The sequence below is a fragment of the Paenibacillus sp. FSL R7-0179 genome (genome assembly GCF_038002265.1).
GTDB lineage: Bacteria > Bacillota > Bacilli > Paenibacillales > Paenibacillaceae > Paenibacillus_AQ.
In genome coordinates, this window is the sequence record NZ_JBBOCC010000002.1 from 2,036,002 (window position 1) to 2,093,672 (window position 57,671).

The 57,671-nt window shown below is 52.3% G+C and carries 57 protein-coding genes (2 of these 57 only partly in view); 42 read left to right on the plus strand and 15 right to left on the minus strand.

What is annotated here, in order from left to right; all coding sequences use genetic code 11:
• The 3 genes from MKX63_RS25130 to MKX63_RS25140 form a co-directional block, all read left to right on the plus strand.
• Positions 1-624 carry the 3' portion of an HAD family hydrolase gene (locus MKX63_RS25130; RefSeq protein ID WP_341020981.1) on the plus strand. 63 nt of this gene lie to the left of the window's left edge, so the window shows 624 of its 687 coding nt (coding positions 64-687); its start codon lies off the left edge, out of view; its stop codon occupies positions 622-624.
• Positions 614-1,195, plus strand: coding sequence for a YfiT family bacillithiol transferase (locus MKX63_RS25135; protein ID WP_341020983.1), 582 nt, complete (start codon positions 614-616; stop codon positions 1,193-1,195). The genes MKX63_RS25130 and MKX63_RS25135 overlap by 11 nt, the downstream gene beginning before the upstream one ends.
• A gap of 600 nt (positions 1,196-1,795) precedes the next feature.
• Entirely contained in the window at positions 1,796-2,557 is a 762-nt protein-coding gene (locus MKX63_RS25140) for a cupin domain-containing protein (protein WP_341023266.1), read from the plus strand.
• Between the two features lie 90 nt (positions 2,558-2,647).
• Here the strand turns inward: MKX63_RS25140 and MKX63_RS25145 are convergent, their stop codons facing one another.
• From MKX63_RS25145 to MKX63_RS25155, 3 genes are all read right to left on the minus strand, one after another.
• Entirely contained in the window at positions 2,648-3,037 is a 390-nt protein-coding gene (locus MKX63_RS25145; protein WP_341023268.1) for a MerR family transcriptional regulator, read from the minus strand.
• A 44-nt stretch (positions 3,038-3,081) separates the two neighbouring features.
• Positions 3,082-4,536 carry an alpha/beta hydrolase family protein gene (locus MKX63_RS25150; protein WP_341020985.1) on the minus strand — a complete coding sequence of 485 codons (1,455 nt, stop codon included), beginning with the start codon at positions 4,534-4,536 and terminating at the stop codon, positions 3,082-3,084.
• Between the two features lie 80 nt (positions 4,537-4,616).
• Positions 4,617-5,609, minus strand: coding sequence for an acrylyl-CoA reductase family protein (locus MKX63_RS25155; protein WP_341020987.1), 993 nt, complete (start codon positions 5,607-5,609; stop codon positions 4,617-4,619).
• 136 nt (positions 5,610-5,745) lie between these two features.
• On the opposite strand from MKX63_RS25155, the gene MKX63_RS25160 reads away from it, so the two are divergent.
• The 14 genes from MKX63_RS25160 to MKX63_RS25225 all read left to right on the plus strand — a co-directional run bounded on the left by MKX63_RS25160 (position 5,746) and on the right by MKX63_RS25225 (position 19,323).
• Entirely contained in the window at positions 5,746-6,240 is a 495-nt protein-coding gene (locus MKX63_RS25160) for a hypothetical protein (RefSeq protein ID WP_341020989.1), read from the plus strand.
• Between the two features lie 81 nt (positions 6,241-6,321).
• On the plus strand, positions 6,322-7,728 hold the full coding sequence (locus tag MKX63_RS25165) for an NAD-dependent malic enzyme (protein ID WP_341020991.1): 1,407 nt from the start codon (positions 6,322-6,324) through the stop codon (positions 7,726-7,728).
• Between the two features lie 83 nt (positions 7,729-7,811).
• On the plus strand, positions 7,812-8,087 hold the full coding sequence (locus MKX63_RS25170) for a hypothetical protein (protein WP_341020992.1): 276 nt from the start codon (positions 7,812-7,814) through the stop codon (positions 8,085-8,087).
• Positions 8,088-8,107: 20 nt separating this feature from the next.
• Positions 8,108-8,647 (plus strand): AAA family ATPase, encoded by a 540-nt coding sequence (locus MKX63_RS25175; protein ID WP_341020993.1) that lies wholly within the window; start codon positions 8,108-8,110, stop codon positions 8,645-8,647.
• 28 nt (positions 8,648-8,675) lie between these two features.
• Positions 8,676-9,113 carry a hypothetical protein gene (locus MKX63_RS25180; RefSeq protein WP_341020994.1) on the plus strand — a complete coding sequence of 146 codons (438 nt, stop codon included), beginning with the start codon at positions 8,676-8,678 and terminating at the stop codon, positions 9,111-9,113.
• A gap of 12 nt (positions 9,114-9,125) precedes the next feature.
• Entirely contained in the window at positions 9,126-9,695 is a 570-nt protein-coding gene (locus MKX63_RS25185) for a histidine phosphatase family protein (RefSeq protein ID WP_341020995.1), read from the plus strand.
• 37 nt (positions 9,696-9,732) lie between these two features.
• Positions 9,733-10,176, plus strand: a complete 444-nt coding sequence (locus MKX63_RS25190; RefSeq protein ID WP_341020996.1) for a GNAT family N-acetyltransferase — start codon at positions 9,733-9,735, stop codon at positions 10,174-10,176.
• 393 nt (positions 10,177-10,569) lie between these two features.
• Positions 10,570-12,237, plus strand: coding sequence for a response regulator transcription factor (locus tag MKX63_RS25195; RefSeq protein ID WP_341020997.1), 1,668 nt, complete (start codon positions 10,570-10,572; stop codon positions 12,235-12,237).
• A 5-nt stretch (positions 12,238-12,242) separates the two neighbouring features.
• Positions 12,243-14,018, plus strand: a complete 1,776-nt coding sequence (locus MKX63_RS25200; protein ID WP_341020999.1) for a cache domain-containing sensor histidine kinase — start codon at positions 12,243-12,245, stop codon at positions 14,016-14,018.
• A 194-nt stretch (positions 14,019-14,212) separates the two neighbouring features.
• The gene (locus tag MKX63_RS25205; RefSeq protein WP_341021000.1) at positions 14,213-15,541 is read left to right on the plus strand and encodes an ABC transporter substrate-binding protein; all 1,329 of its coding nucleotides are present in this window, start codon (positions 14,213-14,215) and stop codon (positions 15,539-15,541) included.
• Between the two features lie 118 nt (positions 15,542-15,659).
• Entirely contained in the window at positions 15,660-16,556 is an 897-nt protein-coding gene (locus tag MKX63_RS25210; RefSeq protein ID WP_340754232.1) for a carbohydrate ABC transporter permease, read from the plus strand.
• Positions 16,549-17,373, plus strand: coding sequence for a carbohydrate ABC transporter permease (locus MKX63_RS25215; protein ID WP_341021002.1), 825 nt, complete (start codon positions 16,549-16,551; stop codon positions 17,371-17,373). The genes MKX63_RS25210 and MKX63_RS25215 overlap by 8 nt, the downstream gene beginning before the upstream one ends.
• Positions 17,374-17,692: 319 nt before the next feature.
• Positions 17,693-17,995, plus strand: coding sequence for an ArsR/SmtB family transcription factor (locus MKX63_RS25220; protein ID WP_341023270.1), 303 nt, complete (start codon positions 17,693-17,695; stop codon positions 17,993-17,995).
• Positions 17,996-18,138: 143 nt separating this feature from the next.
• Positions 18,139-19,323 (plus strand): MFS transporter, encoded by a 1,185-nt coding sequence (locus MKX63_RS25225; RefSeq protein WP_341021003.1) that lies wholly within the window; start codon positions 18,139-18,141, stop codon positions 19,321-19,323.
• Between the two features lie 429 nt (positions 19,324-19,752).
• Here the strand turns inward: MKX63_RS25225 and MKX63_RS25235 are convergent, their stop codons facing one another.
• A complete protein-coding gene (locus MKX63_RS25235; protein WP_341021005.1) occupies positions 19,753-20,157 on the minus strand; it encodes a hypothetical protein in 405 nt (134 codons plus the stop codon).
• A gap of 266 nt (positions 20,158-20,423) precedes the next feature.
• Between MKX63_RS25235 and MKX63_RS25240 the strand changes: the two genes are divergently transcribed.
• The 3 genes from MKX63_RS25240 (at position 20,424) to MKX63_RS25250 (ending at position 22,925) form a co-directional block, all read left to right on the plus strand.
• Entirely contained in the window at positions 20,424-21,254 is an 831-nt protein-coding gene (locus tag MKX63_RS25240; RefSeq protein WP_341021006.1) for a copper amine oxidase N-terminal domain-containing protein, read from the plus strand.
• A 25-nt stretch (positions 21,255-21,279) separates the two neighbouring features.
• Entirely contained in the window at positions 21,280-22,362 is a 1,083-nt protein-coding gene (locus tag MKX63_RS25245; RefSeq protein ID WP_341021007.1) for a DUF1835 domain-containing protein, read from the plus strand.
• Between the two features lie 71 nt (positions 22,363-22,433).
• Positions 22,434-22,925 carry a DinB family protein gene (locus MKX63_RS25250; protein WP_341021008.1) on the plus strand — a complete coding sequence of 164 codons (492 nt, stop codon included), beginning with the start codon at positions 22,434-22,436 and terminating at the stop codon, positions 22,923-22,925.
• A gap of 78 nt (positions 22,926-23,003) precedes the next feature.
• Here the strand turns inward: MKX63_RS25250 and MKX63_RS25255 are convergent, their stop codons facing one another.
• Positions 23,004-24,680 (minus strand): ABC transporter substrate-binding protein, encoded by a 1,677-nt coding sequence (locus MKX63_RS25255; protein ID WP_341021009.1) that lies wholly within the window; start codon positions 24,678-24,680, stop codon positions 23,004-23,006.
• A 123-nt stretch (positions 24,681-24,803) separates the two neighbouring features.
• Between MKX63_RS25255 and MKX63_RS25260 the strand changes: the two genes are divergently transcribed.
• The 3 genes from MKX63_RS25260 (at position 24,804) to MKX63_RS25270 (ending at position 28,970) form a co-directional block, all read left to right on the plus strand.
• Positions 24,804-26,342 (plus strand): DUF4153 domain-containing protein, encoded by a 1,539-nt coding sequence (locus MKX63_RS25260; RefSeq protein ID WP_341021010.1) that lies wholly within the window; start codon positions 24,804-24,806, stop codon positions 26,340-26,342.
• Positions 26,343-26,406: 64 nt separating this feature from the next.
• Positions 26,407-27,105: a Crp/Fnr family transcriptional regulator gene (locus tag MKX63_RS25265; RefSeq protein WP_341021011.1), complete on the plus strand. Its 699-nt coding sequence runs from the start codon at positions 26,407-26,409 to the stop codon at positions 27,103-27,105.
• A 161-nt stretch (positions 27,106-27,266) separates the two neighbouring features.
• The gene (locus MKX63_RS25270; protein WP_341021016.1) at positions 27,267-28,970 is read left to right on the plus strand and encodes a methyl-accepting chemotaxis protein; all 1,704 of its coding nucleotides are present in this window, start codon (positions 27,267-27,269) and stop codon (positions 28,968-28,970) included.
• A 54-nt stretch (positions 28,971-29,024) separates the two neighbouring features.
• Here MKX63_RS25270 and MKX63_RS25275 read toward each other — a convergent pair whose 3' ends face one another.
• Complete coding sequence (locus tag MKX63_RS25275; protein WP_341021020.1) at positions 29,025-30,107, minus strand: nucleotidyltransferase domain-containing protein; 1,083 nt, start codon at positions 30,105-30,107, stop codon at positions 29,025-29,027.
• A 184-nt stretch (positions 30,108-30,291) separates the two neighbouring features.
• Between MKX63_RS25275 and cysK the strand changes: the two genes are divergently transcribed.
• Positions 30,292-31,215, plus strand: coding sequence for a cysteine synthase A (gene cysK / locus MKX63_RS25280; RefSeq protein ID WP_341021022.1), 924 nt, complete (start codon positions 30,292-30,294; stop codon positions 31,213-31,215).
• A gap of 19 nt (positions 31,216-31,234) precedes the next feature.
• Entirely contained in the window at positions 31,235-32,251 is a 1,017-nt protein-coding gene (locus MKX63_RS25285) for a hypothetical protein (protein ID WP_341021023.1), read from the plus strand.
• A 29-nt stretch (positions 32,252-32,280) separates the two neighbouring features.
• Here the strand turns inward: MKX63_RS25285 and MKX63_RS25290 are convergent, their stop codons facing one another.
• The 4 genes from MKX63_RS25290 to MKX63_RS25305 form a co-directional block, all read right to left on the minus strand.
• Positions 32,281-32,796: a VanZ family protein gene (locus MKX63_RS25290; RefSeq protein WP_341021024.1), complete on the minus strand. Its 516-nt coding sequence runs from the start codon at positions 32,794-32,796 to the stop codon at positions 32,281-32,283.
• Positions 32,797-32,844: 48 nt separating this feature from the next.
• The gene (locus MKX63_RS25295; RefSeq protein WP_341021026.1) at positions 32,845-33,708 is read right to left on the minus strand and encodes a M15 family metallopeptidase; all 864 of its coding nucleotides are present in this window, start codon (positions 33,706-33,708) and stop codon (positions 32,845-32,847) included.
• A gap of 147 nt (positions 33,709-33,855) precedes the next feature.
• On the minus strand, positions 33,856-34,953 hold the full coding sequence (locus tag MKX63_RS25300; protein ID WP_341021027.1) for a sensor histidine kinase: 1,098 nt from the start codon (positions 34,951-34,953) through the stop codon (positions 33,856-33,858).
• Positions 34,946-35,641: a response regulator transcription factor gene (locus tag MKX63_RS25305; RefSeq protein WP_341021029.1), complete on the minus strand. Its 696-nt coding sequence runs from the start codon at positions 35,639-35,641 to the stop codon at positions 34,946-34,948. Before MKX63_RS25305 ends, MKX63_RS25300 begins: the two co-directional genes overlap by 8 nt.
• 240 nt (positions 35,642-35,881) lie before the next feature.
• Here MKX63_RS25305 and MKX63_RS25310 point away from each other — a divergent pair, with 240 nt between their 5' ends.
• From MKX63_RS25310 to MKX63_RS25335, 6 genes are all read left to right on the plus strand, one after another.
• A complete protein-coding gene (locus tag MKX63_RS25310; RefSeq protein ID WP_341021030.1) occupies positions 35,882-36,754 on the plus strand; it encodes a sensor histidine kinase in 873 nt (290 codons plus the stop codon).
• Positions 36,723-37,388 (plus strand): response regulator transcription factor, encoded by a 666-nt coding sequence (locus tag MKX63_RS25315; protein WP_340941487.1) that lies wholly within the window; start codon positions 36,723-36,725, stop codon positions 37,386-37,388. The genes MKX63_RS25310 and MKX63_RS25315 overlap by 32 nt, the downstream gene beginning before the upstream one ends.
• A gap of 38 nt (positions 37,389-37,426) precedes the next feature.
• The gene (locus tag MKX63_RS25320) at positions 37,427-38,077 is read left to right on the plus strand and encodes a DUF1775 domain-containing protein (protein ID WP_341023272.1); all 651 of its coding nucleotides are present in this window, start codon (positions 37,427-37,429) and stop codon (positions 38,075-38,077) included.
• 433 nt (positions 38,078-38,510) lie between these two features.
• Positions 38,511-38,738 (plus strand): hypothetical protein, encoded by a 228-nt coding sequence (locus MKX63_RS25325; protein WP_341021032.1) that lies wholly within the window; start codon positions 38,511-38,513, stop codon positions 38,736-38,738.
• A 572-nt stretch (positions 38,739-39,310) separates the two neighbouring features.
• Positions 39,311-42,688 carry a X2-like carbohydrate binding domain-containing protein gene (locus MKX63_RS25330; protein WP_341021034.1) on the plus strand — a complete coding sequence of 1,126 codons (3,378 nt, stop codon included), beginning with the start codon at positions 39,311-39,313 and terminating at the stop codon, positions 42,686-42,688.
• Between the two features lie 589 nt (positions 42,689-43,277).
• A complete protein-coding gene (locus MKX63_RS25335) occupies positions 43,278-43,967 on the plus strand; it encodes a hypothetical protein (RefSeq protein ID WP_341021035.1) in 690 nt (229 codons plus the stop codon).
• 73 nt (positions 43,968-44,040) lie between these two features.
• On the opposite strand, the gene MKX63_RS25340 is transcribed toward MKX63_RS25335, so the two are convergent.
• Positions 44,041-44,658, minus strand: a complete 618-nt coding sequence (locus MKX63_RS25340; RefSeq protein ID WP_341021036.1) for a nitroreductase family protein — start codon at positions 44,656-44,658, stop codon at positions 44,041-44,043.
• A gap of 323 nt (positions 44,659-44,981) precedes the next feature.
• On the opposite strand from MKX63_RS25340, the gene MKX63_RS25345 reads away from it, so the two are divergent.
• The 10 genes from MKX63_RS25345 to MKX63_RS25390 all read left to right on the plus strand — a co-directional run bounded on the left by MKX63_RS25345 (position 44,982) and on the right by MKX63_RS25390 (position 54,610).
• Complete coding sequence (locus MKX63_RS25345; protein WP_341021038.1) at positions 44,982-45,419, plus strand: DUF1641 domain-containing protein; 438 nt, start codon at positions 44,982-44,984, stop codon at positions 45,417-45,419.
• 31 nt (positions 45,420-45,450) lie between these two features.
• On the plus strand, positions 45,451-46,629 hold the full coding sequence (locus MKX63_RS25350) for an NAD(P)/FAD-dependent oxidoreductase (RefSeq protein ID WP_341021041.1): 1,179 nt from the start codon (positions 45,451-45,453) through the stop codon (positions 46,627-46,629).
• Positions 46,630-46,793: 164 nt separating this feature from the next.
• Positions 46,794-47,423, plus strand: coding sequence for an SGNH/GDSL hydrolase family protein (locus MKX63_RS25355; protein WP_341021042.1), 630 nt, complete (start codon positions 46,794-46,796; stop codon positions 47,421-47,423).
• 96 nt (positions 47,424-47,519) lie between these two features.
• Positions 47,520-48,266, plus strand: coding sequence for a type I methionyl aminopeptidase (gene map, locus MKX63_RS25360; protein WP_341021043.1), 747 nt, complete (start codon positions 47,520-47,522; stop codon positions 48,264-48,266).
• 293 nt (positions 48,267-48,559) lie between these two features.
• Positions 48,560-48,919 carry a carboxymuconolactone decarboxylase family protein gene (locus tag MKX63_RS25365; protein WP_341021045.1) on the plus strand — a complete coding sequence of 120 codons (360 nt, stop codon included), beginning with the start codon at positions 48,560-48,562 and terminating at the stop codon, positions 48,917-48,919.
• 107 nt (positions 48,920-49,026) lie between these two features.
• On the plus strand, positions 49,027-49,449 hold the full coding sequence (locus MKX63_RS25370; RefSeq protein WP_341021047.1) for an Rrf2 family transcriptional regulator: 423 nt from the start codon (positions 49,027-49,029) through the stop codon (positions 49,447-49,449).
• A gap of 202 nt (positions 49,450-49,651) precedes the next feature.
• The gene (locus tag MKX63_RS25375) at positions 49,652-50,080 is read left to right on the plus strand and encodes a hypothetical protein (RefSeq protein ID WP_341021048.1); all 429 of its coding nucleotides are present in this window, start codon (positions 49,652-49,654) and stop codon (positions 50,078-50,080) included.
• Positions 50,081-50,110: 30 nt separating this feature from the next.
• Positions 50,111-50,785: a DUF4085 family protein gene (locus MKX63_RS25380; protein ID WP_341021050.1), complete on the plus strand. Its 675-nt coding sequence runs from the start codon at positions 50,111-50,113 to the stop codon at positions 50,783-50,785.
• Positions 50,786-51,531: 746 nt separating this feature from the next.
• Positions 51,532-52,398, plus strand: coding sequence for a VOC family protein (locus MKX63_RS25385; protein WP_341021052.1), 867 nt, complete (start codon positions 51,532-51,534; stop codon positions 52,396-52,398).
• A 181-nt stretch (positions 52,399-52,579) separates the two neighbouring features.
• Positions 52,580-54,610, plus strand: a complete 2,031-nt coding sequence (locus MKX63_RS25390; protein ID WP_341021053.1) for a Na+/H+ antiporter — start codon at positions 52,580-52,582, stop codon at positions 54,608-54,610.
• A gap of 115 nt (positions 54,611-54,725) precedes the next feature.
• Here the strand turns inward: MKX63_RS25390 and MKX63_RS25395 are convergent, their stop codons facing one another.
• The 3 genes from MKX63_RS25395 to MKX63_RS25405 form a co-directional block, all read right to left on the minus strand.
• Positions 54,726-55,163 carry a threonine/serine exporter family protein gene (locus MKX63_RS25395; protein WP_341021054.1) on the minus strand — a complete coding sequence of 146 codons (438 nt, stop codon included), beginning with the start codon at positions 55,161-55,163 and terminating at the stop codon, positions 54,726-54,728.
• A gap of 27 nt (positions 55,164-55,190) precedes the next feature.
• Positions 55,191-55,958 carry a threonine/serine exporter family protein gene (locus MKX63_RS25400; protein WP_340754133.1) on the minus strand — a complete coding sequence of 256 codons (768 nt, stop codon included), beginning with the start codon at positions 55,956-55,958 and terminating at the stop codon, positions 55,191-55,193.
• Between the two features lie 150 nt (positions 55,959-56,108).
• Positions 56,109-56,690: a YitT family protein gene (locus MKX63_RS25405; RefSeq protein WP_341021055.1), complete on the minus strand. Its 582-nt coding sequence runs from the start codon at positions 56,688-56,690 to the stop codon at positions 56,109-56,111.
• 89 nt (positions 56,691-56,779) lie between these two features.
• Here MKX63_RS25405 and MKX63_RS25410 point away from each other — a divergent pair, with 89 nt between their 5' ends.
• A complete protein-coding gene (locus MKX63_RS25410; protein WP_341021057.1) occupies positions 56,780-57,028 on the plus strand; it encodes a hypothetical protein in 249 nt (82 codons plus the stop codon).
• 168 nt (positions 57,029-57,196) lie between these two features.
• On the opposite strand, the gene MKX63_RS25415 is transcribed toward MKX63_RS25410, so the two are convergent.
• A protein-coding gene (locus tag MKX63_RS25415) for a GH36-type glycosyl hydrolase domain-containing protein (protein WP_341021058.1) crosses the window boundary here: on the minus strand, positions 57,197-57,671 show its final stretch. The gene runs 1,961 nt beyond the window's last position; only the last 475 of its 2,436 coding nucleotides appear in the window; its start codon lies beyond the right edge, outside the window; it ends in the stop codon at positions 57,197-57,199.

Here is a 57,671-nt window from a genome sequence, read left to right on the forward strand (position 1 = left end):
CGGGCAGAAGTCTGGAGGCCGATTCTCCAGCAGAAGTTCAGTGAAGAAAAGGCACTGCAGCTCGGTAAGCAATTGCTGAGCCGTTATTATGCCGCAGCCTGCGAAGCCCGGGAGGCGGGTACTTTTATCAGCAGCAGGGAGATCTATTACAGAGGATTTCAGGACGTATTCCAGGAGTCCGGCTTGGATTACGATTGCGAGCGGGCAGTGGATAACCTCTTTACCCAGCACAGGCTGTCGGAAATGTATGATGACACTGAGGCCTTCTTACACCGCATATGCCGGGATTATCAGGTATGTATTGTAAGTGATACAGATGATCTTATGCTCCCTGAGTTCTACCGGAATTATCCTATATCGCTGTTCACCTCGGAGACTTATCAGTCGTATAAGAATGACACGCATAACCGTATGTTCACTGAGGTGATAGCTCATTATGGGGTGGAGCCGGAGCAAATTATCCATATTGGAGACTCGGCGTCAGATATCCTCGGAGCAGCCAGAGCCGGAATCAAGTCCTGTTGGCTCAACCGGAACGGTCAGTCCTGGGAGCTTGAAGTCAAGCCTGATGTTACAGCGGGAACACTGGAAGAGGCCCATGGGCTGATATCCAATGAACAATAACAAAGGAGCTGTGAGCGAAATGAACGACAATGTGGAAGAGCAGGAACTGGAGTTGTTAAAATACCCGATTGGAAGATTCGCCGCTAAGGGGAACCGGACAGCAGAAGTGCGGGAAGCATCCGTTGCCGTCTTTAGGCAGTTGGCAGAGGAGCTGCGGGCAGCAGTAGAGCCGTTAACGGTTGAACAGCAGCAGACCCCTTACCGGCCGGGCGGCTGGACTGTGATTCAGGTCGTGCACCATCTCGCCGATACGGGGATGTATGCATACCTCCGCTTCAAGCGGGGGCTGACGGAGGAAGCGCCGCTCGTTCCAAGCTACAGACAGGATCTGTGGGCAGAACTGAGCGATTCTTCCAACGAGCCGGTGGAATCCTCACTCCAGCTCATCGGACTGCTTAACCGCAGATTCGCAGCCTTACTGGAATCCTTGCAGCCTGAGGATTATGACCGGACCTTCATAAGCGGTGGTCTTGGTGAGATGACACTGGATACTGCAGTGGAGAGGTACATCTGGCACAGCCGCCATCATATCGCGCAGATTACAGCATTGATCCGGCGAAGCGGCTGGTAAGTGATAACTTTGTTTTACCATGAACAGACGGAGAGGGTGTTTACCCGCCGTCTTTTTATTTTGTGCGGGAATGAAAAAGGGTGCGGAGGCGCGAAGAGTAAACGAGGAGTCTGGAATGTATGTGGAAAACAGCATACATTCGGGCGGAAGGGGGACTCCGGGCAGAATGTATGCGGAAAACAGCATACATTCGGGTGGATACGGGGCCTCTGGGCAGAATGTATGCGGAAAACAGCATACATTCGGGTGGATACGGGGCCTCTGGTTAAAATGTATGTGGAAAACAGTATACATTCAGGAGGAAGGGGGACTCCGGGCAAAATGTATGCTGAAAACCGCATACAATAGCATAGGGCGGCTGCGGGGGATGTGAGACGTTGCTCCTTTTACGTTTGCAGCCCCATCCAGCCCAGCTCGTCCGCCCGTCCGCCCGCCAATCCATTGTCTAATCGCCCATCCAGCTATTCATTTCCGCTTAAGCTGCAATTTTAGTGTGCGGCGGAGCTATTCATCGTCACCTGGGCATGGGCGGATACATATCCTGTAACCAGAACGATAAAAACGGCCCCGAGGAAAGGACGGATATGTGTGACCTCTTATATGGATTATACGTCGCCCAATACACAGTTTACGTTTGATATGAACGGCAACACCTTATTCAAGAAGGATGACTGCAATTATATCAACGTGCTGGGCATCAAAAATCTGAACACCCTGGAGAATACCTCGCTGCTCGATATCTATCTCAGCAGATCCAATGTGGTCGAGCCGCATTATCATCAAAATGCCGCTGAGCTGGTGTATTGTATCTCGGGCGCGGCTGTCGTGTCGCTGATTAACCCGTTTACCAATGAACTGCTGCATTTTCCGATTACTCCGGGCCAGGTTGCCAATGTGCCGCAGGGCTGGTGGCATTATGAAGTGGCCACGATGGACTGCACCCATCTGCTGGCGGTCTTCAATGCCCCTACACCGGAGGTTATCCTCTTCTCGGATCTTCTGAGCCTAACTCCGGCCAATGTGCTGGCACATACCTACTGCCTCAATGAAGCGTTGGTTAAAGAAGCACTCGCTCCGGTGAAGCCTCAGACCTTCATTGGTCCGCCTGCGGATTGCTGTCCTCCTGGGAAGGCGGCAGCCGAGAATATGAAGGGAACCCACATCGCTCCTGCCAATATGGCGCCGATGATGGCTAATGCGAACATGCCGCCTTACATGCACCAGCAGCAGGCTCCGCAATCCTTCGGCTACCAGCCGATGGCGGTGCACGGTTATTATGCTCAACCGTATGCCCAGTCCTACCGCCAGCAGCAATACGTCCAGGCTCCTCCGCAAGCTGTTCATGAGGCTGGAACCGAATAACAGAAATCCAAACAACACAAACGGCAGCGTATTCTGTGTATGCAGAATGACGCTGCCGTTTTTTGTAATCTAAGAAGGGATTGCTTGCCTTCAATGTTTCTGATCTGGAACCTTGAAGGAACGCAGATAATTCTGAATATCCTCCTGCGGGGTCTCGAGCAGACCGGCCAGCATGCTTTGAATAGCATACAGGGCGGCCACCTTTTCGTCGATTTCGGTGATTTTGTCGCGGACGAGTTCCTTCAGGGTGTCTTCATCCATCTTCGAGCCGAGGAGGGCAAGCGCCGCCTGGATTTCTTTCAGTGAATAGCCGAGGGATTGGGCATCCTTGATGAATTTCAGCTTCACCAGAACATCTGCAGAGTAGATCCGGTATCCCTTCGCGGTCCGCTCCGGGGCTGGCAGGATGCCGCTGTCCTCATAGTAACGGATGGTTGCTGCACTCAGCCCCGACTGCCGCGCCAGCTCGCCACGGGTCATTCTCTTCACCTGGTAATCCCTCCTGTATTCAATATCTATCTCTGCTATGGTCTCTTGTGCGTGTATGCCGGGTCAAAGATTACTTCCGGGTATTCGGCCGACGGACCGTTCAGCACTGTCTGCGGCTCATCTAGCAGATACTGATCGAAGAATGACCGGACATAGGTTCTGTTTATATCTATAATATGCACGGGATCGAGACCGTTGGCGAATAAGGAAGGCGACAGCAAGGCTATATCTGCAAAACTCTGGTGAATGAAACGATCCACCGTCAGATAATAGGTATCCCTGGTGCTGTAGCTCATGACTGACTTTAGATCCGGTATAAATTCTTCATAGATCAAGGGATCTGTGTTCGCATCGGGATGTGCAAGATGCTGCGCAGACGTTCCGGTCATCATGTACATAAAAGGCTGCGTCAGCCCTTCATGGGCAACTTGTCCCCAGAATCCGCCCTCCAGACTGACACCGGCCTTGAACCGCTTGTCCTGGGCCAAAGCTTCGGCGGTTGTCGCCCCGCCATAGGAATGGCCGAAGATCCCGGCACGGCTGAGATCAAGCCTGCCCTGGAACAATCCATTCGGGTCTTGGGTATTCCAAGCCGTCAGGGTGTCCAGCACAAAGCTGGCGTCCCCTGCACGGATGGCAATTCCGTTCACATTGTAGTTGTAGAGCTCTGCGGAAGTATCAAACTTCGGATCAGGCATGTAGTAGACCGAATTGCCGTCCGGGTAAGTAACCTTGGCTGAGGTATAAGGATGATCCAGCCCTACGACAATATAGCCGTGGCTGACCAATTCTTCGATAATCGTCATACTCTGAAATCTGGTGGAGCGAATACCCGGCGAGAACAGCAGGACCGGATAGCTGGCTTCTTGTGCTGAGAGCTGCACATCATCTGTAACATGTGTAGGAATATGGGTGACATGGCTGAATAGCTGCTTCGGCAATCCGAATACAAGACTAATGGCTTCGCCCAGTGCGGAGGGATAATGCTCCTTAGGCTTACCCTCAGTCTGGTCAGGATCGGCTGGATACCATACGTTAATCATCAGCTTCCGTTTGCCGTCTTCCTCTGCGTTCAGCGTCTCGTTACGCTGCTCATCGGTAAGCTCGCGTACGATCGTCCCGATAGCATATTGCCCAGTAGGCTCGGGTTGGGTGAACATCGGCAGCAGTCTGGATGCATAGACGGATACTCCTGAAAGAAGGAGGACAAGTATAAGCAACAGACTCTTCCATAGCTTCGCATACCGTTCAGGCTGACCCGTCCGGGCACGCTTAATAAGTCTGAATCCCAGTATGGTTAACAACCCGAGCGCTACGGCGTAGGCCGGAGCCATCTGGATACGGTAATTCTCCAGTACCCCATGCAGCAACACAGCCATAACGACAGCCAGCAGCATAAGGGTATCCAGCCTCCGGTTTTTCTTTGGGCCAATTACTCCTGCTGTAACAGCCAGGATCACCACAATGACTGCAATCTCAAATAATCTCATTTGACCTACCTCCAACTCTATTCATCTGGAACAATTAGAGTATAAAGGTTGAAGCACACTTCAAGGTCAAGGCTCAATTTCTAGGATAAGCGGACAAGTATGCGGCCCCGGGTGCCCGACTTGAGAATATCCTGAAGCGCCGCAGGCAGCTCAGTCAGAGAAATCTCCCGGTCCACCAGCGTATCCAGCACCTCCGGTTTCATGTCACTTGCCATGCGCTGCCAGAGCTTGTCCCGTTTCTCCATGGGGCAAGCAACGGAATCGATGCCGAGCAGACTGACTCCGCGCAGGATAAACGGCAGGACGGTGGTCGGGACGGCTGTGCCTGCGGTTAAGCCGCTTGCGGCCACTGCGCCGCCGTAAGCGATTTTGCTCAGGACAGCAGCCAGCGGAGCGCCCCCGACTGAATCTACGGCGGCCTGCCATAGCTGCTTGTCCAGCGGCTTCACCACAGTGCCCGCGACCTCTTCGCGGGAGATCACCTCAGCAGCACCCAGCGCCTGCAGATACCCGGCTTCATCCGTTCTGCCGGTACTGGCTGTGACCTGATAGCCCAGCTTCGCCAGGATGGCGGTTGCCGCACCTCCGACACCGCCGGTGGCACCGGTGACGAGTACTTTTCCCTGATCAGGGGCCATGCCTTGGGCTTCCAACGCCTGAACAGACAGCGCCGCCGTGAATCCGGCTGTGCCGTAGATCATCGCTTCCCGCAGTGTCAAGCCTTCCGGCAGTTCAATCACCCAATCCGCAGGGATGCGGGCGTATTCACTGAACCCGCCGAAATGGGATACGCCGATCCCATAGCTGGTCGCAATGACAGACTGGCCTTCGCGGAACCGGCTGTCCTTCGATGAGACTACCGTCCCTGACAGGTCAATTCCCGGAATGAACGGATAATTTCGCACAATATTCCCATTCGGGATGCTTGCCAGCCCGTCTTTATAGTTTACACTGGAATAAGCTACCTTAATTAACACTTCACCGGCGGGCAGTTCCTCCAGGGATACCGGTCTGATCTCAACCGAGAATGGTTCTGTCTTGTCCACTACCAATGCTTGAAAAGGGTTCGTCATATCTTTTCTCTCCTAATCCGTGCTGTATTTGTTCTTAAATAAGAATTTGATAGGCTTCACACCAATACTATTGTGCCCTGTTAATCTAGGAAACACAATGATATCCTACACTAAATGGTTTCAAAGGAGCGTTCATATGAGAGTCAAAATGCGCAAAACCTTGCTTACCGCAGCAATCTGTCTCGTTCTGGGCGGGGGAGCGCTATACGGATTCGCAGCATCCTATTCCGCCCCGGCGGCACACCACCGGCTGCGGCTAAGTGAGGACGAGCCTGCACGGTATCTGCAAGGGTTAGAGTCTGTAACTCTGGAGCAGCTGGAGCTGACGCTTGGCGATCAGAGCCGTCCGGGTAATTATATCAGCATTCCTAATCATACAGAATTGCTATGGAAGAAACCGGTGCCTACTCCGGCAGGTGAAGGGGAGCTGATCAAGTTCATACAGGAGGGGAGTGCGGTCTATCCAGCTCCTGAAGTTACTTATTATTGGCTGTGTTATCAGCGTCCCGGCAAGAGTGACAGCGATGATACCGTCACCTACTATATAGAAGCGAAAGTATTGGGGCAAGATGAAGAGGCTGCGGAAGCAGAACTGCTAAAGCTGGCTGAGAACTGGGAAATTCCCGGCTAACCCGGATTTAATTGTGAACAACAAGTGAACTGTAGTATATTGAGGATAGAATTCATCCGTCTGATGAGGGAGGCATACTCTATGTCCATTGCAACAACGATGATTATCCGGCTTGAAATCCGCAAGGCCGAAGCTTCTTTTGGCGATGTGGCGTCCAGGCTGGCAGCAGCCGGCGGCGATATCGTAGCGATTGACGTGATCCGTGGCGGCAAGGATGTGACGACCCGTGACCTGACCGTGAATGTGCAGGATGCGGCGAATGAAGAGATTATCAGCGTCCTGAAGAATATGCCTGGAATCAAAGTTATCAATGTCTCCGACCGCACCTTCCTGGCCCATCTCGGCGGCAAAATAGAGGTCATCCCGAAGATGCCGATCAAGAACCGGGAGGATCTGTCACTGGTGTATACCCCAGGCGTGGCCCGTGTCTGTACAGCTATTGCCGAAGATCCGTCCAAGGCGTATTCCCTGACGATGAAAAGAAATACGGTAGCAGTCGTCACCGACGGCACCGCTGTGCTGGGGCTTGGCGATATCGGACCGGAGGCGGCGATGCCGGTGATGGAGGGGAAGGCCATGCTGTTCAAGCAGCTGGCGGATATTGACGGGTTCCCGCTGTGTCTGGACACTAAGGACCCGGAAGAAATCATTCAGATCGTGAAAGCGGTTGCTCCCGGCTTCGGGGGGATTAATCTGGAGGACATCAGCTCTCCACGCTGCTTCGAGATTGAACGGCGGCTGTCGGCGGAGCTGGATATTCCAGTCTTCCATGATGACCAGCATGGAACGGCAGTAGTTGCGCTGGCCGGTCTGCTAAATGCGCTTCAGGTCGTGGAGAAGAAGATTGCAGACTCCAGGATTGTGGTTGTCGGCATCGGTGCCGCTGGCGTATCGATCTGCCGTCTGCTGCTGGCGGCGGGTGCGAAGCACCTCTATGCGGTAGATAAGGAAGGGATACTGAACCGGAACGAAGCCTATACCAATGCTGAATGGAGCTGGCTGGCCGAAGCCACGAATCCTGAGAATCTGAGCGGAGGACTGGACGAGGCGGTACGCGGGGCAGATGTCTTCATCGGCGTATCCAGAGGAGGAATTCTGCAGGTTAGCCATTTGCAGAGTATGGCCCGGGACAGCATCGTGTTCGCTATGGCCAATCCGTCCCCGGAGATTGAGCCGGATCTGGCCGAGCCTTACGTCCGGGTGCTGGCAACCGGCAGAAGCGATTACCCTAACCAGATTAATAACGTGCTGTGTTTTCCGGGGATTTTCCGCGGGGCGCTGGACTGCCGGGCCAAGACGGTGAATCTGGAGATGAAGCTGGCAGCGGCGCAGGCGATTGCAGCAGTGGTCCACCCGGATGAGCGGAATGAGCAATATATTATTCCGAGCATTTTTAACGAGAAGGTTGTGGAGCAGGTACGTCTGGCTGTAATTAAGGCCGCCATCGCGACCGGCATCGCCCGGCGCATCCCGCCGGATGTGAGCTGAGGAGCGGGCTGGGCATCTGGAGGGTGAAAGGCAAACAAGCTGTGGCCTGGGGCTGCGGCTTTGTTTGCGTCTGCGGGAATTAGATGGATTTTGTACACTTGCTGCTGGCCATTGGGGGCATGGCAGGGCATCAATTGGATAAACAACACTTAATTATCGTGATTCAAGGAAAGTCTTCAAAAGTAGAGTTAACAGTTGTACTTTTTCCACTTGTCTCCTGGGAATCCCCGAAATTCGAGAAATTAAAATACGCTTATCCACTTACTTCCTGCTGGGGTGGGCAGCGCGTCCTTCAGAGACAGGCTACGCTGTTTAAATATAAGGAGCAGCATGGTAATATATACAATTGGATACAATAATTCATCATTCAGGAGGGCTTATGTACCGCAGAATTCATATTATGGGAGCTTCCGGGGCCGGGACGAGTACCCTGGGGAAAGCTCTGGCAGCGAGGCTTCCGTATGTTCAATTGGACAGTGACGATTATTTCTGGGAGCAGAAGTACAGCAGGCCAAGTGATGTAACAGAGCGTCTAAGTAGATTGCGGGCTGACATGGCGCAGCATGAACCGTGGATTCTGTCCGGTGCGGTTTGCGGCTGGGGGGATTCGCTGCGGGACACCTTCGATCTGGTGATTTTCCTGTGGATTCCTGAGCAGGTCCGTCTGGATCGGCTGCGGGCGCGGGAGTATGAACGATACGGTGATGAGGGTCTGCCGGGCGGAGATAAATATGAGGATGTACAGGAGTTCATGGCTTGGGCGGCGCAGTACGATACGGCAGGACCTGAGGTCCGCAGCCGCACGCTGCATGAGGATTGGATGGCTGGGATAAACGGCGATCTGTTGCGGCTGGAAGGGGATTTTACAGTGGAGGAGCGGGTGGAGGCAGTACTGCAATACATATCCCGTTCACGCTAATTCAATCAATGGGAAAAGGGGGCTGACCATGAGGAAGATACTGCGTGTGCTGTTGCTTCCTGTAATTCTGCTACTGCTGCTGACGTCCTGCAATACAGAAACGACCTATTTCAACTATACGTTCAAGGGCGAGGGGGACATCTGGTCAGGTGTCTATAAGCAGGAGGCAAATGAGAAGCTGATTACCACAAAGAATAAAGTAACCAGTGAAAGCTCTAAGCGGTATAACTTAGTGCTGCGTTACAAAGGCGACCAGTCTGATCTCGAAACGATTAAACAGATGAAATATACATTTAAAGCTAAACATAGCAGCGGCAGCCAGACTATCGAGGGGCCTGTTGAAGTAGCAATGCTGAAAATGGGTGCATCTGGAAATGGATCTGCTGAGAAAGAGGACTCCGTCATTAAAGTCACTGTCGAGTGGGACGGGAAGAGTGAGGAGTTTGGGCTGAAGAATGAGAAGTAGGGGATTAGGAGATTGAAGCTGGGACTGATTAGGCATTTCAAAGTAGATCTTAAACCGCAGCGGACTTGGCTGACAGGGGAACAATTCAACCAGTGGGTCCAAGAGTATGAATTAGCACCTATTCAGGCTCCTGAACATGAGATAGGCGGGCAGCGCTGGACACTTTGTCTGTGTAGTGATCAGGAGAGGGCGGTACATACGGCAAGTTATTTTGAGGCTCGAAAATTTGTGTATACAGAGCTATTGAGGGAGATTAGTGTAACTGCACCGCGGCTCAAGACAATTAGACTTAGCGGACTGCGACTGCCGGTTAACCTATGGCTTGTGCTTGGACGTTTGTTCTGGTCGGTGGGTCATTCTTCTCAAGCGGAGAGCAAAGCAGCTGTTCTGCGGCGAGCGGATAAAGTAATTGACTCCCTGCTTATTGATGATGAGGCGTCTGCGCAAGAAGGCTGTGTACTAATTGTCAGTCATGGTGCGTTCATGAAAGTTCTAGACCGCAGGCTCCGGCGCAGGGGCTACGAGGCAGAACGGATGCGTTACCCACGTAATGGTCAAATATTTATGTATGAAATGAAGTAATTGCACCACAACAATATGAACGCGGAGGCGACCTGCCATGGTAACCATCGAACAAATCGAAATCGCATCGCTGGAAGCATTAAACACACTCTACGATGAATTAATGGGCGGACGGGCGGACCCGGTGAAGCTGGAAACTGCTTTTCGGAAGATCCGGGAGGATGAGCGGTATGTGCTGCTGGGTGCTTCTGTAGGCGGGGAATTGCTGGGCTCATTGATGGGGATCGTCTGCCAGGACTTAGTGGGGGATTGCCGTCCGTTCATGGTGATTGAGAATGTGGTCGTATCTTCGCGTGCACGGCGGCAGGGGCTTGGCAAGAAGCTGATGACTGCGATCGAAGCGGTTGCGCATGAACGGGACTGTTACTATATCATTTTCGTGTCCGGGGAGAAGCGGAAGGAAGCGCATATTTTCTATGAGGCGATGGGGTATAGGGAGGAGAAGGTTGAGGGGTACCGCAAGCATCTCAGCTCGCATTAGGGTCTACTACTTTTCCAATTCAGCCTTTGATTGTACTTTGTACAATCAAAAGCCAAGAAACCATCGTATTTTCACGTTCTGTTGTAGTTCATGCATTAGAATATTGGAATTTGGTCTGTTATGAGCACTTTTGAGGAAATCTGTTGCACCAAATACAGCAGAATGCATTCTGGAGGACATTTCGACCTTATCTGCTGTACAAAATGCAATCAGCCAAGTGTACCTTGATTCCTGCTAAAATCAGGTTAGTATGAGCCACGCTTATACGCTACAAGAGCCGGGAAAGCTTCCCTGCTCTTATTTTTAGTTTGACCATCTCGATGATAGCGCTTTATAATCCGTTCATAGCGGCTAGGGCCAGAGGTTAAGAATAGAGAAGGTAGGGGGAGAATCATGAATCCAATATGCAAGGTGTTGATTGTGGACGATGAAATCCTGGTCCGGCAAGGGATTAAATATGTGCTGGACTGGGAACAGGAAGGATTTCAGATTGTGGGTGAAGCGGCCAACGGGCGGGAAGCGCTGAATTCGCTGCAGACCCTGCAGCCGCATATCATCATTACGGATATTGTCATGCCGGTGATGGATGGCGAGGAGTTAACCCGGCTGGTGAAGCGCGATTATCCGGCTACCGAGGTGATTGTGCTAAGCAGCTTCAGCGAGTTCCATTATGTGCGTTCGACGTTCCAGCATGGGGTGGCGGATTATATTCTAAAGCCGAAGCTGGAGGCCGGGGCCTTATTGCAGGTGTTACAAAAAACCCGGGACCGCATTCCGGGACTGAGTACCGCCGGAGGACAAACGGAGGCAGAAGCGCAGCCGCTGGATACCCTGCTCAGCCGGATGCTGTCCGGTTACCGGCTGCCGCCGGAGAGCGAAGCGTATGTGAAGCAGCAGCTTCCGCATAACAGCTACACGCTGCTGGGCTGGGAGCCGGCCCAAACAGCACAGCCAGCAGCGGGCGGCAACGCTAGCGGCCATAGTGCTATACACTCTGCCAGCAGCAACAACGCCATTAACCGTAGCGGCGATTACGCTGCCGCAAGCAGCATCGCTCTTAGCGCCCATGACACCACCATCTTCAGCTCTATCACCGGTGAACTCAACCAGCATGTTCCGGGACTGAAGCAGTGCGTCATTCCAGGCAGAGAGCCTTCGGGCTCTACATTCATGATAATTAATCTGGAGGAAGCCCATTGGCCGCAGCTGCTGGAGGCTGTACACCAGTTAGCCGATACGCTGGCCGGGCAAGAAACGGAAATTCGGCTGACGCTCAGCCGGAGCTTCAGCTCGCTCAGCGAGCTGGCGGCCGTCCAGCAGGAGAGCGTTGCGAGACTACAGCAGTGCCGGTTTTTCCGGCCGGAGCAGACCCTGCTCATCCAGCCGGTACGTCCATATCAGGAGACGTCGCTGCCCAAGTTCAATCTGACGTCCTTCACAGCACAGCTGAAGCGGCAGCAGCTGGCGGAAGCGTTCGGTGACCTGCATCAGCATGTTGATGCGCTCAGCCGCCAGAATGACGGGGATGTGTATCAGTTCAAGTCCTTCCTGGGCAATATCATCTTCAATATTACGAATCAGTTCAGCCATCTGCAGGAGCTGGAGGAGGGGAAATACGGCCTGTTCCGGGCCATCGATGAAGCGGGCACAGCGGAGCAGGCCATGCAGATCCTGGATGATTACCTGAGCCGGATCATGGAGCTGACTACATCGGCAGTGCCTGCACCGGGCAGCAATGCCAATATGACGAAGCTGCTGCAGTACATTGAGGAGCATTATGCCGAGCCGCTGACCCTTACGGAGCTGGCCCGTCATTTTCATTTCAACCCCTCGTATCTGTCGAGCCTGTTCACGACCTACAATCACGAGGGCTTCAAGGAGCATCTCAACACGGTACGCACGGGCAAGGCGGCAGAGCTGCTGCGGGCCGGAGAGGCACCGATAGCGGAGATTAGCAGCATGGTCGGATATGGAGACCACAGCTATTTTTGCAAAGTGTTCAAGAAATATAGTGGGCTGTCCCCGAGCAGCTACCGGCGTCAGTATTACGGGCAGGAGTAGAGCGTATGCGCAGATACTGGGAACGGTTCAAATTCCACAGCCTGTTCATCAAAATCTTCATCGTCATGCTGATCAGCATCATCGCTGTAGCCATCGCTTCCTCCTGGACGACCGTCCGCATGTCGGAGAAGCTGTTCATGAATACGTTCAGCATTACGAATTCCAAGGTGATCAGCCAGATCAAGTCGAGCTTTGAAGCGTTTCATTATTCGGTTGTAACGGCTACCAATAATGCTCAGCTAAGCGGTACGATCCGCTCCTTCCTGTCTGAGGAGGACTCGGACTCCCTGCGGATGCTGCGGACCTATTACAATATGACCACGCAGATGAAGAAGATTCAGTCCACGCTTGATGCCTACCAGGTCGGGATCAAAATCATGGGCAAAAACGGCCGCAGCTACTCCACCAATACGAACAATCTGCTAATGAGTGACCGGGAGCTTCGGGAGCATGAACTGACACGGAATACGCTGGCAGAACCGAAACGGCTGATGTACCAGTTCTATGAGGAGACGGTACAGGATTCGCCGAAGAAGGAAGCAGTGATCGTGGGCAGCAAAGCGCTGATGGACCGGACGAGCGGCGATATTTACGGGACGCTGTATTTTACCATTCATGAAAAGGATTTCCGCTCCTTCTACGGGAGCTTTGTCAGTACCGGGAATGATGTGGTGATCCTGAATAAGCAGGGGATGATTGTGTCCAGCAACCGCAGTGATCTGATGGGCCAGCAGGCAGGGGATCTCTTGCAGGTGGCCAGCGAGATTGAGGAGCAGCAGCTTGCGTACCAGAACATTGATTTCCAGGGCACGGATTCGATTCTGATTGCGGATTACCTGCCGTCTTATGATTTCTATATTGTGAACCTGATCGATAAGCAGACGGCCCTCGGCCAGATGGTCAACGGTAAAATGGTCGTGCTGTTCTGCTCAGCCATCGTGGCCGTGGCCCTGATCGTGGTGTTTCTGATCTTCAGAAGGCTGACCCGGTCGCTTACGCTGCTTACCCGGCAGATGTCCAAGATTACCGAGCGTAACTTCCACAATTACATTACGGTTACGGGGAGCTTTGAATTTCAGGAGCTGGGCCATGCCTATAACTATATGCTTGACGAGCTGAATGAATATGTCGAGAAGCTGGTGGAGACGCAGAAGGAGCAGCGGAATGCCGAGCTTGCGGCCTTGCAGCATCAGATTAACCCGCATTTTCTGTACAATACGCTGGCTTCGGTCAATTTCCTGGTGCAGCAGGGCAGCCAAGAGAAGGCGGTGCATACGATTCATGCCCTGATCTCAATGCTGCAGAATGCGCTAAGCAATGTCAGTGAGAGCATTACGGTGACGCAGGAGCTGGAGAATCTGAAATCCTATGTGTTCATCAACCAGGTGCGGTACGGCGAACGGATCAGGGTGAATTTCTTCGTCTCCCCGGATTGTATGGACTGTCATCTGCCGAAGCTGATTATTCAGCCGTTTATTGAGAATGCCTTCTTCCATGCGTTTACGCGCAAAAGCGGCGGATTTATCCATATCCTCATCTCCCAGGATGCCGGATCTCTGCTCTGTGAGGTGGTGGATAACGGGGACGGAATGGATATGGGAGCGGCTGATCTGCCTATGTCCGGCCTTAAGGGGAAGCGCCAGCTGTTCACCGGAATCGGTATTAGGAATGTGCATGACCGGCTGGTGCTGATGTACGGCGAAGAGTATGGAGTCACGATTAAGAGTGCGCCGGGGGAGGGAACTGCCATCCGAATCCGCCTGCCGCTGATGAAGAAGTGAGATTATTACCATTTTCCAAAAAAAGAACAAACGTCAGTCAAGGTAACGCTTACAATCAGGCGATAAAATGACCAATCCCCATAAAGTAAGTTCTAACGGGTCCCCCGGAGCGGGTGATAAGATTACTTATGTAATAAATAAGCGCTTACATTCAAGCGGGATACAGTAAAGCGCATCAAAGGGGAGGCTTACCAATGAAAAAAGGCTTTGCGTTAGTCCTGATTTGCCTGCTGCTGCTTACGGCCTGCAGCTCGAACTCCGGTTCCAAGAATTCCGGCAATACGGCCGCGGACACGGGAAAGACAGAGAATACAACAGCTACAGAGCCTGCACAGGCAAAGGAAATTACGATTTGGGCTTGGGACCCTGCCTTCAACATCGCCGCACTGGAAGTGGCCAAAGCAGAATATGCCAAGACGAACCCTGACGTGAAAATTAACATTGTGGAATATGCGCAGGCGGATATCATCCAGAAGCTGAACACGGGGCTGAATTCCGGAACCACCAAGGGTCTGCCGAACATCGTGCTGATTGAGGATTACCGTTCCCAGAGCTTCCTGCAATCGTACAAGGATTCCTTCTACGATCTGAGCAGCTCGATCAAGGGCACCGACTTCGCGGATTACAAAAGCGGACCGACCAGCCTGGACGGCAAGCAGTACGGGATTCCTTTTGATTCCGGCGTTACCGGCCTCTATCTCAGAACCGACTATCTGGAGCAGGCAGGCTACAAGCTGGCCGATCTGCAGGATATCGATTGGAAGCAATATATTGAAATCGGCAAAGCGGTGAAAGAGAAAACCGGCAAAGCGCTGATTACACTCGATCCGAACGACCTCGGACTGATCCGGGTGATGATTCAATCCGCAGGCGAGTGGTACCTGAAGGAAGACGGCAAGACGCCGAATATCGCGGGAAATGCACCGCTTAAGGAAGCTTTTGAGATCTATAAGGAGCTGACTGAATCGAACGTGGCCAAGGTGCATGCAGACTGGAGCCAGTTCGTTGCCGCCCTGAACAGCGGCGATGTTGCCTCCGTGCCGACAGGCAACTGGATCACACCTTCGATTACGGCTGAAGCGTCACAATCTGGAAAGTGGGGCATTGCACCGCTTCCGAAGCTGACTGTGAACAAATCCGTTCATGCCTCGAACCTGGGCGGAAGCTCCTGGTATGTCATGAATGTGGACGGTAAGGAGACGGCCGCTGACTTCATGGCGAAGACCTTCGGCTCGAATGTGGAAATGTACCAGAAGCTGCTCACCGACATCGGTGTCATTGGAACCTTCAAAGCGGCTGCGGGCGGAGAGGCATACAGCCAGGCCAATGAATTCTTCAGCGGCCAGAAGATTGTCTCGGATTTCGCCGCCTGGACGGAGCAGATTCCAAGCGTCAATTACGGAATTAACACGTATGCGATTGAAGACATTCTGATTGTAGAGATGCAGAATTATCTGAACGGCAAGGATATTGACAGCGTGCTGAGCGATGCCCAGGCCCAGGCCGAGTCACAGATCAAATAATTAGGTTGTGCACACCGTGAACCTTGGGCGTGGCCTGCAGCTTCCGGGAGTTCAGGAGGCGGGCTGTGCCCGGGGTTTATTTTATAATATTTAATAATCAGGAAGGGACTGGGCAGCTGTGCATCAAACCAATTCCAAACTAAGATTCCGCACCAAAAGCGTGTTGACCGGATGGTCCTTCGTCCTGCTTGCGGTCATTCTGATTTTCGTCTTCTATTTCTACCCGATGCTTCAGGCACTTATTCTGTCGTTCCAGACGGGAACGGGCAGCAATCTTACCTTCACCGGCTTCGATAACTATTCACGGCTTCTGTCTGACAAGACATTTATTGTATCGGTTAAGAACACCTTCATCTATCTGCTGGTTCAAGTGCCGCTGATGATCATCCTCGCGTTGTTTATCTCGGTGCTGCTGAATGACAGCAAGCTGAGATTTAAGGGGTTTTTCCGGACGGCGATCTTCCTGCCCTGTGTCACTTCACTGGTTGCGTATTCTGTAGTATTCAAGTATTTGTTCTCCGGCAATGGCCTGGTGAATACGATGCTGCTGAAGCTCCACCTGGTCAGTGCCCCGATAGAATGGATCACAGATCCGTTCTGGGCCAAAATCACCATTATCATAGCGATCACCTGGCGCTGGACGGGGTACAATATGATTTTTTACCTGTCGGCCCTGCAAAATATTGATCACTCCATCTACGAGGCCGCCAAAATTGACGGAGCATCCTCTACCCGCCAGTTCTTCGGAATTACGGTCCCGCTGCTGAAGCCGATCATCCTGTTCACCTCGATTACCTCAACCATCGGAACGCTGCAATTGTTCGACGAGGTTATGAATATTACAAAGGGCGGCCCGGGCAATGCGACCCAGACGATCTCCCAGTACATCTACAATTTATCGTTCAAATATGCAGCAGACTTCGGCTATGCAGCCACCGTATCGTATTCGATTGTGATTATGATTGCGCTGCTGTCGGTCATCCAGTTCAAAGTGGCAGGTGATAAGAATGGCTAAAAGTAAACGCTTCTTCATGTATCTGTTCCTGAGCATCGCGGCCATTGTCTCCATCTTCCCATTCCTGTGGATGGTCGTCAGCTCGACGAACCAGTCGGTGGATGTCACCCGCGGGCGGCTGCTGCCGGGTACCCATCTGCTGGAGAATCTGCGCAAGCTGCTGGATACCACCGACCTGCAGGTATCTCTGATGAATTCAGCGAAAATCTCTATAACCACTACGCTGCTGGCGCTGCTGATTGCCTCGCTGGCCGGCTACGGCTTCGAGGTGTTCCGCAGCCGCTCGAAGGATATCGTCTTCAACATTCTGCTGCTGTCGATGATGATTCCGTTCGCCGCGCTGATGATCCCGCTGTACCGGATGTTCGGCCAGATCTCGAACGTATTTCCGTGGATGGGTATCGATACGATGACCTCGGTCATTCTGCCTACCGTGACTACTGCGTTCCTGATTTTCTTTTTCCGGCAGAGCACCAAAATGTTCCCGAAGGAGCTACTGGAGGCCGGCCGGATGGATGGGCTTAGCGAGCTGGGCATCTTCCTGCGCATCTACCTGCCGACCATGAAGACGACTTACGCCGCCGGAGCGATCATTACGTTCATGTCGAGCTGGAACAACTATCTCTGGCCGCTGATCGTATTGCAGACCCCGCAGACCAAGACCATGCCGCTGCTCATCTCCACTCTCGGCTCTGGATATGCCCCGGACTACGGGATGATTATGATCGCGATTGTAATCGGCACGATTCCTACTGCGCTGGTGTTCTTCGTGATGCAGAAGCAGTTTGTGGCTGGGATGATCGGGTCGGTGAAGTGAACTTAGACACTCTGAGAGTTTGGGAATAGTCGCGGCTCCGGGGATTGTTTGGACTTTCGGCCGCTGTTAGATTTGGATTTCCTGATCTAAGCCGCATAGTCTGCGGTAGAAATCCAAATCTAAAGGCGGACGCTAACGCTCCTACAGTTCCAAACATCCCCTGCGCCACTCCTCCCAAATAGGGGGAAGCTCAAGTTCACTAGCTGTGGGGGTAGGCAGGTGGGAAAGCCCTCTAATTTTATCGATGCGAGATAAATATAAGGAAAACCAATATGTCTTACGTATTGACATATCGAAAATCATCGATATAATAATGATTATGAATCCAATAAATGTATTTAAGGCTTTATCGAATGAATCCAGGTTACAGATCTTACAATGGCTCAAAGAGCCATACGTCCATTTTAAACCCCACGAAGGAGTGGATATGGAGGAGATTGGGGTTTGTGTAAGTCAAATAACCGACAAGCTGAACATGACTCAGTCAACGGCCTCTCAATATCTTACGATGTTGCAGCGGGCAGGGCTAATTACCACAAAACGTATAGGCAAATTTACGTATTACCAGAGAGACGAGGAAGCCATACGTCAGTTAGCGCAATACACAATGAGTGAGATGTAAGAGAGATGAAACTGAGTTCTTAACACAGAATTCAGCTTTATCTTGGCACTATGATTCGACAATTCGCGATATGTCTTTTTATATATCATATCGACAATTCACGAATTGTATATTCAAAATATTAAAAGGAGTTGTATTATTCAATGTCTGTAAGCTGGAAAGTGTATATTTTAGCTATTGTTAGTTTTTTGGTCGGGACGTCCGAGTATATTCTGTCAGGCATTCTAGATAAGGTATCCGTTTCGCTTGGTGTGTCAGTTGCTGCCGCCGGGCAATTAATTACGATTTTTTCGCTAGTCTACGCTATATTCACTCCAATTCTTATGGCTGTAACCGCAGGGATAGACAGACGGAAATTAATCATGATGGGTCTAGGTTTGTTTGTGATATCTAATGTTCTCGCTGTTCTTTTGCCCGGGTACGGATTGTTTGTCATTGCCCGCATCATTATGGCCATCGGCGCAGGGTTAGTGGTGGTTACCGCCTTAAACATTGCCGCGAAAATTGCCCCTGAGGGTAAACAAGCAAGCGCTATTGCAACGGTCGTAATGGGCTTTACAGCATCATTAATCATTGGCGTTCCTCTTGGGCGCATTGCAGCGGATACGCTTGGCTGGAAATCTGTGTTCGGGGGAATTGCCCTTCTGGGGATTATCGCAATGATTATACTTTCTTTCGCCATCCCGCGAGTTAAGGGAGATGAACCTATTCCATTACGGCAGCAATTACGTTTGCTGCAAAAGCCTAAGGTCGCATTGGGACTCGCGGTTACCTTCTTTTGGCTTGGCGGATATTCGGTAGCATATACGTATCTTTCACCGTATCTGCTTGAAGTATCAGGCATAAGTGATAAATATCTCAGCGGTGCTTTGCTTATATTTGGAATAGCGAGTATGATAGGCTCCAAAATCGGTGGCTTCAGCACGGACCGGTGGGGGGTTAACCGAACCTTATTCAGCGGATTGATACTCCATATTGTAATGATGATCCTATTGTCTTTAGTAACGAATACACTCATTGGTGTAATGGCCGTGTTATTATTGTGGTCGTTCTCCGCATGGTCCTCTGGTCCGACGCAGCAATATCATTTAACGACAATTGAACCCGAAGCCTCAGGTGTGATGCTTGGCCTTAATCAGTCTATGATGCAGCTGGCTATGGCAGCAGGTGCTGGTATTGGCGGGGTAGCTATAGAAGCAGTCTCGCTTGCATCTATTACATGGATTGGTGCTGCCGGGGTTGCGGTTGCTATGATCGCTATGCTCGTTTTATATAGAATGAATTCTAAATCAGAGATGAATGTTCAACATCTAGTTCAAAACCAGTGAATGTTGCTGCGTGAAGTATGTTAAAGTCACTCAAGGACGAATTAAATTCTTTAGGGTTACTTTGGGAGTAATCGTGGCTCCAGGGATCGTTTGGACTTTCGGCCGCTGTTGTCTCCAGATTTCTTGATTTAAGCCGCTTCTAGCGGGTGAAATCGGGAGACAAAGGCGGACGCTATCGCTCCTGAGTTCCAAACATCCCTTACGCCACTCCTCCCAAAAAGGGAGACTAAGTTCACTTGTGGAGAGGGCAGCAGAGATGTCTATCAACTAATGTTTTCCAATATTCTAAGCTTCTGGTGTTCCTTGATGGAACACCATTTGCCATTTCGAATGCTCATATTTCCATAGGGAACTACGCAGAGAATGCTGCTGTTTTTCTTCATTAAATAACTCTTTTCGCCATGAACGAACTTTCTTCTTCCCTTTGTATTAACACCCAATATGTACGTCCCCGCATTCGTAATTAATTCTATTTCCTATGTTCCACTTCATGAATAAATTAATATCCTCGATAGAATCTAGAATTCTCCATTCATATTCTTTATTCTCACGAAGCTCTCTCAGGACGAGGGGTTTAACGATGTGTTTCTCTAACTGTCCTTTCGTCCGGGCGATGTATGCAAATCCCAAAACGGCATTAGCACGAATAGCAGCAGACTCATGATCCGCAAGCTGGGCACAAGTATCTTGGGCGAACTTCCAGTTCGAATGGTATTCACCGACAGAAAGAGGGAGCGTCAGAAGATCAGCGGCGTCATTTCTTTTTAGACGGTCCTTTATCTCCTCGCTGGAGGGATCATTGAGCGGTGTGTAAATTCTGGACGACTTTAGCATAATTCTCCTTCATCCCCTTGCACTTTGGCATAGCTCATAATAATAATCTCCTTTGCATTAACTTCACTCTAATTATAAATAGATCAATTAAGTATTCAAATGGCTTCTACGTATTCAATCAGAGCAAGGGGAGGTCACGAAAATGACACTGTATCCCTGTGACAGTTGCTACATTTTAGTAGAGAGGCGCAACTGATGCGGGGATTTGGAGTAATAAGAAAGATGATAAAAATATATGAAATAGAGGAAAAGAGAGGATGTTTGGGATGAAGACAGGTAAAAAATTGCTGACAGCCTTATTTGCTGCGGGATTGAGCTTCGCTATGTTCACGGGGGGGAATCCGGGGAAAGTCGAGGCGGCGGCTAAGAAATATCCTGCGCTGCTGAAAATCAACGATTATTATGTGCTCTATACGGCACCGAAGGCGCCATATGTGGATGCCAACTACCGGACGATGATTCCGCTTCGCTCCATTAGCGAGCTGATGGGGGCGAAGGTCAGCTATGATGCCAAGGCTAGAACGGCTGCCATCGAAAAGGATAGTGTAACGGTTAAGTTCACTATTGGTTCCAAAGCTGTTTCGGTTAACGGGGTTGCCGGGTCGATGGATACGGTTCCGGTAATGGAACAAAATTCGATGTTCATTCCGGTCAGTGTGCTTGCCGGACGTCTGGGTATTGTGAACAAATGGGATCAGGCAAATCAGCTCTACACGCTGACTGGTGAAACCCTGATGCAGACGGATATGATCAAGCTATCTTTGGAGGACACTGAGAAGGGCCCCTTCACTTCCCCACCGGGGACGATCATTAGCGACGATGCGTTCCGGCCAGTGTCTTACACCTTTGACCCTGCAAAAGGCAGCTTCACGGTGAAGGCGAAGAATATTACAGGTAAGGATGTTCCTGAAGGGGCGGCGGATGTGGCGGCGTATATACTTTATGATGATCAATTGATTCAGTTGCCGGCGCAGAAGCGGGAAAGACCGGCTGTCCGTAAGGATGGAACGATTGAGGTTACCGTTAAAACCGAAACACCGAGTACGCCTGCTTATTTGCTTGTAAAAGGGCGCCTGCTCGATCCCTCCGGGAATTAGTTTGAATTTCGATTTTGAATCAGAGGTGAATCCGTTGAAGGACATGCTGGCGATCAAAAAGGCAGTAAGTACGCTCAGGGATGAGGAAGTAAAGCAGTACTTGACGCGGATTTTGGCGGGAATAAGCGAGTTGAAGGAGCAGTCTGGGCAACTGGAGAGACCTCTGGAGGAGCATATGGCGGATCCGGTTGCCGCATTGATTGAACAGTACTCATCATTGATGAGTCTTCCGGCACAGCGTGCCTTCTGGGACCCTGCTCCTGACAGTACCCATGTCCACATCCTCTGCGGTGACTCTTTCGGGGGTAGTGTGAAGCAGGTGCTTAAAGAATTTGGTTGGACGGATACCCATAAGCTAATTATTCTGCGGGAGAATTATGCTATAGGTCCGCTGGATCAGTTGGATACGCCAGCGGGAAGGAAATTGCGTGGCGACTGGTTCCGCCAGCATATCCAAGAATACTTTACGGTCTCTGATGAATGTGAAAGAGAGTATACGGAGCTGCTCGACAACCTGGAGCAGATTCCTGGGCAGGCCAAGATTATAATCTGGACCGGGAGTAATGCCTCCGAGCAGGCGGGGCTGCGTCTTGCGGTTCATCTGCTGGGGAACAGACAGAATGAGATCATCGTGCTTGACGCCGGAGCTATCTGTGAGCAGTTGTTCAACCGGCCGCATGCTTTTATAAACTATTGTCATTCCGGTGAGATTCCGTCAGACAAGCTTAGGGAAGCGCTTCTACGGATCGATGAGGGCAGCAGGCTGACTGCTGCGGATAATGCACGGTTGTCTCAGGATTGGCTGACGATTTCAGGGCAGTCCGGCGTACTGCGAATCTGGCAGGAGGATGCCCTGCTGGAAGTGCCCGCTGATTACTACGACAGCTATCTGCTGGAGAAGCTGGACTCGCTTCAGCCACCGACAGGGGATGAAGGATTCCTGAAATCAGCCCGGCTGGTCGGAGAAGCGATCGGATACTGTGACCAGTATGTCGGTGAGGCTTATTTCGAGCATAGGGTGAGAGAACTGATCTACAGCGGGGTGCTGGAAATCAAGGGCGTTCCCACAGCGATGAGATTTTATAGCATCCGGCGCAGAAAAGGGTAAGGTATAAAGGTATATAAGAGGCACTAGAGAATTTAACAAAAAGCAAAAAGAAGCGGAGGTGAAGGCCAACCATGCAAACCTTGTTTCGCTATAGCTGGCTGGTCCGCGAGGAATGGTATCAATGGTGCGGGCAGCTGCCGGAGGAAGAACTGGTGAAGACACGCATTGGCGGGGTGGGTGGAATCCTGCAGACACTGGTGCATATAGTGGATGTGGAATTAAGCTGGGTCCGGGAGATGGAAGGTAAGCCGGATATCCGTTTAGACTTCATGGAGTACAATACTTTGCAGAAAATCAGAGAGGTCGACGCGCGCTTCCGGCCGGAGGTAGAGTCCTTCGTAGTGGCCTGGAATGAGGGACTGGAGCAGAGGAAGCTAAGGGATGAGCGGCCGGATGGACAGGTTGCCCAGCATACCTGGGGCGAAGTAATACGCCATATTATCGCCCATGAGATCCATCATATCGGCCAGCTCTCCATCTGGTCAAGGGAGCTTGGCCGGAAGCCGGTCTCGCCTAATCTGATCGGCCGGGGGCTGGCGGAGTATCTGCCCGGCAGAGCGTAGGGTCTGTCCATCCGTATGTGCTGCCGGAAGTCTCCGCTTCCATGCAACGTATCTGATCCGCTCCCGTCCAGACCACGCTTACAGCTCCGGCGGAAACCACAGATGGCGCAGATCGACCCAGCCCTGGCTGTTGAAGGTCACTCCGCGCACGGAGGGCAGATAGGCGGTCTCGGCAGGCCGTTCGTATAGAATATGCAGCTGGTGGTCACGGGTTAGAGTCTCCTCAATCACCCGGAAGCCTTCCGCCCGGACGGCGGCGTCAGGCTCCAGCGAGATCTGGCGCAGCCTGCCCTCGATGCCCGCACGGGTGCGTGGTTCGATATGCTGCGAGAGGGTCAGGTACAGATCGTAGAGCCGGAGCTGTTCGTCCTGGTCGCGGAGAAGCGAGAAGACGATCAGGTCGGACTTCAGGCGTATCGGGCCTTTGAATTCCTCCGGCGACACGGATAACACCTTGCAGGAATATCCGTGCTGCCTTAGTCTTGCGGCGATGTATTCGGCATCCCCGGCATATTGCGGAATCGTGGCAATCTGCAAGGCTTCAGCCGGAGGCGCTGCGAAATGCCGGAAGGGCACTCTCGGAGCTTCATGCAGACAGGACAGCAGCTCGGCACGGAGAAGGGGATCGCTTAGCGGTCCCTTTTTCTTCGTGTTGCAGGTTACGAATTTACGGACATAGGACTCAGAGTGGATTCTGCTTAGAGAGTCTGCGCCCGCTGTGGACGGATTCGGAATGATATGGAAGGCAGAGCCGGTCTCTGAGGACTCCCGGTCCAGGCTCCACGGGACATAGATAATCTCCACACGGTCCAGATGGGCCCGCCCCTGGAAGTAATAAGGGAACACCTCCAGCACACAGGTGTCCTCGTTCATCTCCACGACCTTGAACGGACCGGTGCCCGCCGGCCGGCGTCCAAACAGATTCTCTCCAATGGACTCCAGATCGCGGGGCACAATCGCCGCCCGGCTGGTGCAGAGGAAGGGAAGGAAGAGTTCGTTCGGCTTCTTCAGCAGAATACGGACAGTTGAGGCATTCAAGGCCTGGACCTCCTGAATCTCCTTGACAATATAACTGTATAGCATGCGCTGCGAGGTAGACATCATCCGTTCGAACGAGTAGACAACATCCTCGGCGGTCAGTACCTTGCCATGATGGAATAAGACCTCCTTGCGCAGATGAAAAGTCCAGGCGCTCCGGCTCCCGTCTGTCTCCCAGGCATGGGCCAGGCCGGGGATCACCTTACCGCGTTCACCGCTGCGGCCGACCAGTCCGTCAAAAACATGGCTCGAGACAAACGACTCCGCCAGCAAATTCATATAGAGCGGATCGAAGGTATGGAGCTGCTGGGTGACCGGCAGCCGCAGCGTATCGATCCGCTTGTCGCTGTGCACCTCGGCATGATGCCCGAAGTAAGTCAGCAGCCAGCCTTGCAGTGTGTCCTGCAGCGATGAGGTGCGGGCATGTCCGCGGATGCCCTCCAGGGCGCTGCTGATATCCTTACTGCTTATCGCCTGCTTCATGGATTCCAGGGCAATGTCCTCGGCCGCCGCGAGGAACACCAGCTTGGAGCGCCGCCCCCGGCCCCGGCTGGGAGTCCAGGTGATCCAGCCGAGATCGGCCATTTTGCGGATCACATGCAATGCATTACGGTGGGTGCAGCCAAGGGTCAGGGCTAGCTCGTCCAGGGTGACAGAGATCTCAGACGGACCTCCATGCTGCGAATGCAGCTTCAGGAATTGACTATGCAGCTTCATGTGGGACATTCTCCTCCTGCCTCATCTATAAAATAAGAAATTAATCATAATATATTTCTCTTTTTCTTCTTATTTTATCAGCTAGAATCAGGGTATGACAGTAAAAAGATGGGGGAATTTACCATGGACGAACAAACGGTATCCAAACCGGGGCTTGGGCGTGTAGCCTTATTGGCCGCATTTCTGCTTGCAGTTGTGCATCAGTACCTCTTCTACGGCAAAATGCCGGGGATCTCATACCCGATTTTTGTGGTCTTATTTTATGCCTTTATGCTCTATTTTGCCAAGGAGCGGCTGCGCAAGCAGAACTGGTTCAGCTATGTTTGGATGGTGTCCATATTTCTGTTGTCCCTGACCTATATGCTGTTCGGTAACTGGTTTTTCTTTGCGCTTAACTTCGTTGTTATTCCGGCGCTCATTCTATTACATATGACGTATATGCTTAGTTACCGTAAGCCCGCCTGGAGCGGACTCGCACTGATCGGCGCGGCCCTTGAGCATCTGTTCCCGCAAAGTCTGCGCAACTGGGCTACGGCACTGAGGCTGCTGCGCCGGGGCAAAGGCGGGATGGCGAATGAACGCAAGCAGGTATTGATGCGGGTGCTGATCGGCCTGCTGATTTCGGTGCCGCTGCTGCTGATCGTGATCTCGCTGCTCTCTACGGCGGACGGAGTATTCAGTAAGCTGCTGGCCGCACTCCCGGGGATTTTTGACAATATATCGCTGGGGGACTGGGTCTTCCGGGGCCTGTGGGTTCTGCTGCTCGGGCTAGGCATGTTCTGCTTCGTCTGGGGGTTCGTGCAGAGTAAATCCTATATCCGCACTCCTCTGGCCAGTGAGTTTGATGCGATGGGGCAGAAGCTGGAAGCGGCTGAAGCAGTGGAGGAGGGGATCGGTCTTGATGATCCCGTCATTATCACTACCGTGCTGACCGCAATCAATGCGGTGTACATGCTGTTTGTGAGTGTCCAGTTCTCTTATCTGTTCGGGGCCTGGGACGGGATTCTGCCGGAGAACAGTACGTATGCGGACTATGCGCGGAGCGGTTTTCTGGAGCTGATCCTGGTCACATCCATTAACTTCGCAATCTTGCTGCTGTCCTTGCTGGCCGTGCGCAAAGCTGGAGGAATCCTGAAGCGGGTAATCCAGCTCCTGCTGTATATTCTGGTGTTGTGCTCCATGGTCATGCTGTATTCTGCCTACTCGCGGCTAACCTTATATGAAGAGGCATACGGTTACACCTACATCCGCTTCCTGGTGCATGCCTTCATGATCTTCCTCGGATTGCTGCTGGTGCTGGCGGCCGTTCGGATCAGCCGGGACCCCTTCCCGCTTCTAAAATGCTACATCGTACTTGGCCTGCTCTCCTATGTGCTGATGAACTATATAGGGATGGATCATATCATTGCGAAGCAGAATATCCAGCGTTATGCAGCAAGCGGCACACTGGATGCCGGTCACCTGGCCGGACTCTCCGCAGATGTGGTTCCAGAGCTGATCGAGTTCAGCAAGCAGGAGAAGGGGATTCTGGACGAGGCGCTGCGCAGCAGACTGTCTGACCGTACTCAGCCTAAGCAGAGCTGGCCATCGTTCAATCTGGCGAATCACCGGGAGCGTAAGGCGCTGGAGGATTATTTTGCGGGAGAGCTAATGCAGAAATAGCATCCTGCCTTTGACTTGTGATACAGTAATTTCAGCAGAAATGACACAAGGAGAGAATAAGCTCATGCAATCGATTATAAATCCGGAGGCGGTTCGGAGCCTTACCGGGCAGAATGGCCTTACAGCCATGTTCAGCAGTAGCGCCATTGCCCAGATGGAGCTTCGGCGTTACGGCGGAGGGGAGGCGGTCTGCTCAGTAGGAGACCGGCTGGAGCATATGTTTTTCCTGATGCAGGGCAAGCTGAAGATTCATACGCTGCTGCCTAACGGCAAGTCAATGCTGGTCCGGTTCGCCCGGCCGATGTCGGTGATCGGAGATGTGGAGCTGCTGCGCCAGTATCCGGTCAAGAATGAGGTCGTCTCTGTAGGGGACAGCCTGCTGCTTGTCGCCGGAAGGAAGCTGCTGCTCCGGGAGATTGAAGACAATACAGCGCTGCTGCGCTTCCTGGTAGGAGAGCTGAGCCACAAAATGTACACGCTCGGCCAGACCTCAGCTATGAATGTGCTTTATCCGGTAGAGAACCGGTTCGCCAGCTACCTGATGTCGCTCTTCGCAGACAACACCGGCGCTCAGCGTGTAGAAGAGATTCGCACCTCTACGCTGACAGAGACCGCCGATCTGCTAGGCACCAGTTACCGGCATCTGAACCGGGTGGTGCGCCGCCTGATTGAAGACGGAATTATTGAACGCAGGAACGGCCGCCTGATTGTGCGGGACGAGGAGCGGCTGGCAATGCTTGCGAACGGGAATTTGTACGATTGAACCGGATGATAGGAGTCATTGTGAGAACCTCCATTTCTGCCTTGGCAGGGATAGAGGTTTTTTTACCTTTGGCAGCGTATTTCAGATTTATTTAAGAATTGTGAAGTACGATACATAGAGAATACATAGTAGAGCTTACATATCGAGTGGAGGTAGTTATCATGTTGAACAGACTTAGAGGAATCCGGGCCAAAATCATGTTTGGTTTCGCCGCTGTTATTATCGTGTTCATTCTCGCAATTACCGGCAGTACTATATTTCAGGGTAAAGTGACTAGGCTTACAGAGCAGATCAACCGGAATTACAGCAAGCTCTCAATGGTACAGAAATTAACCGATGAGATCCGGACAGCGGACGGTCTGGCTGCAAGGTATGTGATGAGTAATACCACTGAGGAGAGAACAGCCAATCTGACGGCCTATGAAGCCAAAATCCCAGAGATTACAGCCGCTGTCGAGGAGCTTAAGGGAGCTGGCCTGAATGAAGCAGAGCTTGCGGGAATTCAGAAGCTGGAGGGGGAGTGGGACAATTATCTGACGGTGCTGAAGCAGGCTTTTGCCTTGGCTAAGGAAGGGAACTTCCCGCAAGCGCAAAAGTCGTTCACAAGCCTCTCCCTTACGACTATCATCGATTCACAGCTGGTGTTCGAGACGATGCTGCATGATGAAATTATGAAGGAACAGAGCCAGGCGGCAACCCACCGCAGTTCGGCTATGATTACCAGCATGGGGGTTACGGGCTTATCCGTGGTACTGGCTCTGTTGATTGCATTCGTATTGTCCGCACGGATTCTGAAGCCGGTCAAGGATGTGAACAGGCAGCTTCAGGAGATTGCAGACGGCGATGCCGATCTGACCCGTAAGCTTAGTGTGCAGACCAAGGATGAGATCGGTGAGCTGGCCCGGAATTTCAATACAATGACCGATAATCTAGGATCGATGATTACCCAGGTGAAGCTGTCTGCGAACGGTCTGGCGGCTTCTTCAGTGAAGCTGACCTCGGATAGCGGAATGACCGCCGAAACAACCGAGAAGATCGCCGGAATTATGGGTGAGGTCGCAAGCGGCGCGGGCATGCAGATGAATGACCTGCAGACGAACATGAACACCATTATTGAAATGTCGGACGGGATTCAGCAGATTGCTGCCAGTGTACAGGATATCTCGGAAGCTTCTATGCATTCTGCAGATTATGCGGTGGCCGGGGATCTGTCTCTGCAATCTGCCGTTAAGCAGATGGAATCGATTAATGAATCCATTCAGTCATTATCGCAAAAGGTTATGGGCTTCGTGAATCGTTCACAGGATATAAGCAGTATTGTAGGGGTGATCAAGGGGATTGCCTCGGAGACGAATATGCTGGCACTGAATGCAACCATTGAAGCGGCCCGGGCCGGAGAGCACGGCAGAGGATTTGCTGTCGTAGCCGATCAAGTGCGCAGACTGGCCGAACAGTCCGCAGATTCCGCCAATCAGATTGCCGAAATGGCGACTGGAATCCAGGCTGATGCTGATCATGCAGTGAAGGTGATGAAGAACAGCATGAACGAAGTAATGGGCGGAACCAAGATCATAGAAGAGGCAGGGCAGTCTTTCAATGCCATCCGCCATTCGATTGATTCACTGGCGGGACAGGTCCAGGAGGTATCCGGTGCGGTAGAAGAAATCACGGCAGCGACGGAGGAGATTGTAGATTCCATCCGCACCGTTACGCATATCTCGGAGACCACCGCGGCAAGTACACAGCAAGTATCCGCCGCATCTCAAGAGCAGATGGCTTCAGTGGAACAGATCGCCTCTTCTGCCAGTGCACTTAGCATGCTGGCGCAAGGGCTGCAAGGTTTGGTAGCACGTTTTAATGTATAATTAGACGAAGCCCCTACCCTGAACGAGAAGGAGGGGCTTCGTCTTGCTTTTTCGCTACTTTTTCATATATTCCCGGTACAGCTCTTCAAAAGTATCGTAACGCTGAAGCTGCCGTCCGGTCCGGTGATATTCCTCCAGATAGTCGTCCATTGCCAGGAGGAACCGGTCCTTGAACAGGTCCAGATAGTCCACATCAAAATACTGCATAAGATTGAACTTCCGCGTTCCCCGCGACTCGGTCATCTCATCAAGCAGACCCTGCGCTCCCATAGCGGCGTAAAAGGCGTAAGAGGCATCCTTACTTTCAACGCTGGAAATCACCTTGTTACGGTAGTTGCACCATAATTCCTCATAGGTGCCCTTCAGATTATCATAGGTGGGCACAGGCTGTTCCACATATTGCTGATGCAGCGCTTTGTGAAGCTCAAGGATGCTATTCAGCAGGAAACGGGAAGTGTTTCTGATCTCATCCACATTTTTTGCTCGGATCACATTCCAGTAGTTCGTCTCGAAATCCCCCGGAAGATGCCGGAAGGACTTCACCTCCTCCAGATAACGCTTCAGCCCTCTCTGAAAATACGTATTATTCATTTGAGACAAAGCGTTCACCAGATTATACACCATTTCGGCTGATGCCAGCCTGACTGCCCCGATCTCCTCATGAAGATATGCATTCGCATACTCCTGCTTCGCCAGATCAATCCACTTCTTGGCCCGCTCCAGGCATTCGCTTCCAATGGGCTTCGCCAGTGCATCCTGCGCCCGCTGCTGATAGGCTCTCAGCTTGTCCATATATTCCGGCTTCGCGCAGTAGAGCACCAGCAGATCGGTCAGACTGGAGATCATCGGACTCTCAAGCGCCGCCTGATCTTCAATCCGGGTCTCCCAAGGCGTGCAGTAGATATCATATCCGACATCCCCGAGAATGAAGCAGGATGAGATGTCCCACCCTTCATTGTTGTTATTGATGATGATCAGATCGAGATCGCTTTTGTCATGGAAATCCCCGGTTCTGAAAGAGCCTGTAAGTCCGATCACCGCAATATCCTCCGGAAAATCCCGTTTGGCCCGCTCGATCACCATGCTGATCAATTTTTCATTTTTGGATAATAGTTCTTGCCTGGTACTTTCGTTCATAGCTGATTCCTCCTGCGTTGTGGCTTGTTGTTGTATTCATTGTAAAAGGATCTGGAGTCCCCGGGTATACCGACTTCGGTTAGGATCATTCTCTCCCTGATGCAAAATCGACAAGCAATACAGGTTAGCGATACAATAGAAGCTAAATCATGAAGACCGAGGCAGAAATAAAGGAGGCATACCCATGACGAATCGGGTAGTAAGCAATATTACAGAGCTGATCGGCGGCACGCCGGTTGTGCGCTTGAACCGGGTAACGGGATCTGCGGATTCGGAGCTGTATGTGAAGCTGGAGATGTTCAATCCCAGCGGCAGCGTCAAGGACCGGGCGGCCTATAATCTGATTCTCCAGGCGGAGCTGGACGGGCGGCTGCAGCCGGGCGGGACGATTATTGAGCCGACCAGCGGAAATACCGGAATTGGACTGGCGATGAACGCGGCAGCGAAGGGATATAAGGCTATCCTGATCATGCCGGATAATATGACGAAGGAACGGATCAATATCCTGAAGGCTTATGGGGCGGAAGTGGTGCTGACTCCGGCGGCGGAGCGGATGCCGGGCGCAATTGCTAAGGCGGTGGAGCTGGGACGGGAGATCCCCGGCAGCTTCATTCCGCAGCAGTTCGAGAATCAGGCGAACCCCGATATTCACCGCACCACCACCGCGCCGGAAATTCTGGAGCAGATGGAAGGGCGGCTGGATGTCTTCGTTGCCACTTCCGGGACGGGCGGCACTATTACCGGAACCGGAGAGGCGCTGCGCGCACGACTGCCGGAGCTGCGCGTGGTTGTCGTGGAGCCGCAGGGTTCGCCGGTGCTGTCCGGCGGCCAGCCCGGGCCGCATAAGCTGGTGGGGACCAGCCCCGGCTTCGTGCCGGCGATTCTGAATACCGGCATCTACGATGAGATTGTGCAGGTATCCGATGAGGATGCCTTGGAGATGGTAAGAGAACTGGCCCGTACTGAGGGGATTCTGATCGGACCTTCCGGCGGGGCCGCAGTCTGGACTGCCTTGCAGGAGGCACGGCGCCTGGGACGGGGCAAGCGGGTGTTATGTATCGCGCCGGATACCGGGGAACGTTACCTCAGCATGGGGATTTTCGACTAAATCATATTGGAGGACCGCTATGAATCAAGCGAAGGACAGTTTCCGGCATGGGGTAAGAGCGGCCGGAAGTCTTATTCTTACAGCAGCCATAGTCATTAGCCTGACCGGGTGTGCCCGGACGAACAGCAAGGACGCTGCCAGCAGTGCAGCAGCTTCGGCCGGGCCGTCTGCCGGCAGCCCATCGCCAGCCGCTCAGCCGACGGATAGCCCGCCAAGCGCGGTACCGTCAGCATCACCGTCAGCTACAGCCTCTCCGGCCCCGGCAGCCTTCCTCGACCCTGCCAAGCTGCAGCCGGTCTTCGGATTCGCGAGTGAGACCGGGAGTCATATTATCGTCACCAGGGAAGAGGAGGGGGCCGGGGAGCAGATGAAGTCCCTGAATACTGCCATCGGGAACGGGGGCCAGGTGCTGGCTGTGAAGCTGGAGAAATGGCAGACGGGCAACGAGAATAACAACGGCCGGGAGCTGGCGAATAATATCCCGAATATGTCCGGTTATCTGTTCAAGGTAGAGGGTGACGCAGCGAAGCGGGATGAGACCTATGTTCTGGTTGATTCTGCGGTCTTTCCGCAGGCAGCCTTGCTGGAGCTTCAGCCCGCTGATCCGGCAGGCCCGCAGCTTGCAGCGGATGATCCGCTTCGCAAGAGTATAGCAGCCGCCAAAGGACGGAAGATCCAATCCGCCTGGAAGCTGGCCGGGCTGGGCCCGGACAGACAGCTCTATCTGGTGCAGTTCGTAAGACAAGATAAGGATATGCTGTTTAGCCTTGTGTTGGAGGAGGACGGGAAGCTCAGCTTCAAGGACTATCCTGCTAAGATTACGGATAATGAATATTCAGTCTGGCGTGTCGATGACGGCGGTGAGGTGAACCCGCAGATGTTCTCTCTGCTGCTGGCAGCACATTCGGCAGACGGCCTGCTGCTTGGACTGAACTGGTGGGGAGCGGAAGGTGTGAACAGCTTTTTCCTGAAGCAGGAAGGCAATGGCTTCACAGAGCTTGCGATCGAATATGGCCGCTATACCTCTCCCTTGTAAGCAGAGGGAACGGACAGCAAGGCTCCCCGTCACTTTTGAGTGACGGAGGAGCCTTGTCTGCCTGTCATATAGATCGTCAGGATCGGACGGATCAGCAAATATCCCACCATCCCGCCGAATGTATTCAGAAGAAGGTCATCCACATCAAATGTTCCGATATAGAAGACGGCTTGCGAGCACTCCAGCACCGCGCTTAACGCGAAGGACCACAGCAGGACACCGGTGAAGGAGCCGCCGCCTTTTCCATTCGGGTTGAGCAGCACCAGGAAGATGCCATAAGGAATGAATAAGGCGATATTCCCCAGGAAATTAACGACGGTGCTTGTGCTGATATGGTGATAGGTATTGGTTAAGGTGGCCAGCGGGACCAAATTTCCTCTTTGCAGACTGGCGGCAATATGGCCCGGGCTGTTCTGGAGCTGCTGCCATAGAAACGGGAGATCGACCGAACCGAATTTGAACAAAATGATTTTGAACAGAGTATACACGTAGACGGTAAACAGTACCTGCAAACCGTACTTTGTCTGCTTGTGTGCCTTATTCATTTTTACATCACCGCTTTCTCTAGATTCTACTGTTATATGGGTTAGTCATTAAGGATAGACCGTCATAATCACACCGTTCATATTGTCCCCGGAGAACTCAATATGCTGAGCGGCAGGGGTGGGAACAGGAGTGTTTCCGGTAACTTCGATATAGGAAATTTGATATTCAATCCCGTTAACGGTAGTGGCAATCGACTTCTGCTCTTTCAGGAATTCAAGATATTCTTCCAGCGTGAAGTTCTTGTCGTGCATAATCACACTGTGCGGAAGCCCTACATACCGGAAATGCCAGGGCTCATACTTGATGCCTGTGATATCTGTTTTATTCTCAGGATAGCGCAGAATGAAGCCGTAATCCCATGCATGCTCCCGCAGCCATTGTCCTTCAGGGGCATGGCTCATGGCCATTTGGGAGGAGCCGATGTCAAGCGACAAGCCCAGGTTATGCTCGCTGTATCCGGGCGGAAGAGCGTAATCTGCTCCTTTTTCCTCATATAACTGCTTCTGCTTCTCATTGTCCCGGTAACCGCTGCTGATCATGAAGCTGTTGATGTCATCTCCGGCTGCGGCATGTACCATCTTGGTGAATTTCTCTGCCACTTGCTTAGAGAGCAGCGTTTTGTGATCCAGCAGCAGGTAGCCGGAGGTCAGATCCTCATAATCGTTTAGTCTTACAATATCCGCGCTGACCCCCGTGGGCTGAACGGGGTATTCCTTGTTGACCAGCAGCAGGTTCCCCTGATAGATCTGGCCCTTCGGGATCACGGTCAGAGTCTTCGAGCCATTATCATTATCTGCCGAGACTCGTATTGTCTTAATATTCAGGTCTGCCGTGGCATCCTCTTTGTCCCTGGACATCCACTCATAACCGATCAGCAGGGCAATCACAATTACCACTAACCATTTCTTCATGTTCTCGTCCTCCTTGTTTCAATGACTTAAGCATAGAGGAGCGTGTTTAAATAGAAGTGGGGGAAAGATAAAGTTTTTCTTAAAATGTAAATGCAAAAAACCGTCCTTCTAAAAGGACGGCCACACTGCTGTTATAGACGGAGCAGACTATTGGATTACTCCCGGCAAACGGACCTCGAAGAGCGTGCGGATGGTGTCGCTCTGCACGGAGATCGTCCCCTGATGCTGCTCGACGATATTTTTGGCAATGAACAGGCCCAGACCGGTGCTGCTCTCCTGATGGGTCCGCGCCCGGTCGCCCGTATAGAACATATCGAACAGAAAAGGCAGATCCTCCGCCGGGATCATATCCCCGTAATTCGTAACCTGGACAACGATCGTCTCTCCCTCCGGGTAGCAGCGGATATCGACATAACGGCCGTCTTTGCCGTAACGCACTGCATTGGTCAGCAGGTTCTCGAACACCCGGGCCAGCAGCTCCCCGTCTCCGGTGATTCTGAGCTGTGGAGTGACCTCTATGCGGGCTGTCAGCCCGTTGTTCTCCAGCAGAGGATACAATTCCTCGTTCAGCTGGACAAGCAGCTCGCTCAGATCCAGGGGGCGCTGCTCCACGGTAAGCATGCCGTAGTTCATCCGGGTAATCTCGAACAGCTCGTCGATCAGCTTTTCCAGCCGCTGTGATTTGGTGTAGGCAATCGTGGTGTAATGTCTGGCTTGTTCGGCCGTTAACTCCCCGTCCTTCAGCACCAGATCCAGATAGCCGAGTACAGAGGTCAGCGGAGTCCGCAGATCATGAGCCAGATTCAGCACCAGCTTGTCCTTGCTGTTCTCCGCGAAGTCCCCGCGCTCCACCGCTTCTTCGAGTTTGTCTTTGGCCTGGTTAAGGTCAGCGGCGATATCCTCGAACTCATCGTTAGAATGGATCTGAATCCGGCTTTTGAAATCCCCGTTAGCCAGCAGGCGGATATGATGCGAGATTTCTTTGAAATAGCGGGCATACGGCTTGGTGAACAGGAAGAAGAACAGCAGCGCCAGCGGGATGAAGAAGATCAGGAAGAAATTCAGGTCGCCGAAATCGGCAATCAGGTAACGGAAGCGGGTCAGCTTGTCTTCATACTTCACCTGAGAGGTATAATACATTTGCAGGCTTTTGTAGAGTACAAAGGTAATAACGCCGGAGCAGAGCATGCTGAGTACCAGCAGGGATATCATTTTGAAGCGGAAGCTGCGGACCAGATTAGCCATTGAACGTGTACCCAACTCCCCAGATCGTTTTGATCCATGTATTTTTACTCTGGTCATCGCCCAGCTTTTTGCGCAGGGTGCGGATATGGACCATCACGGTATTCCCGCCTTCATAATAAGCCTCACCCCAGATTTGCTGAAAAAGCTGCTCAGCGCTGAATACTTTCTTCGGGTAGCTGGCGAGTAAGTACAGGATATCGAATTCCTTCGGCGTCAGCTCCACGGGTTGTCCGTACAAGGTCACGGAACGGCGGTCCGGATCGACGATCAGCCCACCCGCTTCCACTACGGCCTTTTGCTCGGTAACCGGCTGGTTCAGCTTCATCGAACGTCTGAGCTGCGCATTCACTCTGGCGACCAGCTCCATGGGATTGAAGGGCTTGGTCATATAATCGTCGGCGCCGATGACAAGCCCGGTGATTTTATCCAGATCCGAAGTCTTCGCGCTCACAAAAATAATCGGCAGCCCATGCTGCTCCCGGATCTGCCGGGTCACCTCATACCCGTCCAGCCCGGGCATCATAATATCCAGAACCGCCAGGTCGATATGCCTGGACTGGATGACCTGTACCGCCGCCGGGCCGTTTGTAACCTTTATGGGATGATAGCCTTCTTTTTCCAAATGCAGTCCGATCAGATCGGCAATCTCGGGATCATCGTCGGCGATGAGAATCGTAATCCGTTTCATTTCATTATCTCTCCTATAGTGTCAGCATGATTGTTTACTTAATTGGATATCACTCCTAGTGTAACCTATCGGATTTGGTTTCGCTAACTGTTATGATAGGAAGATGGGAGCTATGGAGGGAAAGATTTAACTTTTAAATACTTAATTCTGTAACATATATGGACGGGCATAGCCCTAAAGAGTCATGCCGGGGATCACCCGCAGATGGTAAAATAACGAACAGAAATTAGGGAGGGAACCGTGACGTATACCCGAATTAAAGTGCTTATTCTGCTGATTCCCACGGTTATGGTCGGGATCTGGGAGTGGGTGAGACATCAGTTCCTGATGTCATACATCTCTATGGACACAGGCAACTTCTTAACACCTGTATTGGTATTTCTCTTCAGTATTATTCTGCTGCTGCCGCTCTTTCGCCTCATGGAGCGTAATCAGCGGGAGCTGGAGCAGGAGCGGGCGGCCACCGGAGCGATGGAAGCACGGGAGGCGCTGGCCAAAGAGCTGCATGACGGCATGGCCCAGTCCCTGTTCCTGCTCTCTGTACGGATCGACCGGCTGGAGCATAGCCGCAAGGACGGCGGAATCAGCGCGGACAGTGTGGATCAGATCAAGAAGACCGTTCACGAGGTTAACCGTTACGTACGTCAGGCTATTGCGAATCTGAAGGTGCCGGTGAGCGGTGCGGAGAGCTTCACGCTGGAGCGTTCTATCCATGAGCAGCTGGCGGCCATAGCCGGAGAAGTCATGATCGAGGTGTCGCTGGATTGGCATCTGGAAGAGCAGGCGCTGACACCGGCCGAACAGGCAGAGCTGTTGTCCTGCATTCGTGAAGCGATTATCAACGTGCGCAAGCACACACGCGCGGGCAAGGTATCCGTATCGGGGCAAGGCAATGAGCATGGCTGGCGTGTAACCGTTGCAGATGACGGCGCTGGGATTGAGCATGATGATCCTTTTGCGGTGAAAGGCAGCTATGGCCTGCAGATTATGAGGGAACGGTCCCGCAGCATGGGCTGGAGGTTGGACGTACAATCGGGGGCAGCCGGAACCACTGTAGAAATTGTGAAGGGGGCGGTGCAGGATGGAACGCTGCCGGGTACTTATCGTCGATGACCATGCACATGCCCGCGAGGCAATGAGCGAAATACTGGCGCTGGATGAAAGGTTTGAAGTGATCGGTGCGGTGGCCAGCGGAGCAGAAGCCATTGTCTGGACCGGGCAATGGATGCCCGACCTGATCCTGATCGACATCGAGATGCCGGGAATGGATGGTCTGGAGACGACGCGGCGCATTAAGCTGGAATATCCGTATGTCCGGATTGTCATCGTCACCGTGTCGGATGAGATCTCTTATCTGTTCGAAGCGCTTAAGCAGGGAGCACAGGGGTACCTCCTGAAGAACCTGGCCCCGTCCACCTGGATCGAATATCTGCTGGCGATTGTAAGCGAAGAGGTGCCGCTGAGCCGGGAGCTGGCGTTCCAGATTCTGAAGGAGTTCGCCGTTACCTCTGTCAAGGAGGAGCGGGAGGCATTAACGGCGCGGGAGAAGGAGATACTGGGCTGTGTATCCTCCGGTTCCACCAATAAGGAGATTGCCGCAACCCTCGGAATCTCCGAGCATACCGTTAAGAATCACCTGAAGAACATCCTGCAGAAGCTTCAGCTTCAGAACCGCACGCAGCTCACCAGGTATGCCCTGGAGCAGGGGCTGGCTTCGAGGGAGCGGGATTTTCCGGGGAAGAGATAGACCTACACAAGAGAGAAGGGGAGATTTCATTGAATAGAATGTTTCGCAAAATAGCAGCACTGGCCGCACCGGCAGCCGCCGCATTATTGTTGTTCGCAGCCGTGGCGAGCGCCCACGTAACCGTAAGTCCAGCGGAGTCCAGCACGGGGGCCTGGGAGACGTATACCCTGAAGGTGCCGTCTGAGAAAGAAAGCGCCACCGTCCAGGTGGATCTGCGGATTCCGGCAGGCGCGGAATTTAAGCAATACGAAGCCACTCCCGGCTGGGAGGTAACGGTGGAGGGGAATAAAGTGAGCTGGATCGCTAAGGACGGCGGCATACAGGCCGGACAGTTCCAGCGCTTCTACTTCACAGCCAAGAACCCGGACTCCGCAGGCGATATCGCCTGGGATGCCTATCAGCACTATGCCGACGGCAGCCTCGTGCAATGGTCCGGCGAACCCGGCTCCGACTCGCCGCATTCCATCACCGCCATCGCTGAAGCCTCCGGCAGCGCCGATGGCGGTCACGGCCACGGTGCCGCAGACATGTCGGGCAGCGGCACCATGACCATGGACGAGCACCAGGCCATTGTGGAGAAGGAAGGCGCCAGCACCGGCACCTCGCCGATGCTCTACATTACCCTCGGCATCTCCCTGGTCTCCTTCCTGCTGGCAGCGATAGCTTTGCTTCGGGGCAAGCAGGAGTAGGCTGGAGTGACTTGTATGGAGAGAACCCCGCAGCAGATGTGATTTCTGCTGCGGGGTTGTTTGTTTTTGGTATGTGGTGCGGTGCAGGTCCCGAGTCTTGTCTGCTGCAGAGGGGCTAACTATATACCAATTCCAGCAACTTTTATTATAATTACATATACTGGGGTCTAAGACTTAAGAAGAGAGGATATATTTCAAGTCAGTTATTTCGAAGGGAAATATACTCTTGATGTTGGTTGGTATAGAAATGAGTTCGCGGTATATGTAATTAGAGCCTTCGATTGGGAGAATCCATTGTTAGAAAAGCGTTGTACAGAAGTGGATATGCTACATGGGCTGGTTCAGGAATGCTCTGTGTACGTTGGGGATATTCTAAGCCGCTAAATCTGTTATGTTATTACTTACAATTCTTCAATAAAAGGAGGCCCCCAAAATGTCCCTATCCCGACAACAACTAATCGCTCTCGTAACCAAAATCGTGAACGCCGAAGGAACAGAGGCGGAGCTGGATGAGTGGCTGGAGATCGTAGCGGGCAATGTGCCTCATCCCGGTGTGAGTGACCTGATCTTCTGGAATGAGCCGGAGCTGACGCCGGAGGAGATTGTTGATGCTGCGCTCGGTTATCAGCCGATTGTGCTGCCGCCTCCAATAGAGAACTAGCCTGCTGCGTTGGAGAAGGTGTGTTGGACCAAATGCATGTGAAAAACAGCATACGTTGTGCTCGCAAGCAGGCACACGGCCTGAATGTATGTGGAAAACAGTATACATTATGCTCGCAAGCAAGCAACGGCCTGAATGTATGTGAAAAACAGCATACGTTGTACTCGCAAGCAGGCACACGGCCTGAATGTATGTGAAAAACAGTATACAATGTGCTCACAAGCAGGCACACGGCCTGAATGTATGTGAAAAACAGTATACAATGTGCTCACAAGCAGGCACACGGCCTGAATGTATGTGAAAAACAGTATACAATGTGCTCACAAGCAGGCACACGGCCTGAATGATGTGAAAAACAACATACATTGTGTTCGCGCAAGGTGATTTTTTTCATCCGTTAGTATAATTTTGTCCATTACACAGTATCCCAACCCCCAATTTCGTCAAGTGTGAAAATGGTGCGCTAATTGCTGACAAAATTCACGCAGAATCAACCATTTTCTCTCACGGCAGCGGCGGAATCTGCTCTATGATGGAAGCGTTACCAAAGTATGCTTGGGGAGGTAAGGATCATGAGTCGAAAACGTATCCGAAGACTAGGAATACTCGTCCTGCTGACAGCGATGTCAGGCTCTTTGTTTACCGTTGCTCCCGCAGTAACCGATGCCGCAGCCAGTGAAGACTATAGCTGGAACAGTGTGGCTACCGGTGCGGGCGGGGGTTTTGTGCCGGGGATTATTTTCAACCAGACGGAACCGAATCTGATCTATGCACGGACGGATATTGGCGGAGCTTACCGCTGGAATGAGGCGAACGGGAGCTGGATTCCGCTGACTGACTCGGTCGGCTGGGCGGACTGGAACAAGAACGGCGTAGACGCGCTGGCTACTGATCCGGTTGATCCGGACAAGGTGTATATGGCAACCGGGACGTACACGAATTCCTGGGACGGCAATGGTCAAATTATGCGTTCCAGCGACCGTGGGGATACCTGGCAATCTTCGCCGCTACCGTTCAAGGTTGGAGGCAATATGCCTGGACGTTCAGCCGGAGAGAGGCTGGTGATTGACCCGAATAAGAACAGCATTCTGTTCTTCGGGGCGCGGAGCGGGAATGGTCTGTGGAAGAGTGCGGACTCCGGCGTGACCTGGTCCAAGGTTACCTCCTTCACGAATGTAGGGACGTATGTTCAGAATCCGGCGAATGAGTATCAGAGTGATATCGTGGGCTTGTCCTGGATTACTTTTGATAAAAGCACGGGCTCTGCCGGACAAGCTACCCAGAGCATCTATGTCGGTGTGGCGGATACCGCTAAAAGTGTGTTCCGCAGCACAGATGGAGGTGCAACCTGGTCAGCGCTGCCGGGTCAGCCGGTAGGCCTGCTTCCGCATCATGGGGAGCTGTCGGCAACAGGCGATCTGTACATCACCTACAGTGACGGGGTCGGGCCGTATGACGGACGCAAGGGTGAGGTCTGGAAATATAACACAACCAGCGGCGTCTGGAAAAATATCAGCCCTACAACAGGGACCGACAACTTCTATGGCTTCGGCGGGCTTGCGCTGGATGCCCAGCATCCGAATACGCTGATGGTAGCCAGCCTCAATGCCTGGTGGCCGGACGAGGTGATTTTCCGCAGTAAGGACGGCGGAGAGACCTGGAGCCGGATCTGGGATTGGGGCTTCTATCCGGAGCGCAATTACAAGTTCGAGATGGATATTACTGCGGCTCCGTGGCTTAATCTTGGGCTGACCTCGAGCTCGCTTGATCCTGCACCGAAGATGGGCTGGATGATAGGGGACCTTGAGATCGATCCGTTCAACTCGGACAGGATGATGTATGGCACCGGCGCAACGATCTACGGTACGAATAACCTCGGGGACTGGGATACCGGCGGTAAGGTCAACATATCCGTGATGGCCAAAGGGGTGGAAGAGACCGCAGTGCTGGGGCTGATCAGCCCGCCTTCGGGCGCTCATCTGATTACCGCGCTGGGGGATGTGTCCGGCTTCCGGTATGACGATGTAACGGCTGTGCCGGTGAAGTTCCAGACGAGTCCCATCTGGGCGAGCACGAACAGCATAGATTATGCAGAGCTGGACCCGGCCTATGTCGTTCGTGTCGGCGGTGCGGACAAAGAGAAGTATCCGAACAGTAAGTCAATCGGGATCTCCAATGACAACGGTAAGAACTGGTATATGCCGAATGCGGAACCCTCCAAAGGCGGCAGCACCACGGTAGGCCAGGGCCAGATTGCTGTATCAGCGAACGGCAATGCGCTGCTGTGGAGCACCTCAGATATCGGGGTCTTTTATTCCAAGACCGGCGGCAATGCCTGGACCGCAAGCAGCGGCGTGCCTGCCGGAGCGAAGATTGCGTCAGACCGGGTGAATCCGAATAAATTCTATGGCTTCTATGAGGGCAAGCTCTATGTCAGTACGGATAGCGGAGCCACCTTCACGGCTACGGGGGCGACAGGCTTGCCTGCCAATAATGTGAACGGTCTGCAGCCTAACCAGGCTCAGGTCAGTCTGAAGGCTATGCCGGGAATCGAAGGCGATCTCTGGTTTGCCGGCGGACATCCGCTCGATAAGTATGGCATATGGCACTCAACCAATTCAGGTGCCAGCTTCACGAAGCTGAGCAATGTGGAAGAAGCAGACCTGATCGGGTTCGGTAAGGCCGCACCGGGTGAGAATTATATGGCACTCTATACTGTAGCCCAGATCGACGGGGTGAGAGGAGTGTTCCGTTCGGATGACGCCGGAGCCAGCTGGGTACGGATCAACGATGACGCCCACCAGTATGCCAGAATTAATATGGCGATTACAGGAGATCCGCGCATCTATGGCCGTGTCTATCTTGGAACCAATGGCCGCGGGACCTTATATGCAGATCCGGTGAACCCTCCGGCAGCAGGCTCCGTCATTACGCCGGTCACGGCCAGCTTTGATAAGAAGACGGCGAATCAGAGCGACATTGCAGTGACGATGACCTTGAACGGAAATACTCTGGATTCCATAACCAATGGAGCGGCTACACTTACTGCTGGCACGGATTATACATTGAGCGGTTCAACAGTGACGATTCATAAAGCTTATCTGGCAGCACAGGCTGTGGGAACTACCACCTTAAGCTTCCATTTCAGTGCCGGAGCAGCGAAGACCTTAACGGTTACGGTGGCAGATACGACAACAACGGCCAACGATTCTGCGATAACACCGGTCACTGCCAGCTTCGACAAGAAGACGGGTAATCAGAGCGACATCGAAGTAACGATGACCTTGAACGGGAATACTTTAGCTTCTATTAAAAACGGCCCGGCCGTATTAACCGCCGGAACGGATTATACAGTGAGCGGATCGGTTGTAACAATCCACAAGGCTTATCTGGCAGCACAGGCTGCGGGAACTACTACGCTGAGCTTCCAGTTCAGTGCCGGCGCACCGCAGAGCCTGGCGGTCACGGTGACTGATACAACAGCGCCGGTGGACGGCGGTCTGAAGGTCCAGATGTTCAATAGCAGCACGGCTAATGCTGTCAATGCCCTCAGCCCGCGGATCAAGCTGGTGAATACCGGCACGGCTGCGGTCTCCCTCGCTGATGTGAAGCTCAGATATTACTACACCAGTGACGGCGAACAGGCCCAGAATTTCTTCTGTGACTGGTCTCAGGTTGGTAGCGCCAATGTGACGGGGACGTTTGTGAAGCTGCCAGCAGCCTTGAGCGGCGCGGACCATTATCTGGAGCTGGGCTTCACCGCAGCAGCAGGCTCGCTTCCTCCGGGAGCCAGCATCGATATTCAGATGCGGGCCTCCAAGGTGGACTGGACCAATTATAACCAGTCCGATGACTATTCCTTCAATCCTGCGGGCACAGCTCCTGCGGATTGGGCCAAGCTTCCGGCTTACATCTCCGGCAGTCTGGTATGGGGGATTGAGCCTTTATAAATAAAAAGGCAGCCTATGCACAATTGCATGGGCTGCCGGTTTTTAGTATAGGCCACTAAACACATATAAACCTCTATTGTTGATCAGTACATCAACAATAGAGGTTTATATTGTTACCACTATACCCATGTTAGTCTCAGACTCCTTATCCTATCCTTTGTACTCAGCCGGGTAGAAATGGTCCGAGGCGGCAGTATATTTGCCTATCCTGCACATTCAAACTGCTCTCAACTGATCCGCTTACCACGATAGGATTGGGGTTATAAAGCCAGTGAGCTTTAAGAAGCTCATACCGTTTCGTGCAGGGACTCACTTAAGGCGGGAATGTCAGGATCAAAGATATAGTCTCAGTCACAAGGAGGAGCGCTGCTTAAGATTAGCTGCCGGAGATTCTGCCCTGGCTTACTTTCTTCCTGCAGTGTCTGTGTCCTTGAGCTGATACCTGAATTATACCGTCCGTGCGGAGAATAGTAAAAAGCCGAAATTTTTAAGTTTGCACTTCCTGTTTGGAAAAAGGTCTTGTAAGCGCTGTTATCCTGCGTTTTCCTTAGAATCTGCTGAATTCAAATCCCGCTGCCTTTACTGTATAATGAAAAGAATGGTTTCGATGCTGCGCAGTCTCCGGCAGCTTTGCCTGGAGGGAAAGGATACGGAAATGAGCTTGTATGTGGTGAAGCTTGAGGAACTTGGCAGCGGACTGCTGAAGTCCTTTTTGGAGGATAATTATATATGTGCGGGTTATTCCGGTACGGGTGATCTGGAGCAGCATAGCAGAGAAGAGATCAGCCGCAAGCTGGCTGCCGCCGGCTATCACGGGCAGGAGCTGGAGGGTGCAACCGATACCCTGGATATCTTCGTCAATGCGATGCAGGATGGAGATTATGTGCTGATTGCCGATGAAGAGTGGGTATATCTCGGGGATCTTGGCGATTACTTCTATGATACCCGGCACAGCGGTACTGAGGATAGTACAGCCCACCGGCGCGGTGTCACCTGGCTGAAGAGTCTGCCTCTCGCTGCGGTCAATCCGGCTGCAGCAGAGCTGCTTGCCTCTGACAGCAGAATAACTGCTTATTCAGGAGTGCTGCCCGCAGCCCGGATCGATCTCTGGCTGGGGAATCAGGCAGAGGATGGCGGGAGTACTGCCGGTGCCTGTCCGGTTAAGGTGGATGAAGCTACAGTAGCGCAGGCGCTGGCTGTCCTGAAGGCAGCCTTGAACAGCACGGATGTGGAGCGGCAGGAGCGTGCGGCTGTGGCGATTCTGCAGTATGCGCGGTGAGAATGGATTGATAATACGGCAGGATTATATATGAAAAGGGTCTTCCGGTGGTTTAACCGGAAGACCCTTTTTATTAAATAAATTCAACAAACTCATTAACCGGCTTGCGGTAGCCGCGCGGTCTGATCTTGTGCTGGTTATCCTTGCCGATCGTAATCAGCATCACCGGAACCATATGGTCTCCGAGACCAAGGGTAGCCTTCACAGCCTCCGGATCGAAGCCGATCATCGGGCAGGTATCCCAGCCCTTATCCTTGGCAATCAGCATGAACTGCATCGCCGACAGCGAGGCATTGCGGATCGCTTCATCCCGCTGGAACGCATCGTTCCCGGTATAAGCATCGTTGATGGATTGAATGGTCTGCTCGTAAGCATCCTCGCTCATCGCTCCCAGCAGCTTAAGCCCGCTATAGATTTCAGGAGCCTGCAGATAGGCATTCTTGTCACCCAGCACCACAATAACAGCAGAAGCAGTGTGGATCTTGTATTGGCCGTACGCATCCTTGCGGATGGCTTCCTTCACACTGTCATTGCTGATCACCTTGTAATGGGCGTGCTGAAGATTATAAGCCGAGGGTGCCAGCCGGGCCAGAGAAAACATTTCTTCAAGCTCACTCTGCGGGATGGTAACACCTTCCACGAAATTATTAGCTGATCTGCGGGATTGCACCAATTCGGAAAAAGTACTCATAAATCATTACCTCCATCTAATTATGTATGCTGCTTAGTTATAATCAATTGCTGTTATTAATTAATGAACTTACAATAAGTTACTTACTTAAGATATCACGACTATCCGTATACGTCAATGAGTATTAACATAATCATTTGTAAATTTAACCTTATTAATCAACCTGGCTTGATGAAATTGATGAGGAAGTGATAATAATCACAAAAATAGGTTGAAAAGGCAAAAAGATTGTGACAATAATAACAAATAGAGTGTTATAATAGTCACATAGTTTCATAGGAGTTCATTATGCAAGAATACGATATGTAAAAGGAGACTTCGAAATGTCAGAAACCGTTACCCAAAATCTTCCTGAACAAGAAATACCAGAAGCAGTCCTTCCCAAAGAGGATGTGCTGAAAGAGCTCCTGAAGCCGGAGGTTCAGCAATCTCTGATGGTACTGGTTGAGCAGCTGCCGCAGATCACACAAATGGTTAGTGTATTGTCCAAATCACTAGAATTTGTGCAGTCTGTTGCCACGGACGAAGTGCTTAAGAATGATACAGTTGGCGCGATTAAGGAAATGGCGGGTCCTGTGGTGGGCACGGCCAAGAATCTGGCGGCCACTGTCATTGAAGCGAAGGACCGCGCGGAGGCAAGCAGCGAAACCATCAGCCTGTTCGGCATGATGAAGATGATCAAGGACCCGCAGGTACAGAAGGCGCTCCGGTTCATGAATGCCTATCTACAGGTCAGCGGTGAGCGTCAATCGGGCAAATAAGCCCGTAATACTTAATGATGGAGGAATTATGATGTCAAAACATATAGTGATTCTAGGTGCAGGGTACGGCGGTCTGCTCAGTGCCTTAACCGTTCGTAAATATATGAGCAAAGAGGAAGCCAAAATTACGGTAGTCAATCAATATCCGACACATCAGATTATTACGGAATTGCACCGGCTTGCAGCGGGCAGCGCGTCTGAACAGGCGGTTGCCATGCCGCTGGCGAAGCTGTTCGCCGGTAAGGATATTGATCTGAAAATCGCCAAGGTCAACTCGTTCTCTGCAGAGAACAAACAGGTTATTCTCTCGGACGGCGTTATGCTGACTTATGATGCGCTAGTTGTCGGTCTGGGCAGCACGACTGCATACTTTGGTATTCCGGGACTTGAAGAGTACAGCATGGTGCTGAAATCAGCAGCAGATGCGCTGCGGATTCGCCGTCATATTGAAGACCGGATTCGTGACTATTCCAAAACCCGCAACGCAGCAGATGCTACGATTCTGATCGGCGGCGGCGGACTGACCGGCGTTGAGCTGGTAGGCGAAATTGCCGATATTCTGCCTAAGCTGACGAAGCAATATGGAGTGAATCCTGCTGAGATCAAGCTTCTGCTCGTTGAAGCGGGTCCGAAGATTCTCCCTGTCCTGCCGGATCATCTGATTGAGCGCGCTACGGCCAGCCTGGAGAAGCGCGGGGTGCAGTTCCTGACGGGTCTTCCGGTTACGAAGGTGGTTGACAATACGATTGATCTGAAGGATGGGCAGCAGATTGTGGCGAACACCTTCGTCTGGACCGGCGGGGTACAGGGCAATCCGCTGGTTGGCGAATCCGGTCTTGAAGTCAACCGCGGCCGGGCCACGGTAAATGAGTTCCTGCAGTCCACTTCACACCCAAATGTATTTGTAGCCGGAGACAGCGCTGTTGTCTTTGCACCGGATGGCCGTCCTTATCCGCCAACGGCACAGATCGCCTGGCAGATGGGTGAGCTGATTGGCTACAATCTGTTCGCTTATCTTATTGATAAGCCGCAGGAAGCCTTCAGCCCGGTCAATTCCGGCACACTTGCCAGCCTCGGACGCAAAGACGGGGTAGCGATTGTCGGCGGTAACTCCACTCCGCTGAAGGGGCTGCCGGCCACGCTGATGAAGGAAGCCAGCAATATCCGTTATTTGACTCATATCCATGGCTTGTTCAGCCTGGCCTATTAGTTTTTGATCCTAAGAGCCCCCTGAGGCTGTCAATATGGCAGTCTTAGGGGGTTTTCTTGTTTGGTATAAGGAATAATTTTCAATGAAAACGTGTCCGCAGGAAAGTCAATTTGCTATAATGATCATGTTTATATAATAGATCTTTTCATAGGAGGATTTCAGGCATGCCATTTCAAAAGAACGATATCATCCTGTTCCAGGGGGATAGTATCACAGATTGTGGACGCAATTACGCTGATGCCTCATCGCTGGGTGTAGGTTACGCGCTGATGGCGGGCGCCCGGCTTGGCCTTCAGTATGCGGAGCAGAAGCTTACATTCCTGAACCGCGGAATCAGCGGCAACCGGGCGGTAGACCTGCAGGAGCGCTGGGAGAGGGATTGTCTTGCGCTGAAGCCAACCTGGGTGTCTATTTATATTGGAATAAATGATACCTGGCGTTGGTATGATTCCGGGCAGGAGACTACAGCGGCAGAATTCGAGTCGTCCTACCGTGATCTGATTGAGCGGACCAAGCAGCATCTGGATGCCAAGCTGGTACTGGTGGAGCCGTTCGTATTGCCGGTGCCGGAAGACCGCAAGGGCTGGCGTCAGGACCTGGACCCCAAAATTCACATAGTCCGTGAGCTGGCCCGTGAATACGGCGCTGTACTCGTGCCGCTGGACGGTCTGTTCGCAGCGGCATCGGTCAAGGCTGAACCTGGCTACTGGGCGGCGGATGGCGTTCACCCTTCGCCTGCGGGACATGCCCTAATCGCCGATGCCTGGATGAAGGCTGTAGGTGCAATAAGCTAAGAGGTACGTTCATTTCACTCTGCGTAACAAGGCTGTTATACTTGTAGGATACATACTCAAGGTGAAGCTTTGATAACGAGAGGAATGTGAGCAGGGATGACGAGCGAGACGCTCCAGGATATGCAAGGACTGAAAGCGGCGGGTGCAGTGGTGGGCCATACCATCGCGGAGATGAAGAAAAGTGTCGTGCCCGGAATGACGACTGCAGAGCTGGATGAAGTGGGAGCGAAGATTCTGAACCATTTTGGCGCAAAATCTGCTCCAAAGGTAACCTACAACTTCCCCGGAACGACCTGTATTAGTGTGAATGAAGAGGTGGCGCACGGAATTCCGGGACAACGTGTCATTCAGCCGGGAGATCTGATCAATATTGATGTCTCTGCCGAGCTGAACGGTTATTTTGGCGATGCCGGGGTATCGTTTCAACTGCCTCCATATAATGAGAAGCTGATCCACCTCTGCCGGAGTACAGAAGAGACCATGATGAGCGTGATTAATCATCTCCGGGCGGGTATGAAGGTTAACGAAATCGGCCGGGTTATGGAGTCGGAAGCACGGAAGCGCGGCTATAAAGTCGTGCGTAACCTGTGCAGCCACGGCATCGGCAAAGCGTTGCATGAGAAGCCGTTTGAGATTCTGCCCTTTTATAATCCGCGTGTGACGACAGTGCTGAAAGAAGGCCAGGTCATTACCATCGAGCCGTTTCTGTCCACGGGCACTGATTTTGTAGAGCAGCAGTCAGATGGCTGGACACTCAGCGTTGCCGACAACAGCCGCGTGGCCCAGTTTGAGCATACCATTGTGGTCACCAAGGGCAAGCCGATTATTCTGACCAGTGCGTGAAGATATATAAGACGCAAACTAAAGCTATTAACAAAAAGCTAAAAGAAGCGGAGGGGAAATTTGGAACTGGAGGAGCGATAGCGTCCGCCTTTGTATTTGGATTTCTACCGCGAGGAGCAGTTTCTAATGAAGAAATCCAAATACAACAGCGGCCGGAGGGCCAAATGTTCACCGCAGCGACGACCCAGCTTTGAGTTCGAAACTTAAGTGCGACTTATATAGGAATATTTAACAGCTGTAATGTATGCATTACGCAAGAAACCCTCATACTAAAGATGATGTTATGATATGGAATGCAAGAATATGTTTCCAGAATCGGAGGGTTAATTAAAGTGGATAATGTACCGCAAGTCAGTCATGCCTTCATGACATTTATGAAGGAAGCGCCGGAGCAGCAGAAGGCCCTTGGCGAAATTGTGAAGAAGCTGGATGCCGCAAGCAGCCTGGATGCCAAAACCGAGGAGATTGCCTATATTTCCGTACTCGCGGCGGTTAGGCTGGAGAGCGGGCTTCCCTTTCACGTCAAGCATGCCAAAGCGCTCGGCGCAACCCGTGACGAGATCATCAGCGCAGTGCTGCTGCCCCTTCCAGCGGTGGGTAATGTGGTGATTCAAGCCCTGCCGGTGGCATTGCAGGCGTATGACAGTGAATAGTGTTCTATTGTCTGCAAACCCCCTGCGGGATTGACAATTGCTCTAAATGTAACTATTATAGTTGCATCTGGCGGAAGCTTTCCGGCCAGTGTGAAGGAGTGATTGACATGAACATCAGCACGCGGTTTGCGGTGGCTATTCATATTCTAACCTTAATTGACAGCAACAAAGACGGCAAAAGCACCTCCGAGTGGATCGCCGGCAGCGTGAATACGAACCCCGTAGTAATTCGCCGCCTTACGGGTATGCTCAATAAGGCGGGACTTGTGGAGGTTCGTCCCGGTGTCGCCGGAGCGAAGCTTGCCCGCAGTGCAGCTGATATTACGCTGCTGCAGATTTATAAGGCAGTGAATGCAGTGGAAGAGGACTCTCTGTTCTCTGTCCATGAGCATCCGAACCCGGAATGTCCGGTGGGCAAGAACATTGCAGGAGCTATTGTTCCTGTGTTCTCTCTTGCCCAGAAGGCGATGGAGAATGTGCTGCAGGAGGTCACCCTGGATCAGATCGTACATCAGATTCCTGTAGGATAAGCCAGGATTTGATGGAAGTGAATTTTAAGGAAACCTTCAGCCCCGCTTTATGTTTTTTTAAGGTTCGGGGAGTATAGTAGAGCCATGACCCCCTTACAATAGACTTTGGCCCTGCCGGTTACCGGCGGGGCCACTTTTTTTGATGCATAGCTGCCCTGGCGTTAACTTTACACTGCGATTTCTTTCGTTTAGACTGACACATATGGATCTAACATACATACAAGGAGATGCTGTAAATAAAGAATCAATATACCATTCTTGGAGCTGCTCTGATTCTGGCCTGTGTCTGGTTGCCGGCAGCTTCGTAATTGGCGACCGGCTTAGGGCGGGTTATGAGAAGCAGCTGCCGGCACCTGCCGGAGCGCAGGCGGTGAGCCAAGCAGAGGACCATCCGTTAATGACACTTGCAGAGACTGCGCAGTTCCTGCGGCTGAGTGAAGATCAGGTGAAGAACATTATGAAGGCGGAGAATGCAATGTTGCGCAATGACGGACCCTTCGAGGGGACGAAGCTCCCTTATCTCAGAATAGATAATGAGTTCCTGTTCAATAAGGAGCAGTTAACCGTCTGGGTTCTGGCCGCTTCGCAGGAGCATAGGGTATACGCGGGGGAGAAGCTGGCCGGGAATTAAGGATCGCAACAGAGTGGAGGGAACGGCAGGATGAAATTTTTCACTATACCCTGGTATGAAGAAATGCAGGTGCGCGGGTTCATGGTCTTCCCTGAGACGGAGCAGGATTGGGTGGAGGATGTGGCCTGGCATGTGGCGGAGGGGATCAGCTATGAGGAGCGGGCTAAGGATTATCTGGAGTATATGAAAAAAGATCTCCTAAAATATCTTCCAGGGTACTTCCACGCCTCGATACATGACGGAACCATAAATTCCACTCATCCTGCGCCTGAGTTTAAGGAACGGGCCTTGCAGTGGGGCAGGGAATATGATGAACGGATGCAGGTGCTTTTCAGGGGATACCGCAAAGGGTACGAATCGATTAAGCATGAACTCCCGGAGGGCGCGGTACAGCTAGTCGAGAAGAGTCTGCACGATGCCAGAGTCATCTCTTATACTATGCCTGCAGAAGACGTGCTGGAGATGATTCTGGACTGCGGCGGGGCGATGCATTACCAGTGTGAGGTGAAGCTAACGTTCAGCAGTGTGAGCGGACTGCGCTTGCCGGAGCCGCTTGAGAAGAAATATTGGCTGTATGACGAGATCTATGCCGTGGAGCAGGGGTTCGAGCTAAGGGTTCTGATGGATTCTCCACCGAGTGAACTAAAAATTACTGCGCAGGATGTATCGATAGAGATCCTTGGGGAACCTAAGTATATGGAATGACTGCTTCGAAGTCTGGCCTGTTGGCTGGGCTTTTTTATTATATTAGGAAACTATAGTTTCCTTTTGCTGTGTGGATATGCTTTAAACCGAATTGGTTTGTACAGCGGAATGTGGCCCGAATGTATGTGGAAAACAGCATACATTATGTTCGCAAGCAGGCACCCGGCCTAAATGTATGTGAAAAACAGCATACATTGTGATCGCAAGCAGGCACCTGGCCCGAATGTATGTGAAAAACAGCATACATTGTGATCGCAAGCGAGCACCCGGCCTGAATGTATGTGAAAAACAGCATACGTTGTGTTAGCGCAAAGGTAATCTTATTTATCCGATAGTATAAATTTGTTATTGGACAAGATACATTTTGCAAAAGTAATTGACAAACATATAGATCGCAACTATACTTAAGTAAGTTAGTATGTAATGGAAATCGAAATTACCTTTGCATGGACAGGATAGGAACAGTTAACACTAATCCTTATTATGCGTGGTTTGGCACCGGAGACATAATTTTAATGATTTAAGAAGTACTAAAGAAATAAACGAAAAGCAAAAAGAAGCGGAGGGGAAATTTGGAACTGTAGGAGCGATAGCGACCGCCTTTGTCACCGGATTTCTACCGCGAAGAGCGGTTAAAATCAAGAAATCTGGGGACAACAGCGGCCGGAAGTCCAAATGTTCACCGCAGTGACGACCAAGCTTTGAGTTCAAACCTTTAGCATATATTCATTTCAGGAGGGATTCTTATGACAGCAACAGCTATTTTACCGCAAGCACTGGAAATTGGACTTGTACAGATTCGGGTAAGTAATTTGGAGCGCTCGCTCAGCTTTTACCAGAATGTGATCGGACTGAAGATCCTGCGGCAGCAAGGGCGCAGCGCAGAGCTGACGGCGGACGGCCAGCAGGTGCTGCTGGTGCTGCGGGAGATTGAACAGGCTCAGGTGCTGCGCCGGAACTCGGTGGCCGGACTGTACCATTTTGCAATTCTGCTGCCGAACCGGCCTTCTCTGGGACTGGTGCTGCGCAATCTGATTGACTCCGGGATATCGGTGGGCCAGGGGGATCATCTGGTCAGCGAAGCCCTATACATTGAAGACCCTGATCACAACGGAATCGAGCTGTACCGCGACCGTCCCCGTGACACCTGGAAGTATGAGGCAACAGGCAATGTGGTCATGACTACAGATCCGGTGGATGTGGACGGTCTGCTGGCTGACTCGGAAGGACTGAGCTGGACCGGGCTGCCGGCCGGCACTGTAATGGGGCATGTTCACTTCCATGTCGGCGATCTGGCAGAGGCCAAGAAATTCTACGTGGATGCGCTTGGATTCACGGTGACCGCCCATTACGGAGATGCAGCCATGTTCATTTCGGCTGGAGGCTATCATCATCATATGGGGCTGAATACTTGGGCTGGCAAGGGTGCTCCGGCGGCTCCGGCGAATGCGGCGGGCATCGATTATTTTACTCTGCTGCTCCCGGACATTGAGGCTGTGCATGAAGTCGCTGATCGTGTGAAGCGTGCCGGGTACCGTGTGGAAGAAGAAGGCGGTATCGTCACTCTAAGGGACCCGTGGAATATAGGCATACAGCTGCTAGTGAAAAGATAAAATAACAAGGCGGGCAGCATCGCGTCAATATTTATGGCTAGACCAGCGGCGGAAGCCGTGAATGTTAAGGTAACGGAAGGTACGGACGGAGAATTTTAATTTCCGTGGTGCCTTCCGTTTGTTGACGTTAGCCGGATCACTGCAATATTATAATTGATTATCAGACGGGGAGATGATGGACTTGGAGACTTTTCTGGCTGTGCTGCTGATGCTTGGATTAATTGCTGTATCAAATATCTTGAACCGCTTCATTCCGTTTGTCCCGGTCCCCCTGATTCAGATAGGACTTGGAATCATTGCTGCACTCATTCCGACAGGAATACATATGCACTTCGAGCCTGAGCTGTTTTTTGTATTATTCATCGCTCCGCTGCTCTTCAATGACGGGCGGCGGACACCGCGCGGTGAGCTGTGGAATCTTAGGGCACCCATCCTGCTGCTGGCGCTTGGACTTGTGTTTGTCACGGTATTTGTGGCGGGCTATGCGATTAACTGGATGATTCCCTCGATTCCGCTGGCAGCCTCCTTCGCACTGGCGGCTATTCTGTCTCCTACCGATGCGGTAGCGGTGAGTGCGCTGGCTGGACGGGTTCATCTTCCCAAAAGTATCCACCGGATTCTCGAGGGAGAATCGCTGATGAACGATGCCTCCGGCCTGGTTGCCTTTAAATTTGCGATTGCAGCCATGGTTACCGGCGTGTTCTCTCTGCCTAAGGCCTCGCTCAGCTTTGTGCTGATTGCCGCAGGAGGACTGCTGCTTGGTGCAGTGCTGTCGTTCCTGCTGATCCGGCTCAGCGTGTTCATCCGCAGGTTCGGCATGGAGGATGTGACCATTCATGTCCTGCTGCAGATCCTTACCCCGTTCATTATTTATCTGATCAGCGAGGAGATCGGAGTCTCGGGTATCCTGGCCGTGGTGGCAGGGGGTGTCATGTACGCCATCGAGAAGGACCGGGCAGTTTCCCCGCAATATAAACTTCAGCTGGTATCCGCCAGTACCTGGTCAGTGCTGCTGCTGGTGCTGAACGGGCTGGTCTTCCTGATTCTCGGCGTGTCTGTTCCGGATGTGATCAAGGTTATTTATCAGGATCACACGCTGAATAACTTCATGGTTGCCGGCTATGTTCTGGCGATCACGGCGCTGCTGATTGTGCTGCGGTTTCTGTGGGTCTATGGTTACTCCTTGTGGGAGAGCAAGCGGTTGAAGGCAGAGAAGGCTCCGCTGAAGTCGCAGATTATTACATCAATCTCTGGGGTGCGGGGAGCTGTTACCCTTGCGGGTGCCTTCTCGATTCCGCTGGTGCTCGGGGACGGGGTGACACCTTTTCCAGAGCGGGATCTCATTATTGCGCTGGCGGCAGGTGTGATTCTGATGTCACTGGTCATCGCCAGCATCTTCCTTCCGCTGCTTGCGGACAGTGAAGAGACGGTAGTTCAGAACGCGGGAGTTGTACACGGGAATGCGGAGCTGACGGCCAGAAATGTGGTCATTGACGCCGGGATGTCGATGCTGCGCAGCCTGGTCTCCGAGAGCCCGGAACGCTCAACACAGCCTGTGCTGCTGGAATTCACCGATAAGGTTGACAGATTGTGTGCTGCAAGACCGGATCGTGACCCGGCCCATGAGCAGTTCCTTCGTCTTGGAGTCGAGGCACGCAAGAGTGCACTCGAAGCCGAACGCACAGAGCTGCGGCGGATTATGGAGAACGGGGCATTGCCGGAGCCTGTTGCCTTGAAGATGGAGGAGCTGCTGGACCATACGGAGTCTCTGCTGTGCAAACGGCTGAATACGCAGATTAAATTCTCTTTGACAGAAATTCAGAGGCTGTTCTCTGGTCTGTTCTCAGGTAAGCTCGGCGGGGAAGGTGGACAGCTCGCTCTGCAGAATGCCGAAAGTGCGCGGACGGCGAAGATTGCGATGTGCAAGGCGGCAGTATCCGCCGTTAGTGCAGGAATAAGTGACGAGAACCGGCTAGCCTCACAGAAGGTCATCGACAAGTACGAACGGCTGGAATCCAAGCTGGTGCAGGGCGAAGGCTGGAGTAATGACGGTGTACTGGACGATGACAAGCTGGAGCTGAAGCTGCAGGCGATTCAGGAGCAGCGGAATACCGTGCAGGAGATGTACCAGAACGGGGCGATTAATCTTAAGATTGCCGGCAGGCTGCGGCGGTTCGTCGATCAGCTCGAAACCTCAATCTGGGAGGATTAAGTTCAGATTCTTATATTTGTACAAAGCCCGCTTGCGCAGGGACCCGGAGTCCTTGCTGCAAGCGGGCTTGTCTGTGCTGCCTGAAGGCTCAGGCTGCTATCTGCGGAATGAAGCGTTACGGTTGTTTGGGCAATTTCCTGAGGCGCATAAAGACTTGGCCCAGCACCTCGCTCAGCACCAGCCCGGTAGCAATGGCTCCGGACAGCAGGAGCGCCTGAACCCCATACTGGATGCCGAGGTTATTATCATTCTCCACGAATCTGCGCATGGCATCATACGCAAGACCGCCCGGCACAAGCGGGATGATGCCGCCGACACTGAAGATAATGACCGGCATCTTGAAGGAACGCGCAAAAAACTGGCTGATCAGTCCAACCACAACGGTAGCACCAAAGGTTGCGACGACAGTATCGGAGCTGGAATCCAGCAGCAGGTACAGCATCCAGCCGATCATTCCGGCGAAGCCGCATTGCAGCAGCGCGCGCACCGGTGCATTGAATAGAATGCAGAAGGTTGAGGCAGCGATAAAGCTGGTGATCAATTGCAAAATCATGGCAGGAAGACCTCTTTCAAGTGGGTGTTAAAAAATCGACAGGACCAGCCCGATGCCGGTCCCGATGGCGAACGCAGTCAGAAAGGCGTCGGCTCCTTTGGAGATGCCGGATACCAGATGCCCGGCCATCAGGTCACGGACCGCATTGGTGATGAGCAGCCCTGGTACCAGCGGCATTACACAGCCAATAATAATCTTGTCCATCTCCCGTCCCACGCCGAGCTTCACGGAGAAGAAGGCCAGCAGGCCGATAATGAAGGAAGCAATGAATTCCGCGAAGAAGCGGATCTGTACCAGACGGTGTAGATAAGTGGCTGCTGCGAAGCCTGTACCGGAGATCAGCAGCGACGGCAGAGCATCCTGCAGGCTGCCCTTGAACATAACCGTGAAGCAGGCTCCCGTCAAGGCTGCCGCTGCGATCTGTACCCATACCGGGTAGGCATGGGCTGCGTCATCGACCACGCCAAGGCGTTCGCGGGCTTCAGCCGCTGTGAGCTGACGTTCGGTCAGCCGCCGGGAGATGTCATTCACCTCGGATACCTTTTGCAGGTCTGTTGTCCGTTCGGCGATCCGGAACAGCTTCACCGGCTCGGTCCGGCTGGTGGTGAACATAATGACTGTCGGCGTGACGTAGCTATGCGCTCCGGGGAAGCCGAGTGCCGCCGCCATCCGGCTCATGGTATCCTCCACACGGTAGGTCTCTGCACCGCTCTGCAGCATGATCTTGCCTGCCAGCAGGCACAGATCGATAATGTCATGTGTGGAAGTGTTGCTATTAGTGCTTGTACTATCCAACTTCGTTAATCCTCCCCGGGAATGTTATCTATTCGATTGTCGCCTGAAAGTCTGAAAATTTCAACCTTTATTCCATAGCATCCGGCAAATCCCGGGATTTTATCAGAAATAGTGCAGAAATCATGCTCCAGGCGGGATTATGTATACCGTCTATTCTTCCAATGTGCATAATCCTGTAGCCACCCCTCCTGCAATAATCGTCAGAATCGAATGGAAAAAGGTCTCCTTAGAGATCAGAATACCGCCTGCACCGATAATCAGGAAGTCCGTCAGGAAGATAATCAGGCCGACATTCAGCGGAAGATAGCGTTGGATGAATCTGGCGAGGAGGTCGGTTCCGCCTGTACTGGCTTTGAAGCGCAGCATCAGCCCTAGTCCCGTGCCCATTAGGAAGCCGCCGATAATGGCGCTTGAAATGGAGCCCAGCTCAATATAGTACAGGAAATAATACTGGAGCGGAAAAAGCAGCTCGATCAGCAGGGAGGAAGCCAGCAGACCCAGGATACTGTTGTAAAAGATTTCCCGTTGCCTGAACCAGGCCAGCAGGAAGATAGGCAGACTGCATAGCATAATGCACAGTCCGATTTTGGCGCCGGAGATATAATTAATAATGAGGGCAATGCCGATAATTCCTCCATCGAGGATTTTATAGGGGACCAGGAAGAAATTCGTTCCTGTTGCAATCAGCAGGCTGGCCAGCAGAATAATCACATAGCTTGGGAAGGATCGCATAGTCAACATCTCCGGAATTAAGGCATGTCTTAATCTTTATGCACCCATCTGGAAAAAAATAGCTAAAATCTCTGCGCTGCCCGAATCATTTGACAATAAAGCAGGTGAAGTCTGAAATGGGGTATTTCTATAAAATACTGGAGACCGATATGGAGCTGCTGGCTGCTGCGCTATCGGAGGTACCGGTGGCAGTGTTGCTGAAGAGCGGGACGGAGGAGCAGCTGGAGGCGGGCCCGATCAGAGCCTACACGCCGCAATCCGTGAGGATTCGCGGGTTATCCTACTGCCGTGAGCTGCATCAGTTCCGTGTCCATGCTCCGGGTTCCGCCTGTCCATGAACAAACAACCCGGCTGTACCGCCTTGGCGGACAACCGGGTTGTTATGCTTTTAAAATATAAAAAGTTATATGTTTCACACGATAACTTATTCTTCTATTTCTCGCTGAAACGGTACCGTCCTTTAAAAGGACGGCAAAGCCGTTTCCACTTGTAGGAGTAATAGATAATTAGCCGAGCGTGACTACAACCTGGTGAACAGCACCGTCGCCCACAGGAGCGATAATGTTGCCTTCCACGGCAGCGCCGTCGAGGGTCAGGCTGGCTACGCCTTTGGACACATGGTTCGGATTCTGGATCGAGATCACATAAGTATCACCACGGAATACGCGGGTAATCTCGAAGCCGTCCCACTCCGCAGGGATACAAGGGTCAACCTTGAGCCCGGCGAAGTCTGCCTGAATCCCCAGGATAGATTGCGTGATCGCAACATAGTTCCATGCGGCTGTACCTGTGAGCCAGGAGTTTTTTGCTTCCCCGTGACGTACGGCATCTTTACCGGCAATCATCTGGGAGTACACGTAAGGCTCCATCCGATGCACTTCGCTGATGTCCTCCAGGTAGGCCGGAGCGATTTTGCGGTAGATGTCAAAAGCTCTGTCGCCATGTCCAAGGACCGTCTCCGCAATCATGATCCACGGGTTG

Coding starts and splice junctions, on each gene's coding strand:
- MKX63_RS25135 (WP_341020983.1), top strand. CDS start 614: ATGAACAATAACAAAGGAGCTGTGAGCGAAATGAACGACAATGTGGAA.
- MKX63_RS25140 (WP_341023266.1), top strand. CDS start 1,796: ATGGATTATACGTCGCCCAATACACAGTTTACGTTTGATATGAACGGC.
- MKX63_RS25145 (WP_341023268.1), bottom strand. CDS start 3,037: ATGACCCGTGGCGAGCTGGCGCGGCAGTCGGGGCTGAGTGCAGCAACC.
- MKX63_RS25150 (WP_341020985.1), bottom strand. CDS start 4,536: ATGAGATTATTTGAGATTGCAGTCATTGTGGTGATCCTGGCTGTTACA.
- MKX63_RS25155 (WP_341020987.1), bottom strand. CDS start 5,609: ATGACGAACCCTTTTCAAGCATTGGTAGTGGACAAGACAGAACCATTC.
- MKX63_RS25160 (WP_341020989.1), top strand. CDS start 5,746: ATGAGAGTCAAAATGCGCAAAACCTTGCTTACCGCAGCAATCTGTCTC.
- MKX63_RS25165 (WP_341020991.1), top strand. CDS start 6,322: ATGTCCATTGCAACAACGATGATTATCCGGCTTGAAATCCGCAAGGCC.
- MKX63_RS25170 (WP_341020992.1), top strand. CDS start 7,812: ATGGATTTTGTACACTTGCTGCTGGCCATTGGGGGCATGGCAGGGCAT.
- MKX63_RS25175 (WP_341020993.1), top strand. CDS start 8,108: ATGTACCGCAGAATTCATATTATGGGAGCTTCCGGGGCCGGGACGAGT.
- MKX63_RS25180 (WP_341020994.1), top strand. CDS start 8,676: ATGAGGAAGATACTGCGTGTGCTGTTGCTTCCTGTAATTCTGCTACTG.
- MKX63_RS25190 (WP_341020996.1), top strand. CDS start 9,733: ATGGTAACCATCGAACAAATCGAAATCGCATCGCTGGAAGCATTAAAC.
- MKX63_RS25195 (WP_341020997.1), top strand. CDS start 10,570: ATGAATCCAATATGCAAGGTGTTGATTGTGGACGATGAAATCCTGGTC.
- MKX63_RS25200 (WP_341020999.1), top strand. CDS start 12,243: ATGCGCAGATACTGGGAACGGTTCAAATTCCACAGCCTGTTCATCAAA.
- MKX63_RS25205 (WP_341021000.1), top strand. CDS start 14,213: ATGAAAAAAGGCTTTGCGTTAGTCCTGATTTGCCTGCTGCTGCTTACG.
- MKX63_RS25215 (WP_341021002.1), top strand. CDS start 16,549: ATGGCTAAAAGTAAACGCTTCTTCATGTATCTGTTCCTGAGCATCGCG.
- MKX63_RS25220 (WP_341023270.1), top strand. CDS start 17,693: ATGAATCCAATAAATGTATTTAAGGCTTTATCGAATGAATCCAGGTTA.
- MKX63_RS25225 (WP_341021003.1), top strand. CDS start 18,139: ATGTCTGTAAGCTGGAAAGTGTATATTTTAGCTATTGTTAGTTTTTTG.
- MKX63_RS25235 (WP_341021005.1), bottom strand. CDS start 20,157: ATGCTAAAGTCGTCCAGAATTTACACACCGCTCAATGATCCCTCCAGC.
- MKX63_RS25240 (WP_341021006.1), top strand. CDS start 20,424: ATGAAGACAGGTAAAAAATTGCTGACAGCCTTATTTGCTGCGGGATTG.
- MKX63_RS25250 (WP_341021008.1), top strand. CDS start 22,434: ATGCAAACCTTGTTTCGCTATAGCTGGCTGGTCCGCGAGGAATGGTAT.
- MKX63_RS25255 (WP_341021009.1), bottom strand. CDS start 24,680: ATGAAGCTGCATAGTCAATTCCTGAAGCTGCATTCGCAGCATGGAGGT.
- MKX63_RS25260 (WP_341021010.1), top strand. CDS start 24,804: ATGGACGAACAAACGGTATCCAAACCGGGGCTTGGGCGTGTAGCCTTA.
- MKX63_RS25265 (WP_341021011.1), top strand. CDS start 26,407: ATGCAATCGATTATAAATCCGGAGGCGGTTCGGAGCCTTACCGGGCAG.
- MKX63_RS25270 (WP_341021016.1), top strand. CDS start 27,267: ATGTTGAACAGACTTAGAGGAATCCGGGCCAAAATCATGTTTGGTTTC.
- MKX63_RS25275 (WP_341021020.1), bottom strand. CDS start 30,107: ATGAACGAAAGTACCAGGCAAGAACTATTATCCAAAAATGAAAAATTG.
- cysK (WP_341021022.1), top strand. CDS start 30,292: ATGACGAATCGGGTAGTAAGCAATATTACAGAGCTGATCGGCGGCACG.
- MKX63_RS25285 (WP_341021023.1), top strand. CDS start 31,235: ATGAATCAAGCGAAGGACAGTTTCCGGCATGGGGTAAGAGCGGCCGGA.
- MKX63_RS25290 (WP_341021024.1), bottom strand. CDS start 32,796: ATGAATAAGGCACACAAGCAGACAAAGTACGGTTTGCAGGTACTGTTT.
- MKX63_RS25295 (WP_341021026.1), bottom strand. CDS start 33,708: ATGAAGAAATGGTTAGTGGTAATTGTGATTGCCCTGCTGATCGGTTAT.
- MKX63_RS25300 (WP_341021027.1), bottom strand. CDS start 34,953: ATGGCTAATCTGGTCCGCAGCTTCCGCTTCAAAATGATATCCCTGCTG.
- MKX63_RS25305 (WP_341021029.1), bottom strand. CDS start 35,641: ATGAAACGGATTACGATTCTCATCGCCGACGATGATCCCGAGATTGCC.
- MKX63_RS25315 (WP_340941487.1), top strand. CDS start 36,723: ATGGAACGCTGCCGGGTACTTATCGTCGATGACCATGCACATGCCCGC.
- MKX63_RS25320 (WP_341023272.1), top strand. CDS start 37,427: ATGTTTCGCAAAATAGCAGCACTGGCCGCACCGGCAGCCGCCGCATTA.
- MKX63_RS25325 (WP_341021032.1), top strand. CDS start 38,511: ATGTCCCTATCCCGACAACAACTAATCGCTCTCGTAACCAAAATCGTG.
- MKX63_RS25330 (WP_341021034.1), top strand. CDS start 39,311: ATGAGTCGAAAACGTATCCGAAGACTAGGAATACTCGTCCTGCTGACA.
- MKX63_RS25335 (WP_341021035.1), top strand. CDS start 43,278: ATGAAAAGAATGGTTTCGATGCTGCGCAGTCTCCGGCAGCTTTGCCTG.
- MKX63_RS25340 (WP_341021036.1), bottom strand. CDS start 44,658: ATGAGTACTTTTTCCGAATTGGTGCAATCCCGCAGATCAGCTAATAAT.
- MKX63_RS25345 (WP_341021038.1), top strand. CDS start 44,982: ATGTCAGAAACCGTTACCCAAAATCTTCCTGAACAAGAAATACCAGAA.
- MKX63_RS25350 (WP_341021041.1), top strand. CDS start 45,451: ATGTCAAAACATATAGTGATTCTAGGTGCAGGGTACGGCGGTCTGCTC.
- MKX63_RS25355 (WP_341021042.1), top strand. CDS start 46,794: ATGCCATTTCAAAAGAACGATATCATCCTGTTCCAGGGGGATAGTATC.
- map (WP_341021043.1), top strand. CDS start 47,520: ATGACGAGCGAGACGCTCCAGGATATGCAAGGACTGAAAGCGGCGGGT.
- MKX63_RS25365 (WP_341021045.1), top strand. CDS start 48,560: ATGCAAGAATATGTTTCCAGAATCGGAGGGTTAATTAAAGTGGATAAT.
- MKX63_RS25370 (WP_341021047.1), top strand. CDS start 49,027: ATGAACATCAGCACGCGGTTTGCGGTGGCTATTCATATTCTAACCTTA.
- MKX63_RS25375 (WP_341021048.1), top strand. CDS start 49,652: ATGGATCTAACATACATACAAGGAGATGCTGTAAATAAAGAATCAATA.
- MKX63_RS25380 (WP_341021050.1), top strand. CDS start 50,111: ATGAAATTTTTCACTATACCCTGGTATGAAGAAATGCAGGTGCGCGGG.
- MKX63_RS25385 (WP_341021052.1), top strand. CDS start 51,532: ATGACAGCAACAGCTATTTTACCGCAAGCACTGGAAATTGGACTTGTA.
- MKX63_RS25395 (WP_341021054.1), bottom strand. CDS start 55,163: ATGATTTTGCAATTGATCACCAGCTTTATCGCTGCCTCAACCTTCTGC.
- MKX63_RS25405 (WP_341021055.1), bottom strand. CDS start 56,690: ATGCGATCCTTCCCAAGCTATGTGATTATTCTGCTGGCCAGCCTGCTG.